This is a genomic window from Azospirillum halopraeferens DSM 3675 (genome assembly GCF_000429625.1).
In the GTDB taxonomy this organism is placed as follows: domain Bacteria; phylum Pseudomonadota; class Alphaproteobacteria; order Azospirillales; family Azospirillaceae; genus Azospirillum; species Azospirillum halopraeferens.
This window is the reverse complement of the sequence record NZ_AUCF01000015.1, coordinates 108876-164983: the sequence shown is the minus strand read 5'-3', so window position 1 is coordinate 164983 and position 56108 is coordinate 108876. Positions and strand designations below refer to the sequence as shown.

At 71.7% G+C, this 56108-nt stretch carries 48 protein-coding genes and 1 pseudogene (1 of these 49 only partly in view); 27 read left to right on the top strand and 22 right to left on the bottom strand.

The window, feature by feature from the left end; translation table 11 throughout:
• From G472_RS40225 to G472_RS0116055, 4 genes and pseudogenes are all read right to left on the bottom strand, one after another.
• Positions 1-136: pseudogene (locus tag G472_RS40225) on the bottom strand (IS256 family transposase); the annotation flags it as partial.
• 209 nt (positions 137-345) lie between these two features.
• On the bottom strand, positions 346-729 hold the full coding sequence (locus tag G472_RS38150; protein ID WP_084536690.1) for a type II toxin-antitoxin system VapC family toxin: 384 nt from the start codon (positions 727-729) through the stop codon (positions 346-348).
• Positions 726-983, bottom strand: a complete 258-nt coding sequence (locus G472_RS38145; protein ID WP_084536689.1) for a type II toxin-antitoxin system Phd/YefM family antitoxin — start codon at positions 981-983, stop codon at positions 726-728. Before G472_RS38145 ends, G472_RS38150 begins: the two co-directional genes overlap by 4 nt.
• A 193-nt stretch (positions 984-1176) precedes the next feature.
• The gene (locus tag G472_RS0116055) at positions 1177-1830 is read right to left on the bottom strand and encodes a response regulator transcription factor (protein WP_029009210.1); all 654 of its coding nucleotides are present in this window, start codon (positions 1828-1830) and stop codon (positions 1177-1179) included.
• 339 nt (positions 1831-2169) lie between these two features.
• Between G472_RS0116055 and adh the strand changes: the two genes are divergently transcribed.
• The 4 genes from adh (at position 2170) to G472_RS33615 (ending at position 8074) form a co-directional block, all read left to right on the top strand.
• Complete coding sequence (adh, locus tag G472_RS0116050; protein WP_029009209.1) at positions 2170-3690, top strand: aldehyde dehydrogenase; 1521 nt, start codon at positions 2170-2172, stop codon at positions 3688-3690.
• A gap of 92 nt (positions 3691-3782) precedes the next feature.
• On the top strand, positions 3783-4160 hold the full coding sequence (locus tag G472_RS0116045; protein ID WP_029009208.1) for a DUF779 domain-containing protein: 378 nt from the start codon (positions 3783-3785) through the stop codon (positions 4158-4160).
• A gap of 99 nt (positions 4161-4259) precedes the next feature.
• Positions 4260-5432: a nitric oxide-sensing protein NosP gene (gene nosP / locus G472_RS0116040; protein ID WP_051340894.1), complete on the top strand. Its 1173-nt coding sequence runs from the start codon at positions 4260-4262 to the stop codon at positions 5430-5432.
• Positions 5429-8074 (top strand): hybrid sensor histidine kinase/response regulator, encoded by a 2646-nt coding sequence (locus G472_RS33615; protein ID WP_035692616.1) that lies wholly within the window; start codon positions 5429-5431, stop codon positions 8072-8074. The genes nosP and G472_RS33615 overlap by 4 nt, the downstream gene beginning before the upstream one ends.
• A gap of 51 nt (positions 8075-8125) precedes the next feature.
• On the opposite strand, the gene G472_RS0116030 is transcribed toward G472_RS33615, so the two are convergent.
• Positions 8126-9160 carry an AraC-like ligand-binding domain-containing protein gene (locus G472_RS0116030; protein WP_169732819.1) on the bottom strand — a complete coding sequence of 345 codons (1035 nt, stop codon included), beginning with the start codon at positions 9158-9160 and terminating at the stop codon, positions 8126-8128.
• Between the two features lie 262 nt (positions 9161-9422).
• Here G472_RS0116030 and G472_RS0116025 point away from each other — a divergent pair, with 262 nt between their 5' ends.
• From G472_RS0116025 to G472_RS33610, 5 genes are all read left to right on the top strand, one after another.
• Entirely contained in the window at positions 9423-9785 is a 363-nt protein-coding gene (locus G472_RS0116025; RefSeq protein WP_029009205.1) for a Nif11-like leader peptide family natural product precursor, read from the top strand.
• A gap of 245 nt (positions 9786-10030) precedes the next feature.
• Positions 10031-10354: a Nif11-like leader peptide family natural product precursor gene (locus tag G472_RS0116020; protein WP_029009204.1), complete on the top strand. Its 324-nt coding sequence runs from the start codon at positions 10031-10033 to the stop codon at positions 10352-10354.
• Between the two features lie 86 nt (positions 10355-10440).
• On the top strand, positions 10441-11688 hold the full coding sequence (locus G472_RS0116015; RefSeq protein ID WP_029009203.1) for an NHLP bacteriocin system secretion protein: 1248 nt from the start codon (positions 10441-10443) through the stop codon (positions 11686-11688).
• 1 nt (position 11689) lies between these two features.
• Positions 11690-13855 (top strand): NHLP family bacteriocin export ABC transporter peptidase/permease/ATPase subunit, encoded by a 2166-nt coding sequence (locus G472_RS0116010; protein WP_029009202.1) that lies wholly within the window; start codon positions 11690-11692, stop codon positions 13853-13855.
• 5 nt (positions 13856-13860) lie between these two features.
• Positions 13861-16695, top strand: a complete 2835-nt coding sequence (locus G472_RS33610) for an NHLP bacteriocin export ABC transporter permease/ATPase subunit (protein ID WP_051340893.1) — start codon at positions 13861-13863, stop codon at positions 16693-16695.
• On the opposite strand, the gene G472_RS33605 is transcribed toward G472_RS33610, so the two are convergent.
• Positions 16665-17735 (bottom strand): AraC-like ligand-binding domain-containing protein, encoded by a 1071-nt coding sequence (locus G472_RS33605; RefSeq protein ID WP_051340892.1) that lies wholly within the window; start codon positions 17733-17735, stop codon positions 16665-16667. The genes G472_RS33610 and G472_RS33605 overlap by 31 nt on opposite strands.
• Positions 17736-18043: 308 nt before the next feature.
• Here G472_RS33605 and ppc point away from each other — a divergent pair, with 308 nt between their 5' ends.
• Complete coding sequence (gene ppc, locus G472_RS0115995) at positions 18044-20767, top strand: phosphoenolpyruvate carboxylase (RefSeq protein WP_029009201.1); 2724 nt, start codon at positions 18044-18046, stop codon at positions 20765-20767.
• A 14-nt stretch (positions 20768-20781) separates the two neighbouring features.
• Here ppc and G472_RS0115990 read toward each other — a convergent pair whose 3' ends face one another.
• Genes G472_RS0115990 through icmH form a run of 4 tightly spaced genes read right to left on the bottom strand, consistent with a single transcriptional unit; the run spans position 20782 to position 26767 of the window.
• The gene (locus G472_RS0115990) at positions 20782-22770 is read right to left on the bottom strand and encodes a serine/threonine-protein kinase (RefSeq protein ID WP_029009200.1); all 1989 of its coding nucleotides are present in this window, start codon (positions 22768-22770) and stop codon (positions 20782-20784) included.
• Positions 22767-23432: a type VI secretion system-associated protein TagF gene (gene tagF, locus G472_RS33600; protein WP_035692613.1), complete on the bottom strand. Its 666-nt coding sequence runs from the start codon at positions 23430-23432 to the stop codon at positions 22767-22769. The genes G472_RS0115990 and tagF overlap by 4 nt, the downstream gene beginning before the upstream one ends.
• 31 nt (positions 23433-23463) lie before the next feature.
• Positions 23464-25482: a type VI secretion system membrane subunit TssM gene (tssM, locus tag G472_RS33595; protein ID WP_051340890.1), complete on the bottom strand. Its 2019-nt coding sequence runs from the start codon at positions 25480-25482 to the stop codon at positions 23464-23466.
• Positions 25483-25489: 7 nt separating this feature from the next.
• Complete coding sequence (gene icmH, locus G472_RS33590) at positions 25490-26767, bottom strand: type IVB secretion system protein IcmH/DotU (protein WP_051340889.1); 1278 nt, start codon at positions 26765-26767, stop codon at positions 25490-25492.
• A gap of 271 nt (positions 26768-27038) precedes the next feature.
• Here icmH and G472_RS0115970 point away from each other — a divergent pair, with 271 nt between their 5' ends.
• The 10 genes from G472_RS0115970 to G472_RS33580 all read left to right on the top strand — a co-directional run bounded on the left by G472_RS0115970 (position 27039) and on the right by G472_RS33580 (position 36635).
• On the top strand, positions 27039-27374 hold the full coding sequence (locus G472_RS0115970) for an STAS domain-containing protein (protein ID WP_029009199.1): 336 nt from the start codon (positions 27039-27041) through the stop codon (positions 27372-27374).
• A gap of 325 nt (positions 27375-27699) precedes the next feature.
• On the top strand, positions 27700-28515 hold the full coding sequence (locus G472_RS0115965; protein WP_029009198.1) for a phage capsid protein: 816 nt from the start codon (positions 27700-27702) through the stop codon (positions 28513-28515).
• 91 nt (positions 28516-28606) lie between these two features.
• A complete protein-coding gene (locus tag G472_RS0115960; RefSeq protein ID WP_029009197.1) occupies positions 28607-28876 on the top strand; it encodes a hypothetical protein in 270 nt (89 codons plus the stop codon).
• A 99-nt stretch (positions 28877-28975) separates the two neighbouring features.
• Positions 28976-29545, top strand: coding sequence for a phage connector family protein (locus G472_RS0115955; RefSeq protein WP_029009196.1), 570 nt, complete (start codon positions 28976-28978; stop codon positions 29543-29545).
• Positions 29542-31443 carry a phage tail protein gene (locus G472_RS0115950; protein WP_029009195.1) on the top strand — a complete coding sequence of 634 codons (1902 nt, stop codon included), beginning with the start codon at positions 29542-29544 and terminating at the stop codon, positions 31441-31443. The genes G472_RS0115955 and G472_RS0115950 overlap by 4 nt, the downstream gene beginning before the upstream one ends.
• Positions 31443-32207, top strand: coding sequence for a hypothetical protein (locus tag G472_RS33585; RefSeq protein ID WP_035692611.1), 765 nt, complete (start codon positions 31443-31445; stop codon positions 32205-32207). The genes G472_RS0115950 and G472_RS33585 overlap by 1 nt, the downstream gene beginning before the upstream one ends.
• 10 nt (positions 32208-32217) lie before the next feature.
• Positions 32218-34248, top strand: coding sequence for a glycosyl hydrolase family 28-related protein (locus G472_RS0115940; protein WP_029009194.1), 2031 nt, complete (start codon positions 32218-32220; stop codon positions 34246-34248).
• Complete coding sequence (gene terL / locus G472_RS0115935) at positions 34248-35753, top strand: phage terminase large subunit (RefSeq protein ID WP_035692610.1); 1506 nt, start codon at positions 34248-34250, stop codon at positions 35751-35753. The genes G472_RS0115940 and terL overlap by 1 nt, the downstream gene beginning before the upstream one ends.
• Positions 35754-35799: 46 nt before the next feature.
• Positions 35800-36108: a hypothetical protein gene (locus G472_RS0115930; protein ID WP_029009192.1), complete on the top strand. Its 309-nt coding sequence runs from the start codon at positions 35800-35802 to the stop codon at positions 36106-36108.
• Positions 36105-36635: a cell wall hydrolase gene (locus G472_RS33580; protein WP_084536686.1), complete on the top strand. Its 531-nt coding sequence runs from the start codon at positions 36105-36107 to the stop codon at positions 36633-36635. Before G472_RS0115930 ends, G472_RS33580 begins: the two co-directional genes overlap by 4 nt.
• 9 nt (positions 36636-36644) lie before the next feature.
• Here the strand turns inward: G472_RS33580 and G472_RS0115920 are convergent, their stop codons facing one another.
• A complete protein-coding gene (locus G472_RS0115920) occupies positions 36645-36863 on the bottom strand; it encodes a hypothetical protein (protein ID WP_029009191.1) in 219 nt (72 codons plus the stop codon).
• Positions 36864-37127: 264 nt separating this feature from the next.
• Here G472_RS0115920 and G472_RS0115915 point away from each other — a divergent pair, with 264 nt between their 5' ends.
• The 3 genes from G472_RS0115915 to G472_RS0115905 all read left to right on the top strand — a co-directional run bounded on the left by G472_RS0115915 (position 37128) and on the right by G472_RS0115905 (position 39375).
• Positions 37128-37478: a DUF952 domain-containing protein gene (locus G472_RS0115915; protein ID WP_029009190.1), complete on the top strand. Its 351-nt coding sequence runs from the start codon at positions 37128-37130 to the stop codon at positions 37476-37478.
• Between the two features lie 6 nt (positions 37479-37484).
• Positions 37485-38564, top strand: a complete 1080-nt coding sequence (locus G472_RS0115910) for a quinone-dependent dihydroorotate dehydrogenase (RefSeq protein WP_029009189.1) — start codon at positions 37485-37487, stop codon at positions 38562-38564.
• Between the two features lie 103 nt (positions 38565-38667).
• Positions 38668-39375, top strand: a complete 708-nt coding sequence (locus G472_RS0115905) for a Crp/Fnr family transcriptional regulator (protein WP_029009188.1) — start codon at positions 38668-38670, stop codon at positions 39373-39375.
• 4 nt (positions 39376-39379) lie between these two features.
• Here the strand turns inward: G472_RS0115905 and cydC are convergent, their stop codons facing one another.
• The 10 genes from cydC to G472_RS0115855 form a co-directional block, all read right to left on the bottom strand.
• Positions 39380-41110 (bottom strand): thiol reductant ABC exporter subunit CydC, encoded by a 1731-nt coding sequence (gene cydC, locus G472_RS0115900; protein ID WP_029009187.1) that lies wholly within the window; start codon positions 41108-41110, stop codon positions 39380-39382.
• Complete coding sequence (gene cydD, locus G472_RS0115895; RefSeq protein WP_051340888.1) at positions 41107-42906, bottom strand: thiol reductant ABC exporter subunit CydD; 1800 nt, start codon at positions 42904-42906, stop codon at positions 41107-41109. Before cydD ends, cydC begins: the two co-directional genes overlap by 4 nt.
• Positions 42884-42991, bottom strand: coding sequence for a cytochrome bd-I oxidase subunit CydX (cydX, locus tag G472_RS38140; RefSeq protein WP_029009185.1), 108 nt, complete (start codon positions 42989-42991; stop codon positions 42884-42886). Before cydX ends, cydD begins: the two co-directional genes overlap by 23 nt.
• Positions 42992-43011: 20 nt before the next feature.
• Positions 43012-44166 (bottom strand): cytochrome d ubiquinol oxidase subunit II, encoded by a 1155-nt coding sequence (gene cydB / locus G472_RS0115885; RefSeq protein WP_029009184.1) that lies wholly within the window; start codon positions 44164-44166, stop codon positions 43012-43014.
• A gap of 16 nt (positions 44167-44182) precedes the next feature.
• A complete protein-coding gene (locus G472_RS33575) occupies positions 44183-45808 on the bottom strand; it encodes a cytochrome ubiquinol oxidase subunit I (protein ID WP_084536685.1) in 1626 nt (541 codons plus the stop codon).
• Positions 45809-46059: 251 nt separating this feature from the next.
• Complete coding sequence (locus tag G472_RS0115875; protein WP_029009183.1) at positions 46060-46713, bottom strand: cytochrome b/b6 domain-containing protein; 654 nt, start codon at positions 46711-46713, stop codon at positions 46060-46062.
• Complete coding sequence (locus G472_RS0115870) at positions 46713-48314, bottom strand: tetrathionate reductase family octaheme c-type cytochrome (RefSeq protein ID WP_035692609.1); 1602 nt, start codon at positions 48312-48314, stop codon at positions 46713-46715. The genes G472_RS0115875 and G472_RS0115870 overlap by 1 nt, the downstream gene beginning before the upstream one ends.
• Positions 48315-48492: 178 nt before the next feature.
• Entirely contained in the window at positions 48493-48861 is a 369-nt protein-coding gene (locus G472_RS0115865) for a NifB/NifX family molybdenum-iron cluster-binding protein (RefSeq protein WP_029009181.1), read from the bottom strand.
• Positions 48862-48993: 132 nt separating this feature from the next.
• Positions 48994-51303 (bottom strand): 2OG-Fe(II) oxygenase, encoded by a 2310-nt coding sequence (locus G472_RS0115860; RefSeq protein ID WP_029009180.1) that lies wholly within the window; start codon positions 51301-51303, stop codon positions 48994-48996.
• Between the two features lie 133 nt (positions 51304-51436).
• Positions 51437-53020, bottom strand: a complete 1584-nt coding sequence (locus tag G472_RS0115855; protein WP_035692607.1) for a response regulator — start codon at positions 53018-53020, stop codon at positions 51437-51439.
• Positions 53021-53242: 222 nt separating this feature from the next.
• Between G472_RS0115855 and G472_RS0115850 the strand changes: the two genes are divergently transcribed.
• Complete coding sequence (locus G472_RS0115850; RefSeq protein ID WP_029009178.1) at positions 53243-53932, top strand: orotate phosphoribosyltransferase; 690 nt, start codon at positions 53243-53245, stop codon at positions 53930-53932.
• A 20-nt stretch (positions 53933-53952) separates the two neighbouring features.
• Here the strand turns inward: G472_RS0115850 and G472_RS0115845 are convergent, their stop codons facing one another.
• Positions 53953-54510: a class I SAM-dependent methyltransferase gene (locus G472_RS0115845; RefSeq protein ID WP_029009177.1), complete on the bottom strand. Its 558-nt coding sequence runs from the start codon at positions 54508-54510 to the stop codon at positions 53953-53955.
• Between the two features lie 104 nt (positions 54511-54614).
• Here G472_RS0115845 and G472_RS0115840 point away from each other — a divergent pair, with 104 nt between their 5' ends.
• From G472_RS0115840 to G472_RS0115830, 3 genes are all read left to right on the top strand, one after another.
• Positions 54615-55031: a DUF1178 family protein gene (locus G472_RS0115840; protein WP_029009176.1), complete on the top strand. Its 417-nt coding sequence runs from the start codon at positions 54615-54617 to the stop codon at positions 55029-55031.
• A 226-nt stretch (positions 55032-55257) separates the two neighbouring features.
• The gene (locus G472_RS0115835) at positions 55258-55560 is read left to right on the top strand and encodes a DUF485 domain-containing protein (RefSeq protein ID WP_029009175.1); all 303 of its coding nucleotides are present in this window, start codon (positions 55258-55260) and stop codon (positions 55558-55560) included.
• A protein-coding gene (locus G472_RS0115830) for a cation acetate symporter (RefSeq protein ID WP_029009174.1) crosses the window boundary here: on the top strand, positions 55560-56108 show its beginning. The gene runs 1152 nt beyond the window's last position; the window shows 549 of its 1701 coding nt (coding positions 1-549); the start codon lies at positions 55560-55562; its stop codon lies beyond the right edge, outside the window. Before G472_RS0115835 ends, G472_RS0115830 begins: the two co-directional genes overlap by 1 nt.

The window sequence follows — 56108 nt, the reverse complement described above, 5'->3', positions numbered from 1 at the left end:
CGTGTCCGGCGCCGCACAGGCCGTCGACCTCCAGGTCCATCAGGCGCTGCGCGACATAGCCGATCATCTCGCGCAGCAGGTCCAAATCAGAGCCCTTCTCCAGAAGCTCGTGAAGCGCCATTCTGTCCATGGTCATCGGGGTCCTCGCCAGTCTCGTTCAAGGTTGTGGTGACCCGAACCTACCGGAGATCCTCGATGACCGCCCCACTGTGGATAAGCGGCCCGCCTACGCCAGCTCTGGGGGGCGCTGCGGCGGGCCGCTTACCCACAGCTCGTACACCACCTCGGGGGACGCGGCCAGGATCTTCCTGACCGCGTATTACTGAGTCAGTATCGCCGCATCATCTAAATGGCACTTTCCAAATCCGTCCGGGAGAAATCTTTCCCTACGAACAACAAGCGGCACCCGTGCTCTTTTGCTACTTCGTATGAGAAACAATCTCCAAAATTCAGTGCCGCTGGATGGACACCTTTGCCCCATTGTGCATAAGTTCGTGCAATTCGGCGCGCTGCTGCCGGCGTCACATTGACAATCTCAAGCCCGAGTCCATCAATGATTTGAGCCATTTCTTCGCCGACATTCCGGCGGGCAGCAACGATCAGCGCTTCGGCGACCGTGCCAGCCGAGATAAGGAGGTCTTCTTCTGCCTCCAGCACCGCGATGCAGGCATCTGCTTCCGGATCGTTGAGCAGGATCGCCATTAATGCCGATGTATCGACTGCTATCATTCCGGCATGCCTGCATCATCATAAAGGAAGTCCTGACTTCGAGCCGCCGTAGGCCCGGCGGTTACCTTTCCCGCCGCAGAAGCGCGCGCCGAGTGGAGCAGAGATCGGCGCGATATTCTATCAAAGGTTGCTTTGATCGGCACCAGACGAACGGCTGCATGACCATGCCGCGTCAGGATGACCTCGTCTCCAGCCTCAGCCCGCCTCACCAGTTCGGTCAGTTGGCCCTTAGCTTCTGTCACAGACACCCGCATAGCTTGCTCCATTCCGGACCAAGAGGCGATCCACCGAGCCCCTATTGTTAGACCAGAGAATGGTCCATATCAACGTCAAACAGGGATCTTCAGCGGGTGTCGGCATCGGCCATTGCGTGCCCCCGCAACCAAATCAAAAAGTCCTTGATGCCATGCGGTGTCAGGGACTTTTCCGCGTCTCCGCGCCGGCCCTTCAGAAACCGTCGCGCGGCTGGCCGATCTGCATGCGGCCCGCGAAGATGACCGCCTGGGTGCGGCTGTACACCTTCAGCTTCTGCAAGATGGCCGAGACGTGCGCCTTGACCGTCGTCTCCGCAATGCCGAGGTCGAAGGCAATCTCCTTGTTGAGCTTGCCGGTCCCCAGCAGTTCGAGAACGCGCATCTGCTGCGGCGTCAGCGACGCCAGGCGTTGCGCGATCTCGCCGGCGCCGGCGTCGGCGTCGGGATCGTCCTCCTCGCAATCGGGCGGCATGTAGACGCCGCCGTCCATGACGTGGCGCAACGCCGCGGCGATGCCGCTGCGCGGGGTGGATTTGGGTATGAAGCCGGACACGCCGCAGCGCATCACGTCGCGCACCAGCTTGCGGTCGTCATGGGCCGACACCACCACCACCGGAGCCGCCGGAAACAGAGTACGCAGGCTGACGACGCCCGCCAGCCCGTTCATGCCGGGCATGTTGAGGTCGAGGAGCACCAGGTCGACGTCGCCGTTCTCCCCCAGCAGCCGCGACGCCTCGTCGAGGCTGCCGGCCTCAAGGATCTGTTCGGCCTGACAGGCGTAGCCCACCGCGTTGCGCAACGCATCGCGCACCATCGGATGGTCGTCGGCGATCAATATCTTGCTCATGGCGTGTATTCACGCTCGATGCTTATGGGCGTTTCCCGAAAACATCATGACCGCCACCGCCCGCGCAAGCAAGGCCCACGCGACAATCCGTTTCGTTCACATACGACTATGGAAGCATGCGTCCGGCACCGCCGCCTCATGCGACGAAAGGGGGAGCGCCCATCGCCAGAGTCCGCACGGCTTCGGATGGCGGCCGGCCGGCTTCGGGGGCTGTTCGCCGGTCGGGACGGGACCATGGTCGGATTTACGGTGCCACGGCGTGTCGCCCAGAAAAGGGCAGGCCACAACACCGCACCGTGATCCGGCGCACAGGACCGGCACGGCACAGAGGGACGGACAATGCTCCAGAAAGCTCTTGAGTCGCTGAACCGGGCGTCGGCGATCCGCTCCAGGTTCGACAATTTCATCGGCGGCCAGTGGGTCGCCCCGGTCAAGGGGCAGTATTTCACCAACCTCACGCCGATCACCGGCAAGCCGCTGTGCGAGGTGGCGCGGTCCACGGCCGAGGACATCGACCTGGCGCTGGACGCCGCCCACAAGGCCAAGGACGCCTGGGGCCGCACGTCGCCGGCCGAGCGCGCGCGCATCCTCAACAGGGTCGCCGACCGGATGGAGGAGAAGCTGGAGGTCCTGGCGCTCGCCGAGACGCTGGACAACGGCAAGCCGATCCGCGAGACCACCGCCGCCGACATTCCCCTGGCGATCGACCATTTCCGCTACTTCGCCGGTTGCGTGCGCGCGCAGGAAGGGTCGATTGCCGAGATCGACCACACCACCTACGCCTATCACTTCCATGAGCCGCTGGGCGTCGTCGGCCAGATCATCCCGTGGAACTTCCCGATCCTGATGGCGGCGTGGAAGGTCGCGCCGGCCCTGGCCGCGGGGAACTGCGTCGTCCTGAAGCCGGCCGAGCAGACCCCCATGGGCATCCTGGTGCTGATGGACGTCATCGGTGATCTGCTGCCGCCCGGCGTGCTGAACGTGGTCAACGGCTTCGGGCTGGAGGCCGGCAAGCCGCTCGCCACCTCCAACCGCATCGCCAAGATCGCCTTCACCGGCGAGACGACAACCGGCCGCCTGATCATGCAGTACGCGTCCGAGAACATCATCCCGGTGACGCTGGAACTGGGCGGCAAGTCGCCGAACATCTTCTTCGCCGACGTCATGGACGGCAACGACGCGTTCCTGGACAAGGCGCTGGAAGGCTTTGCCATGTTCGCGCTGAACCAGGGCGAGGTGTGCACCTGCCCGAGCCGGGTGCTGGTGCAGAAGTCGATCTATGACCGCTTCATGGAAAAGGCCCTGGAGCGGGTCGCCAACGTGAAGCAGGGCAACCCCCTCGACCCGAGCACGATGATCGGCGCCCAGGCGTCCTCCGACCAGCTCGAAAAGATCCTGTCCTACATCGACGTGGGCAAGCAGGAGGGCGCCAGCCTGCTGATCGGCGGCCGGCGCGCCCATCTCGGCGGCGAGCTGGAGGGCGGTTACTACGTGGAGCCGACGGTGTTCGCCGGCCACAACGAGATGAGGATCTTCCAGGAGGAGATCTTCGGCCCGGTGGTCTCGGTCACCACCTTCGAGGACGAGGACGAGGCGCTGGCCATCGCCAACAACACGCTGTACGGCCTGGGCGCCGGCGTGTGGAGCCGCGACGGCAACCGCGCCTTCCGCATGGGCCGGGCCATCCAGGCGGGCCGCGTGTGGACCAACTGCTACCACCTCTATCCGGCCCACGCCGCGTTCGGCGGGTACAAGCAGTCGGGCATCGGCCGCGAGACCCACAAGATGATGCTCGACCACTACCAGCAGACCAAGAACCTGCTGGTCAGCTACGATCCCAAGGCGCTGGGCTTCTTCTGATCAGCCACCGGGAACGCCGGGCGGCGGTGCCGGGAGCCTTCGGGCCTCCGGCACCGCCCTTCGATCCCGCTTCGTCATCACCGGAGGCGTCGATGACCGACCGCGTCACGGCCACCCCCGCCGCCCTCGCCCTGATCGAGCGGCTGAAGGGCGTGCATGGTCTCCTGCTGTTCCATCAGTCCGGCGGCTGCTGCGACGGCTCCGCCCCCATGTGCTTCCCGCGCGCGGAGTTCCGCGTCGGTGCCGGCGACGTGCTGCTCGGCACCATCGGCGGCTGTCCCTTCTGCATGAGCGCCGCACAGTTCGCGTATTGGGCGCACACCGCGCTGATCATCGACGTGGTGCCGGGGCGCGGCGCCAGCTTCTCGCTGGAGGCGCCGGAGGGGCTGCGCTTCCTCACCCGCTCGCGCCTGTTCACCGATGAGGAGACCGCCGCCCTGCCGCCGGTGCGGCGCGCCGACGAGATCTAGACGAAGGTCGCATACCGCCCGGCCGCCCGGGGTCTTTTGCCGGGCGGCGGCGCTGCGATAGGCTGTTTGCCCGTGCCATCGCCCTGAAGACGTCCGCCCATGCCCGTTCCCGTTCCTCCGCCGGCCCGCGATGCCGCCTCGCCGCCGCTGCCGCGCGCCACGGCCCGGGCCGACGACCCCCGCGCGGCGGCGCGCGAGCTGCGCGCGGCGCTGGGGGAGGAGCTGGAGCTGGTGGTGGTCTTCTGCTCCCCGCGCTTCCCCCGCGACGCCCTGGCGGCGGCGCTGGCGGAGAGCTTCGCGGGGACGCCGGTCATCGGCTGCACCACCGCCGGGGAGATCACCCCCGCCGGCTACGCCGACGGCACGCTGACCGGCATCGGCTTCCCCCGCTGCGACTTCTCGATCGTCACGGAGCGCATCGACGGGCTGGCCGGGTTCGAGGTGTCCGACAGCCCGCGCATCATGCGCGCGCTGATGGACAAGCGCGACCGGGCGCTGGCGGCGCGGCCGCTGGAGGCCAAAGGCTGCTTCGCCATGCTGCTGGTGGACGGCATGTCGCTGCGCGAGGAGCTGGTGGTCAGCGCGCTGCACAGCGTGCTCGTGGACGTGCCGCTCTTCGGCGGCTCCGCCGGGGACGACCTGCGCTTCGAACGGACGTTCGTTCTGCACGACGGCCGGTTCCACGAGGATGCGGGGGTGATCGCCCTGTTCACCTCGGCGCGGCGCTTCAAGGTGTTCCGCACCGAGCATTTCCTGCCCACCGAAGGCAAGATGGTGGTGACCGGCGCCGATCCGCTGCGCCGCATCGTCACGGAGATCAACGCCGAGCCGGCCGGGCGCGAGTACGCCCGCCTGGTCGGGCTGGACGGCGAGCGCCTGACCCCGATGATCTTCGCATCCCACCCCGTGGTCGTGCGCGTCGGCGGCCAGTACCACGTCCGCTCCATCCAGAAGGTCAACGAGGACGAGAGCCTGACCTTCTTCTGCGCCATCGACGAGGGGATCGTGCTGACCGTCGCCGAAGGGATCGACCCGGTGGAGAGCTTCCGCTCCCTGATGGCCCGCCTGCACGAGGAGATCGGCGCGCCGGACCTGGTGCTGGGCTGCGAGTGCATCCTGCGCCGCCTGGAGATGGAGCAGCGCCAGCTCAGCCGCGCCATGTCGGGGCTGTTCGGCGCCAACCGCGTCGTCGGGTTCAGCGCCTACGGCGAGCAGTACAACGGCATGCACACCAACCACACCTTCACCGGTGTGGCCATCGGTGCGCGATGAGCGCGGCGACGGGAGCGCTCCCCGCCCCGGAGCCGGCCGACCGGGCCCGGCTGGCGGAACTTGAACGGGAGAACCAGAAGCTCCGGCGCATCAACAAGGTGCTGATGGACCGGGTGGAGCGGTCCATGGACTTCCAGGGCGGCGCTTTCGCCCTGTTTCAGACCGCCATCGTCCTGGAAGGCAAGGTGCGCGAACGCACCCTGGAGCTGGAGCGGGCCTTTCGCGAGCTGGAGGACTCCCACCGCGACCTCGCCCGTGCCAAGGCGCTGGCCGAGACCATGCGCACCCGCCTGTCGGAAGCGATCGAATCGGTCAACGAGGGCTTCGCCCTGTACGACGCCGACGACCGGCTGATTCTGTGCAATCGCAAGTACCTGTCCTACTGGCCGGGACTGGCCGACCGCATCCGGCCGGGCATGCCCTTCGCCGAGATCGCCGCGCTGGCCGCCAGCCATCACGCCATCGCCGACCCGACCCGGCCGCCGGCCGACTGGCTGGCCGACCGCCTGGGGCAGCACCGCGACCTGCGGGGCGCCCACATCCACCGGCTGGCCGACGGGCGGTGGATCCAGATCAACGAGCGGCGCACCGGCGACGGCGGCGTGGTCGGGGTCTACACCGACATCACCGACATCAAGGAGCATGAGACCCGCCGGCGCGAGCGCGAACTGGCCGAGAAATCGGCGCTGCTTCAGGCGACGCTCGACACCATCGCGCAGGGTGTGTCGGTGTACGACGGGGAGGACCGGCTGGTCGCCTGGAACGACCGCTTCGCGGCGCTGCTGCGGCTGCCCGCACCCGTCGCGCGCAAGGGCGCCGGCTTCGCCGACCTGATGGCGTACAACGCCGCCCTGGGTGAACGGGGCCTGCACGGGGACGCCTTGCTGCGCAGCGGCGGCGTGACGGAGCAGGCGTGGCTGGAGGACACCGTGCTGGAGATCAGCCGCAGCCCCATGCCCGACGGCGGCTTCGTGCTGACCTTCACCGACATCACCGGGCGCAAGCGGTCGGAAGAGGCGTTGCGCGACGGCGAGCGCCGCATCCGGGTGATCACCGACGCCGTGCCGGCCCTGATCGCCTATGTGGACGCGGACCAGCGCTACCGCTTCGTCAACCGCGCCTACGAGGACTGGTTCAGGCGTCCGCGCGAGGAGATCGACGACCGGCCCATGGCGGAGGTGCTGAGCGCCGGGGAGTACGCGCTGCGCCGGCCCTACGTCCTGCGCGCCCTGGCCGGCGAAAGCGTCACCTTCGAGATGGAGGAGGCCGGCGACGACGGAACCGCGCGCTACGCCCTGGCCACCTACATCCCGCATTTCGGCGAGCGGCGCGAGGTGCTGGGCTTCTTCGCGCTGATCCACGACATCACGGAACGCCGTCTGGTGGCGCAGGCGCTGGAGGACGCCAAGGAGAGCCTGGAGCATCGGGTGGCGGAGCGCACGGCGGAGCTGACCCGGCTCAACCTGCAGCTCCAGCAGGAAATCCGCGAGCGCGCCGCCGCCGAGGGCGCCGCCCGGCTGGCCAAGGCGGAGGCCGAACAGGCCAACCTGTCGAAGACCAAATTCCTGGCCGCCGCCAGCCACGACCTGCTGCAGCCGCTGAACGCCGCCCGGCTGTTCGTCTCGGCCCTCGACGATCTGGACCAGCCCGCCGCCAACCGCGCCATGGTCCAGAACATCGACGCCGCACTGGCAGCCGTCGAGGACCTGCTCGACGCGCTGCTCGACATCGCCAAGCTGGACGCCGGGGCGGTGACGCCGGACCTCGCCGACTTTCCCATCGGCAGCCTGCTGGGGGCGCTCGCCACGGAATACGCGCCGGTGGCGCGGGAGCGCGGGCTGGACCTCACCGTGGTGGCGTCGCGCGCGGTGGTGCGTTCGGACGTGCGCCTGCTGCGGCGGATCGTGCAGAACTTCGTCTCCAACGCCCTGCGCTACACCGCGCGCGGGCGTGTGCTCGTGGGATGCCGGCGGACCGCCGCCGGCCTGCGCATCGAGGTGTGCGACACCGGCCCCGGCATCCCCCCCGACAAGCTGGGCGAGATCTTCCAGGAGTTCCGGCGCCTCGACACCCCGTGCGGCGACGGCCGCCAGCGCGGGATCGGGCTCGGCCTGGCCATCGTCGACCGGGTGGCGCGCATGCTGGGGCTGGCCGTCACCGTGCGCTCGCAGCCCGGCCGCGGTTCGGTCTTCGCGGTGACCGTGCCTTACGGCGTGCGCCCGGCGCCGGGGCGGAATGCCGCACGCACCGCCCGTGCCGCCGGCGACGGCCTGGCCGGAGTGTCGGTGCTGGTGCTCGACAACGAGCCGGCGGTGCTGGCGGGCATGCAGGCGCTGCTGGGCGGCTGGTCGTGCGCGGTGACGCTGGCCGCCTCGGGCGACGAGGCGGCGCGCCGGCTGGCCGATCTGCCCCGCCCGCCGGACCTGCTGATCGCCGACTACCACCTGGACGACGGTGCGGTGGGCATCACCGAGGTGGAACGCCTGCGCGATCTGTGCGGCCGCCGCCTGCCGGCCATCCTGATCACCGCCGACCGCTCCGCAGAGTTGGCGGCGCGGGCGCAGGCGCACGGCTGCACGGTGCTGAACAAGCCGGTCCGCCCGCCCCAGTTGCGGGCGCTGATGGCCGGTCTGCTGGGGTAGACGCCGTGGCGCTTGCGGCGGACCGGACCCCGTGAAGCACGACCGGCGTCTTCACGGAACGGCCAGTTCGTGGAACCAGCGTTTGAATGTATCGGCGATGCCGGTGGCCGGGGTGTTGACCCGTTGCCCGCTGGTCCGGGCATCGCGGGGTGCCATCCCGAACGTGTTGCGGAAGGCGCGGCTGAAGGCGGCTTCGGAGCTGAAGCCCCGGCGATGGGCGATGTCGGCGACGCGGTGATGCTGCGATGACATCAGATCGGCCAGACCGTGGGAGAGCCGGCGTTGCAGGATGTAGGCGGCGACTCCGCCCATCGGCTCGAACATCCGGTAGAGCGTCGGGCGCGACACGCCGAACGCCTGCATGATGTCGGCGGCGCCGAACCGCGGATTGCCGAGATGGGCGTCGATGTAGCGTTTGATGGCGCTCATACGCGACGCTTGGACTTCCGGCCGCACAAGGTCCAGCGCGTCGACCGTCGGCCCCAGGCAGCCGGCGATGAAAGCGGCCGTGCCGCGCGCCACCGTCCGCGCCTCGCGCGCTGACAGGCTGTCCACCACCCGGAAGAGCGAGCGGATGTGGCCGGCCAGCATGGCGCCGACCGGGCTGCCGCCGGACAGCACCAGGCCGTGCAGCCCGTCGGGTTCCGTCACCAGCGGTGCCAGCATGTCGCGCGGCAGGCAGAGGGTCATGCAGTCAACGTCGTGGTCGACCGTGTGAACCGATTGGGCCAGATCAAGGATGCAGACGTCGCCGGTCCCGACGGCTACCTCCCGTGCGCCCATGGTCCCGCGCGAGCCTCCCCGATTCTGAAGCTGGACCAGATAGTGGTCGAGGCCGCTGCGGGCCAGGACCCGGCGGTCGCGCCGGAAGGTCTGGGTCACCGAGGTGCAGCGGCCGAGCAGCACACTGCCCAGATGATAGGTTTCCAGAGCGCCGCAGAAGCTGCCGACCGCGCCGCCGTCGGGGATGCTGACGTCGAAGATCGGCGAGAACTGGTCCCGCCAGAGCCGGAACCCTTCCTCCGGCGCCATCTCCGTGCTGTCGAAGCGAAGAACGGAGTGCGCTCCCCCCGCGGTGTCGGCCATGTCCATACGCCCGCCCAACTCTCTGAAGGTCAGGAGCACCTGCCGCGGCGGTCCTGTCAAGCCGGCACTGTGCGGCCTGGTGACCGTTTGATACCAACGGCACCCTTCAGGTGCCGTTGGTATCACTCTCTCGATCAATGCCTTGGCATTGATCTGCCGTATGAGACGGCCGGGCAAATTTCTGGGACAACGCGGCGGGTTGCCGGAAGGCCCCGCTGGTAGGGTTGTCGGTGACATCAACCGAAATCATGACGGCAGGACCATGAGCCAAGCGGAACTCCAGCGGTTCACCACCGCGATGCTGAACGATCCGGGGCTGGCCGAACGCTACGTCGCGGCGGGCAGCGTCGCCGAGTTGGCGGCCCTGCTGCGCCGCGACGGCTACGACATCGCCGACGCCGAAATCGAGGCGGCCCGGCGCCGTAGCACCGAGATGACCGATGAGGAACTCGACGGCATCACCGGCGGGGGGTTCGTCTTCGGGCTGGCGGGGATCACGCTGGTCGGCGGGCTGGTGATCGGCGGCGTGATCGCCGCCAACAGCATCCACAGCCTGGCAACCGGCCAGGAGAATCCGGTTACCGACGCGTTGCGCGATTTCGCCTCGCGCCTTTATCCCCAGTGATACCGGCGGCACCTGAAGGACGCCGCCGGTATCACCCTCTTGATCAATGCCCGGGCATTGATCTGCCGGGTTTTACGGTCGGCAATTGATGGACGTGATCACTTGCCGACCGTATGAGCCACCGCTGACCCGACGACGCGATCGCTGCCGCCCGCCGGGCAGGTCGCGAACCGTTCGACGGTGAACCGGCGCGAGGGTTGCATCATGAACCGGAGCACGATGGCCGGCGCGAGCCGGGGCCGACCATGAGCACGGCCGGCCTCGAACGCCTTGCCGATGCGGTGGAGGCCGATCCGCTTCTGCTCGATCGCTACCGTGACCTCCCGTCGGTGGGTGCCCTGGCGGCCCGTCTGCGGGAGGACGGCTACGACGTCACCGCGGCGGACATCGACGCCTGCCGCACCGCGACCGGTACCGGTCATTGCGTCCTCACCTTCGGTGCCGGGCTGCGCCTTGCGCTGCCGAAGGCGGGTCCGATCCTCAGACACCCCGATCTCGACGCACTCTTCACTCATTTGCAGCGCTGCATGGGTCCGCCCGGCAACGACACGGGAGAGGGAGGGGCATGAGCACGTCCGAACCGAAGCCTTTCGCCGCGACCGTTCGCGAAAACGCCGCCGGGCCGCGCGGCGCCGCTATCGATTGACCCGCTGCCATGTCCCTGTTCCGCAAAAGCGCGCTTGATCGCCTGTCCGGCCCGGAACGGCTCGACACCGTGTTCGTCGCGGCGTCGCCCGGCTACTGGATCGCCTTCGCCGCCCTGGCGCTGCTGGTCGGTGCCGCGGTGGCGTGGTCGCTGCTGGGACGTCTGCCGACGCGCGTCGCCGGGGAAGGCATCCTGCTGAGCGCGCGCGGCGAGGTGTTCTCCGCCCCGGCCAGGGGGCCGGGCTCGCTGATGGAATTCCGGGTCAAGCCCGGCGAGCGGGTGGTCGCGGGCCAAACGGTGGCGATCCTTGATCAGACCCTCACCATCCGCAACCGCGATTCCGAAGCGGCAACGCTGGAACGGATGCAGGCGCGTCATGCCGATCTCGTTGCCGAGGATCGCGAGCAGCGTGAGCGCCGCGCCGCCATCCTCGACGCGCAGCAGCAGGCTCTGGCGGAACAGCTCGGGCGGGCGCAGAGCCGCTTCCGGGCAATGAGCGCCCTGGCAGCCGACCAGCGCAGCCTGCTGGGACGCGGTCTCACCACCCGTGCCCGCGTGCTGGACGTCGAGCGGGAGTTGAACGACCTGGCCGAGCGCATCGACGGGCTGGAGCAGAAGACGCTGTCGCTGACCGCCGAGGAGTTGTCGCGGCAGGCCGAGTGGCGGCTCAAGCTGCTCGATCATGAGAACGACATCAAACGCCAGCAGGACAGGCTCCGGACCGTGGAACTGGAACTGCGCACCAACTCCACCGTCGAGGCGCCGGTGGACGGCATCGTCACCGAACTGTCCGCCTCGCTCGGCGACTTCATAGCCGCCGGCGCGCCGGTGCTGCGCATCGTGCAGGAGGCCCGGCAGTTGGACGCCCTGGTTTTCCTGCCGCCGCTGAAGGCCAAGCAGGTCCGTCCGGGGATGGCGGTCCAGGTCGAGCCCGGTGTGGCCAAGAAGGAGGATTACGGGGCGATTCCGGGCCGCGTGCGCACCGTGTCGGACCTGCCGGCGTCGCGCGAGGCGTTGGCCTCCATGCTGCACAACGACGAACTGGTGCGCCTTTTCATGAAGGATGGACCGCCGATCATCGTGCGCGCCGATCTGGAAACCAGGGCGGACAGCGTGTCCGGGCTGCGCTGGGCGGGAGGCGATGGGCCGGATTTCCGCATCGAGCCGGGGACGCTCGCCCGACTCACCGTGTCGGTGCGCGAGCAGGCGCCCGCCACGCTGGTGTTGCCGTTCCTGCGCTCGCTGATCGGGGCCTGAGATGGTCCGCCGGTTCGGGCGCCGCCGCGGCCGCAGGGTGCGGACGCCGACGCTGTTGCAGATGGACGGGGTGGAATGCGGTGCCGCCTCACTCGGCATCGTGCTGCACCACCACGGCCGCCATCCGCCGCTGGAAGAACTGCGCGTCGAATGCGGCGTGTCACGCGACGGCAGCAAGGCCAGCGACATCCTGCGCGCCGCCCGTCGGTACGGTTGCGAGGCCAGGGGGATGAGGCTGGAGCCGGCGGCGGCGCTGGAACTGGCCATGCCATTCATCGCCCACTGGAACCTCAACCATTTTCTGGTCGTCGACGGTACCGAGGGGGGCTGGGTCCATCTCAATGACCCGGCCACCGGGCCGCGGAGGGTGACGAAGGAGGAGTTCGATGCGGGCTTCACCGGCATCGCCCTGATCATCACACCCGGCCCGGAGTTTCAACGGGACGCCCGGCCCGCCGGCCCGTTGCGTCGGTTCCTGCCATTGGTGCGGCAGGCCGGGTCGGCGGTGACGCTGTCGGTTCTGATCAGCCTCGTCCTGATCGTACCGGGTCTGCTGATTCCCGCCTTCACCAAGATCTTCGTCGACGACGTGCTGATTCATGAGAAGACCGATTGGTTGCGCCCGCTGATCGTCTTCATGATCGGCACAGCGGTGGTCTACGGCGCGCTGAGCTGGTTGCAGCACCTGGTGCTCCTGCGGGCTCAGACGGCGCTTGCCATCAGCGAATCGACACGCTTCCTCTGGCATCTGCTGCGCCTGCCGGTGGAGTTCTTCGCGCGTCGCCACACCGGTGACGTTGCCAATCGGGTGGCCGCCAACGACCGGCTGGCCGGGGTCGCCGCCACCCAATTGGGCACCGGCGCGGTCAACGCGATCACCGCCGTCTTCTACGCCATGGTCATGCTGTCGCTCGACGCCGCGATGGCGCTGGCCTGCATGGTGCTCGGCACCGGCAACCTTGTGGTGTGGAAGCTGCTGGCCCGCCGCCGCGAGGATGCCGGGCGCCGCCTGGCCCGGGACCTCGGCCGCTTCGAAAGCGCCACCGTCACCGGCATCCTTGCCATCGAGACGCTGAAGGCTACCGCCACCGACGACGATTACTTCGCACGCTGGTCGGGCCTCCAGGCAATCCACAACACCAACCAGCGCCAGCTCGGCGGCTACGGCATCGCGACATCCGCGATGGCGCCGCTGATCGGCGGCCTGACCACCGCGGCCATCCTGGGGCTGGGAGGGATGCGGGTGGTCCAGGGAGACATGACCATCGGCACGCTGGTCGCCTTTCAGATGCTGGTGCAGAGCTTCATGGGGCCGCTGGCGTCCCTGGTGGCCGTGTTCGGCGTGCTGGTGGAGGCCAGGGCCGACCTCGCCCGCGTCGACGACGTCATGCGCCACCCGCAGGACCGTCCCTTTGCCGAGCCGGTGAGCGACCCGGCGCCCCGCCGTCTGGAGGGTCGGGTCACGCTGGACGGTGTCAGCTTCGCCTACCAGCGCTATGCCCCGCCGCTGATCGAGGGCTTCGACCTGGAGGTCGCCCCCGGCGCCCGCATCGCCCTGGTCGGCGGTTCGGGCAGCGGCAAATCCACCATCGCCAAGCTGATTGCCGGTCTGCACCCGCCCCGGAGCGGCGTCATCCGCTTCGACGGCGTGCCGATGGAGATGCTGCCGCGCCCGACCCTCGTCGCCTCGATCGGCGTGGTCGGGCAGGAGGTTCACGTTCTGTCGGGCAGCGTGCGCGAGAGCCTGTCCATGTGGGATCCCACCGTTTCCGACCGGGCGCTGGCTGATGCGCTGGCCGACGCGGACGTGATGGAGGTGGTGGCGTCGCGGCCGCGCGGTCTGTCGGCACCGATTGACGAAGGAGGAGTCAACTTCAGCGGCGGACAGGCCCAGCGCCTTGCCATTGCCCGCGCACTCGCCCGCAACCCGTCGATCCTGATCCTGGACGAAGCGATGTCGGCGCTGGACCCCCTCACCGAGCAGCGGATCGACGAGGCGATCCGCCGGCGCGGCTGCACCTGCATCGTTGTCGCGCACCGTCTCAGCACCGTGCGCGACGCCGACGAGATCGTTGTTCTCGACCGCGGCCGGGTGGTGGAGCGCGGCCGCCACGACGATCTCGTCGCCCGCGACGGCGTCTACCGCCGGCTGATGGTGGCGGGGTGAGCGCGATGCCCGGCGACGTGATCCGGCTCGGCGCCGAACCCCTGACCCTTCAGGGCAACCGCCCGTTGCGCCTGGACGGGGTGCCGCGCCTGCTGCTGGTGACCGAAGGGCGGGTGTCGGTGTTCGCCGTCCGGCTGGATGCGGCCGGCGAGCCTTCCGGCACCCGCCTGCATGTGGTGACGGCAGGGGTCGGCGATGCCTTGCCCGGCTGGCCGCAACGCGGCACCGGCATCGGCCTGTTCGCGATCGCCATCGGTGTGGCGTGCGCGATCGTGCAGCCGCGCGAGACGCTGGCGCCCGGCGATGCCGACCGTCTCGACACGGTGCTGGCAGCGTTCGGCCTCACCCGAGCGCCGGCCGACGTTCCGGCCGACGCGCTGTGCCTGGAGCCCGGCGGGACCCTGCGCTTCGACCGGGCCCGGACGGTGGTTTGCCACCGGGTTGGCTGGGTTCTGGTGGACGGCGACGCGGATCCCCACCTGCTGACGTCGCGGATCTGGCATACGGTCGCGGCCGACCGCTGCGCCCACGGCCTCAGCACCGCGCAGGTGGTGGCCGGTCATGGGTGGGGGCCGGTGGATGCGGTGTGCGGCGAGGTTCTGCTGTGGCTGGCGGCCGAGATCGGCCTGACCGGACTGGAGGCGCGCGAGACCATCGAGGCGCGCAGCGATCACGACGGCGCGGCCGTCGACGGCGCGCTGCGGGCCGCCGCCGGCATCCTCGGCGGCCTGACGGCCATCGACGGGACGGCCGTTCCCGGCGATGCCGCCGCCGCGGCGGTGCACCGGGTGGCAGGCCATCTGGGGATTCCCGTGCGTCCGGTGCCGGACGGCGCGGCCGGGGGCAATCTCCTGACCGTGACGCAGCGCCTGGCCCGCGGCAGCGGCTTCCGCTGCCGCGCCATCACGCTGCCGACGGCCTGGTGGCGGCGCGACATTCCCTCCTTCGTCGGTTCCCGGAAGGAGAACGGTGCGCCCTGCGCCGTGCTGCGCCGCGGCCATCGGCGATACGAGATCGTCGATGGCGACGGCAGCCGTCACGCCGTGACCGCCGACGTGGCACGCCGGCTGGCCCCGAACGGGGTTGCGCTCTACTGCCCGTTGCCGGCCCGCGCGCTGAAGGCCGGTGACCTGCTGGAAACCGCCTTCCGCGGCTCGGGCGAGGATATCGTCCGGGCGATGCTGTTCACCGTGATGGCGGTGCTGCTCGGTCTGCTGGTCCCGGTTGTCACCGGCGTGCTGGTGGACGAGTCGATTCCCTTTGCCGAAACGACCACCATCATCCATATGGCGCTGGGCCTTGCCGCCGTCGCGGTGGGCAGCGCCATGTTCTCGCTTGTCCGTGCCCTGCTGCTGCTCCGCTTCGAGGGCCGCGCCGACGCCCGGCTTCAGGCTGCGGTGTGGGATCGCATGTTGCGCCTGCCGGCCGGGTTCTTCCGCCGCTTCCACACCGGTGACCTGCTGATGCGGGCGCTCGGCCCCACGCAGCTTCGCCGGGTGGTTGCCGACACCTTGCTGTCGACCGTACTGTCGGCCGTGTTCTCGGTGGTCAGCTTCGTTCTGATGCTGAGCTACGACAGCCGGCTCGCCGTCGCCGCGCTGGGGGTGTCCGGTGTGGCCGCCCTGCTGCTGTCGGCGACCGCCATGGTGCAGCTCCGCTTCGAACGCCGTTTGGCCGAGCGGGCGGCCGAGACCTCCTCGGCGCTGATCGATACGGTGAACGCGCTGCCGACGGTTCGGGTCAACGGGGCGGAGGATCGCCTGTTCGCCCGTTGGCTGCGCCTGTTCGCCGCCCAGCGGCGGGAAGGGTTCCGCGCCGGCATGGCCGGGGCGGTGTTCGCGTTGCTGAGCACACTGATCCCGCTGCTGTCGACCCTGGTGTTCTTCCTGGTCATCGCCTCGGCGCAAACGCCGATCACCGTCGGCGACTTCGTCGCCTTCAACGCCGCCTTCGGCCAGTTCCTCGGTGCTGCACTCGGTGTGGTGACGGCGCTGACCGCGTCGCTCGACGCGGTGCCGATTCTCAAGCGGATGAAGCCGATCCTCGATGCGGTGCCGGAGAGCACCGACGACCGGCCGGAGGTCGAGGCGTTGCAGGGCGCGGTAGCGGTCAGCGGCGTCACCTTCCGCTATGGCGACGGCCCGGCGGTGCTGGAGGACGTCAGCGTGAGCGCTCCGCCGGGGTCCTTCGTGGCGTTGGTCGGGCCGTCGGGCTCGGGAAAATCAACGCTCTTCCGTCTGCTGCTGGGGTTCGAGACGGCCGAACGCGGCTGCGTGTCCTATGACGGCCGGTCGCTGACCGACGTGGATCCCGCATCGGTGCGCCGCCATCTCGGCGTCGTGCTCCAGCGCGGCACGCTGCTGCCGGGAAGCATTCTGGAGAACATTGTCGGGTCGGCGCCGCTGGGTATCGACGATGCGTGGGAGGCGGCGCGGCTGGCCGGGCTGGAGGATGATATCAGGGCCATGCCGATGGGCATGCACACCCTGCTGTCCGATGGGGCGGCGACGCTGTCGGGCGGTCAGCGTCAGCGTCTGATGATCGCACGCGCCATCGTGCGCCGCCCGCGCGTCCTGCTGCTGGACGAGGCGACCAGCGCTCTCGACAACCGGACACAGGCGATCGTCGCCGACAGTCTGGCCCGGCTGAACGCCACCCGCATCGTCATCGCCCACCGGCTGAGCACAGTGGTCCACGCCGACCTGATCTGCGTGATGGAGCGCGGCCGCATCGTCGAGCGCGGCACCTATCGCGACCTGATGGCACAGGACGGTCCGTTCCGGGCGATTGCCCGCCGCCAGATTCTCGATCACGCCCCCCCGGCGGTCCGGGCCGGGTAAAGCGAATGCATCCAGCGTTGCAGCACGCTGTCGGCGTCCCCGGAATCGGCGGGGGCGAGGAGGCGGCGCATGCCGTCGGCGATGGCGCGCGCCTCGCCGGGCGTCAATCCGTAGATGGCGCGAAAGGCCCGGCTGAACGATGCCTCCGATCCGAATCCCCGGTGCAGCGCGATGTCGATCACCCGCGTCCGTCCCGGCTGCGGCGTGACGAGATCGGCGAACGCCCGTGACAGGCGCCGTTCGCGGATGTGGGCCGCCACCCCGCCGAGAGGATCGAACAGGCGGTAGAGGCTCGACCGTGACAGGCCGAAGGTGCGGCAGATGGTGTCCGCGTCCAGATCCGGGCTATCCAGCCGCTCGTCGATGAAACGCTTGATCCGCGCCAGCATCGCTGCGTGCAGTTCGGCCCGCGGCGGCTCGTGTGCATCGATTGTGGAGCCGAGGCAGGCGGCGACCAGCCCGGCGGTTCCCCCCGCAACCGCCCGGGCCTCCCGCTCGGTCATGTCGGGCAGCCGGTCGCAAAGCGTGCGCAGGTGATCACCCAGCAGAGAGCCGACCGCCGATGCCCCCGGCAGGATCGTGCCGTGCAGCGTGTCCGGGCTCTTGACCAGCGGAGCGAGGCTGTCGCGCGGGACGACGATGGTGATGTTGCGGAAGGTATCGGCGCGGGTCGAGAGCGGTCGCGTGAGATCAAGCACGCAGACGTCGCCCGCCCGCATCTCCACCTCGCGCCCGCCCACCGAGCCGGCATAGCCGCCCTCCAGATAGACCTGGACCAGATAATGTTCGATGGCGCTGCGGGCGATGGTTGCGCCGCTGCGCCGGAACCGTACGGCGGAACCGGCGGTATCCGACAGCAGAAGCCCGCCCAGGTGATAGGTGGTCATAGATCCGGTGAAGCTGTCGACATCCTCCCGATGGTCCGGCTCCACGTCGAAGACGATCGACAGGATGTTCCGCCAGCGTTCGAAGCACGCGGCACCGGTCAGCGACGCGCGACCGAAAGTCAGCACCGGAAGTTGTGAATTGATCCGCGCCATCCCGGCATCCCGTACCATCGGCGGTTCCCCGCAGGTCTGCGGCGATTGTAGCGATCGTATATGCACACGAACAGTCCCGGGTGCCGGCGAAGAAACCACCGAATCCTCCGGATCCGGAGGGTGGGCCGGGCGGGCAGGGCAACCGGATCGGCGTCGCTCGAACAACGCAGTGCGTGACATTGCGCCGCAGCGCGCTACTCTCGGCACCGTTCCGTCCGACCGCAGCCGAAGTGAGCCCGCCCATGCCGTCCGATTTCCTCGTTCAGAACCCGTGCGCCGCGGAAGAGCCTGCCTCCGCGGACACGCCGTTGCGTGACGACGTCCGGCTGCTCGGCCGGCTGCTCGGCGACACCGTGCGTGAGCAGGAGGGGGAGGAGGTCTACGCCGTGGTCGAGGCGGTGCGCCAGGCCTCGGTGCGCTTCAACCGGCACGACGACGCCTCGGCCGGCCGGGAGATGGCCGAGATCCTCAACGGCCTGCCGCGCGACATCATGATCTCGGTGGTGCGCGCCTTCTCGTACTTCCTGCACCTGGCCAACATCGCGGAGGACCGCCATAATATCCGCCTCAACCGCGAGCAGGCCGCCGCCGGCACGCCGGCGCGCGAGGGCTCCCTGCGCCACGCGCTGGAGCGGCTGGAGGCGGCCGGCGTCGGGGCGGACCGGCTGGCCGCGGTCCTGGCGACCGCCCTGATCAGCCCCGTGCTGACCGCCCACCCCACGGAGGTGCAGCGCAAGAGCATCCTGTCGCTGCAGCGCAAGGTGGAATCCCTGCTCGACGCCCGCGACCGCGGCCGCCTGACGCCCGAGGAGGAGGCCGAGGCGGACGAGGAGCTGAAGGCCGCCATCCTCACGCTCTGGCGCACGCGCATGCTGCGCCCGCACCGTCTGGCGGTGATCGACGAGGTGAACAACGGCATCTCCCACTACACCGACACGTTCTTCACCGAACTGCCCAGGCTCTACTGCCATTTCGAGGATCTGCTGGCGCAGCGCCATCCCGACCGGGACTGGCGCCTGCCCGCCTTCTTCCGCATCGGCTCGTGGATCGGCGGCGACCGCGACGGCAACCCCTTCGTCACCGCCCCGATCCTGCGCGAGGCGGTGCGGCTCCAGTCGGCGGCGGCGCTGGACCATTACCTGACGGAGGTGCACGCGCTGGGCGGTGAGCTGCCGCTGTCGCAACTCCTCATGCCGATCTCGCCGGAGCTGGCGGCGCTGGCCGACCGCTCCCCGGATCCCTCGCCCCACCGCCGGGACGAGCCGTTCCGGCTGGCGCTGACCGGCATCTACGCCCGCCTCGCCGCGACGGTGCGCGACCTCGACCATCGCGAGGCGCCGCGGCACGCCGTCGGCAAGGCGGAGCCCTACGCCGCCAGCGCCGAGTTCCTGGCCGACCTGCGGGTGCTCGACACGGCGCTCAAGGCGCACCGGGCGGAGCGGCTGGCCCGCGGGCGGCTGCGCCGGCTGATCGTGGCGGCCGGTGTGTTCGGCTTCCACCTCGCCCCCATCGACCTGCGCCAGAACTCCGACGTGCATCAGCGCACGGTGGCGGAGCTGCTGGCGGTGGCCGGCCGCTGCGCCGACTACGCGGCCCTCGACGAGGAGGCGCGCATCGCCCTGCTGGCCGAGGAGATCGCCAGCCCGCGCCCGCTGCACTCGCCCTACCACGCCTATTCCGAGGAGACGGCCGGCGAACTGGCGATCTTCTTCACCGCGCGGGAGATCAAGCGCACCTACGGCGACGCCGCCCTGCCCAACACCATCATCTCCAAGACCGACGGTGCCTCGGACCTGCTGGAGGTGGCGCTGCTGCTGAAGGAGGCCGGCCTGCTGACGCCGGGCGCGCAGCCGCACCTCGCCATGAACATCATCCCGCTGTTCGAGACCATCGACGACCTGCGCCGTGCGCCGGCGACCATGGAGCGGCTGTTCACGCTGCCCGCCTACCGCGCCCTGCTGGCGTCGCGCGGCGGCGAGCAGGAGGTGATGCTGGGCTATTCCGACAGCAACAAGGACGGCGGCTTCCTCACCTCGGGCTGGGAACTCTACAAGGCGGAGCTGGAGCTGGTGCGGCTGTTCGACCGCCACGGCGTGCACCTGCGCCTGTTCCACGGCCGCGGCGGCTCGGTCGGCCGCGGCGGCGGCCCCGCCTACCAGGCGATCCTGGCCCAGCCGGTGGGGGCGGTGAACGGCCAGATCCGCATCACCGAACAGGGCGAGGTCATCGGGTCCAAGTTCGGCAACCCGGAGATCGGCCGGCGCAACCTGGAGATCATGACGACGGCAACGCTGGAGGCGTCGCTGCTCGACATGGAGAACGACGTGGAGCCGGTGGACTCGTTCTACGACGCCATGGAGCAACTGTCGCAGAAGGCGCTGCGCGCCTACCGCGGGCTGGTCTACGAGACGCCGGGCTTCACCCGCTACTTCCGCGCCGCCACGCCGATCTCCGAGATCGCCACGCTCAACATCGGCAGCCGGCCGGCCTCGCGCAGCAAGTCCGACCGCATCGAGGACCTGCGGGCCATCCCGTGGGTGTTCTCCTGGGCCCAGTGCCGCCTGATGCTGCCGGGCTGGTACGGATTCGGCAGTGCGGTGGAGGCGTGGCTGGCCGACACGCCGGACGGGCTGGAGCACCTGCAGCGCATGCACCGCGCCTGGCCGTTCTTCCGGGCGCTGCTGTCCAACATGGACATGGTGCTGGCCAAGAGCGACCTGGCCATCGCCGCCCGCTACGCCGAACTGGTGGAGGACGCCGAGCTGCGCGACGCCATCTTCGGCCGCATCCGCGCGGAGTGGGAGCTGACCCGGCGCCACCTGCTGGCCATCACCGGGCGCGACGACTTCCTGGCCGACAACCCGCTGCTCAAGCGCTCGATCCGCAACCGGTTCCCCTACATGGACCCGCTCAACCACGTGCAGATCGAACTGCTGCGCCGGCACCGCGCCGGCACCGACGACGAGCGGGTGCGCCGCGCCATCCTGATGTCCATCAACGGCATCGCCGCGGGGCTGCGCAACAGCGGTTGAGACCTGCGGCCGATCTATCCCGCCACCAGCCGCCGGCGCAGGACCGCGACGGCGGCGATGCGGATCTCGGCCCAGCCCAGCCGCTCGGCCATGTCGTGCACGGCGGCCACCCGCAGCGTCCCGTCGCGGTCGCCCGGCGGGGCGGCCGCCACGGCGTCGAGCAGGGCGCGCACGCCCGCGTGCAGCTCCTCCGTCAGGGCGAGGGCCGCCGCCGCCGGCTCCGCCGCCCCGTGCAGGCGGGTGGCGAAGGCGTAGAGGGCCGCCAGCATCCCCAGCCGTCCGGCGAAGGCCCGGGCGTCCGCCCCCGCCGCCGCCTCGGCCCGCAACTCCGCCACGGTGAGCGCGGTCAGGCGCCGGGCGTGGCCGATGAACTCGGCGATCACCGCGTCACCCACGGCGCGCAGGCGCAGGGCGTCCCCGGCCTCCGACAGGCGTCCGGCGATGGCCAGAAGCTCCTCCACCCGCGCCAGGACAAGGGCGACGCCGAAGCGCGCCGCCGCCCGCGCCGCCTCGTCGCCCTCCGGGACCGCGGCGAGGCCGTCGTCCGGCGTGCCGGCCAGGGCGTCCGCCAGGATCAGGTTCACCTTGCGCATCACCTGGTTGGCGAACAGGTTCAGCGTGCCGCGGGCGGCGCGCAGTTCCCGCTCGGCGCCGAGCGTCTCCAGCGCCAGCAGCAGCACGTCGAGGCGCAGGAAATCGGCGGCGATGGGGCCGAGGTCCGGCTCGTCGCCGGCCATCAGCAGACGGCTCAGCCGGTCGGCGTAGAGCTGCACCGCGCTCTGCACCTCGAAGACGGCGGCGTCGATGGCCGCCGCCGCGTCTTCCCCGCCGTCCAGCCGGTCGGCGGCGTCGCCGAGCCGCGCCAGCAGGCGCACCAGCCGCATCCAGTCGTCGCGCGCCTGCCCGGGCCCGGCCCCCGGCGCCGGCATGGCCGCGGCGACCAGGGCCGCCAGCGGCACCACACCGTCCTCCACCACCGCCGCGCGCAGCCCGGGGCGGGCCGGCGCCGCCAGGGCGTCGTCCAGCAGCCGGGCGATCCCCGCCAGCTCCTTCTCGCTCAACGGCACGGCGGCCAGCGCCGCGATGCGCGCGCGCAGGGCGTCGGCGGCCGCGGGCGCGCCGGTGGCCGTCGCGGCCGGGATCAGGGTCACCCCGGCGAGGGTGGCGTCGGCGTCGAAGGCCGCCGCGGCCGCGTCGAGGGCGGAGCGGAAGGCGGCCGCGCCGGGGTAGCGGCGCGCGGGGTCCTTCTCCAGCGCCGTCATCACCACGGCATCGACGGCGGGCGGCAGGTGGGGGGCCACCGCCGAGGGCGGCGGCGGCGCGTCGAACAGGATCTTCTGCATCACCTCGGCGACCGAGCCGCTGAACGGCCGCCGCCGGGTCAGCAGCGCGTACAGCACCACGCCCGCCGAGAACAGGTCGCTGCGGGCGTCGGCCGGCCGGCCGTGCAGCAGCTCCGGCGCTATGTAGGCGGGCGTTCCCAGCAGATCGCCGGGACCGGTGATGTCGGAGCGCGGGATCTGCGCGATGCCGAAGTCCATCACCTTGGGCACCAGGGCATCGTCCACCATGATGTTGGCCGGCTTGACGTCGCGGTGGACGATGCCGAGGGCGTGGGCGTGGGCCAGCGCGTCCAGCACCGCGCCCATCAGCGCGATCGCCCGGTCCGGCGCCACGCCCCCCGTCTCCATCCGGTGCTTGAGGTCGCGGCCCTCGGCCAGTTCCATCACCAGATAGGGGCTGCCCAGCCACTCCCCGTGGTCGAGCACGCGCACGATGTGCGGGTGGGCCAGGCGCCGGCCGATCTCCGCCTCGCGGCGGAACCGCGCCAGCACCACCGCCCGCTCGGTCGAGGCCAGCAGATCGCCGCGCAGCAGCTTCAGCGCCACCGCGCCGCCGTCCGGCGCTTCGCCGCGGTAGACCGTGCTCATCGCCCCCTCGCCCAGGGGGGCCACCACCCGGTAGGGCCCGATCCGCGGGGGTGTGGTGTCCGTCAGCCTCATGGGCCAGCCTCTTGGGCGTCGGGGTCCCGTTCCAGGTCGTGCCAGCCCCACCGCTGCCAGCCGTTGTCCAGGAAGGCGGCGAAACGCTCTCCCGCCGGCAGGCCGCGGCAGGCCACCAGGGACGGCGTCACCCAGTGGCCGCCGCGCGTCCACCACAGGCTGGGCCGGTCGGGCAGGTCGCCCACCATCGCGCGCAAACGCGCCCGGTGCAAGGGGATGTCCGTGTCCGGGGCTGCGGTTCCGGGCGGCGGTGCGAGCGCCGTTACCGCCGCCGCGACCGCGTCGGGATCGCCGCGGCGGGCGGCGGCCTCCGCCCGTCCGTACCAGGCGGCGCCGGTGAAGGGCACCGCGGCCAGGTCGATGCCCGCCGGCAGCGACGCCGCCACGGTGAAGGGGTAGAGGCGTCCCACCCGGTCGGCGCCGGGCAGCAGCACGCCGGCCACCGCCGTGTCGCCGCACAGGCCGGGCGACAGGGCGAAGCGCCACACCGGGCCGGCGGCGAACAGCCGCTCCCACGCGGCGCCCAGGCGCATGCGGCTTTCCACCAGCGCCCCGCGCACCCAGTCGTCCCAGGGCGTCAGGAACGCCGGCGGCAGCCCCTGCTGCACGAAGTCGCCGCGGGCCGGCAGCTTGCCGTGGAAGCCGGGGCCGAAGGGCGGCATCGCTCAGCCCCGGCGCGGCGGCGCGGCGGCGTCAGCGCCCATGGTCCAGCACCTCGCCGACGCGGGCGATCAGCGGGTCGTCCAGGGGAACCGCGGCGAAGCCGATGGCAAAGAGCGTGGCGAGGTGTTCGCCCAGCGCCCGCCGGCGGTCGCCGTTGTCGGGGCCGGGCAGCGTCTGCTGCCAGTCCGCCGCCATCCAGGCGCCGACGAAGGCGGCGTCCAGGGGCTCGCGCCCGCCCAGCATGTGGTAGGCGCGCAGGGACCGGCGCAGCCAATCGGGCCGGGCCCAGCCGGTGCGCAACTGCTCCTCCAGCCGCAGCACGATGCGCGACAGGAAGATGCTGCGCAGCGCCCGGCGGTAGACATCGTCGGCCAGGCCGCCCAGCCGGTCCCCCTGGTACAGCCCGCCGGCCAGCCGCCACGGCCGGTCGGCGTGGCCGGCGGGGATGGCGCGCAGGGCATCCAGCGCCGGCAGAACGGCGGCGAAATCGGCGTCGGCGACGCGGGTCAGCGAGCGCGGCGGGGTGTCCAGCGCGCGCAGGCGCGCCTCCGCCACCGACACGGCGGCGGCGACCCGGTTGATCAACACCACGTTGCCGCCGTGGCTGTGCACCCAGTAGCCGGCGACGGCGACGCTGCCGGCCAGGGTGGCGGCGATGGCGGCGCGCTGCCGGCGCCGCTCGCGCCGGTCGGTCACGCGGTCGATGCCGGCGAGGTTCGCCTCGGCGAACACCACATCGTGGAACAGCCGGTCGAGGAAGCAGCTCACCGGCTCCTCCGGACCCGCCTCCACCGGCAGGGCGGGGGCGGTGCGCAGGGGGCCGAACGGCGCGGCCAGCCGGTCCACCTCCGCCCCGCCCCGGGTGGCGCTGGTAAAGTAGACGCCGCGCAGCAGCAGCGCCTCGTCCTCCGGCCCCACCGCGAAGGCGGTGTCCAGCAGGTCGGCCAGCGGCCCTTCCAGCGACGCCATCTGCACGGGGAAGGTGAAGGCGAGGCTGCGCCGCGCGATGTCGGGTTCCTGGTGCAGACGCTCCGGCAGCCGTTCGTCCAGGCGCCGCAGCAGGCCGAGGTAGGCGTCGCGGAACCAGGCGGACGGGCCGGCGGCGCCCGGACCGTTGCCGGGGGGGAAGGTGATCCCCCAGACCTGCCCCCGTTCGTCGGGGGTCAGGGTGTCGAAGAAGGTGCTGAACCCGGCCAGCAGGTCGGCCTTGGTGCCCACCACGTAGACCGGCACCCGCTGGCGCAGGTTGCGCTGCAGCTCCTGCAGGCGGCGGTGCAGGGTCAGGGCGTAGGCGCGCCGCTCCCCGTCGCTCCAGGCGGCGAGGTCGGCCAGGCTGACGGTCACCAGGACGCCGTTGACCGGCCGCTGCGGCCGATGCTCCTTCAGCAGGTCGAGCAGGCCGATCCACACCCGCGAGTCCACGGGGTGGCGGCTGTCCTGGGTGGTGTAGCGCCCGGCCGTGTCGATCAGCACCGCATCGTCGGTGATCCACCAGTCGCAGGTGCGCGTTCCGCCCACCGTGTGGCGGGTGGTGTCGAGGGACGGCAGGGGCACGGCGTGGGGCTGCGCCCCCGGCGGGAAGTTCAGGCCGGCCGCCGCCAGGGCCGTCGTCTTGCCCGATCCCGGCGCGCCGATCAGCAGATACCAGGGGCGCTGGTGCAGCGTGCGCCGGCCGCGCAGGCGCAACGCGCGCAGGCCGGCCGCCGCCTCGCCCAGGCGGTCGCGCAGGGTGCCGATCTCCGTCGCCGCGGCCCGGGCGTCGGGATCGCCCGGCGGCAGGCCGGCCAGGGTCGCCACCAGCCGGTCGTGGGCCGTCCGCTCGCGCCGCACCCCCCGCCATGCGGCCAGCGCCCAGGCCCCCAGCACCAGCAGCCCCGGCAGGGCGCGCGCCGCCCCCTCCTCCAGCGGCCGCTGGCCGGCCACCGACAGGAGCGGCGCCAGGTGCCACAGCACCGCCGCGGCGGCCGCCGCGCCGGCCAGCCCCATCGCCCGGCGCAGGCCGGGGGTGGCGGGGAGGCGGATCAGCGCACGGTGCGGGAACGGCGGCATGGCGCGGTCACCGGGGGTAGAAGAGGACGTCGACCCGCCGGTTGGCCAGGCGGCCCTCGCGGGTGTCGTTGGCGGCCACGGGTTCGTCGTCGGCCCGGCCCTGCGCCGTGACGCGGCCGGGACCCAGGTGCCGTTCGAGGATGGCGGCCACGGCGCGGGCCCGCGCCTCGGTCAGCTCCCGCGCGCCGGCGAAGCGGAGGGAGCGCACCGGCGTGTCGTCGGCGTGGCCGAGCACGAGCACCGGACCGGGCAGCCCGGCCAGCGTCTCGCCGATGCGCTCCGCCACCGCGCGGTAGCGGGCGCGCAGATCGTCGCTGCCGCCGGGGAACAGGTTGCCCTGGATGCGGATCACCAGGGCGCCGTCGGTTCCCGGCAGCACCCGGACGGCGTCGGACCGGATGTCCGGCTCCAGCGCCCGGGCGATCGCGGTGGCCAGCGCCGGGGTGGCGGCGGGCGGCGGCGGTGGCGCCGTGCGCGCCATCTCGATCGGGCGGTCGGGCAGCAGCGCGGCCAGACGCCCGGCCACGGGATCGCTGCGCTCGGCCAGGGAACCGGCCAGGACCAGATAGAGCGCCAGCAGCAGCGCGCCGGCCACGGCGGCCGGCACCCACAGCGGCACGGTGCGCGCCAGCGGCCGGAAGCGTCCGCCGACGCCGCGCCACGCCGGCGACAGGGCGCGGTCGGTGCGCCGCCGCTCCCGCCGCAGCAGGCGGTAGAGGCTGTCGCGCAGGTGGGCGAGGTCGTGGCCGCCGCGCGGGTGGTTGCGGTACTTGCCCTCGAACCCCAGGGACAGGCAGGCGTAGAACAGCTCCAGTTCGTTGCGGTGCAGGTGCGGGTTGCCCAGCATGGTGGTCAGCAGGTCGAAGAAGCGCTCCGCCGCGCCGGCGTCCCGTTCCGTGGCGGCCACCAGCCCGTCGCGCGCCCACACGGAGCGTGCGCCCCAGGCGGTGGCCAGGACCAGATCGTCCAGGGTGGCGCACAGGGCGAAGCGGCCGACCCGCACCTCCTCCGACGGCACCCCGGCGGTCACCGCGGCGGCCTCGAACCGGCGCACCTCGGCAAGCACGAGCCGGCGCAGGGCGTCGGGATCCTCGTGGGCGGGCAGGTCGCGCAGCCGCCCGGCAAGGTCGAGCAGCGGCGCCGCCGCCCCCAGCAGCGGATTGCGCACGGCCCGTGCCAGCGCCGCCGCCGGCCACGGGGGATCGGACGGCACGGTCAGGCGGATCGGACCCGCCGCCGCCGCGCCGCCCTGCGCCGCCACCGCACTGTCGCCTCCCGGACGCATGCCGATCCGTTCTCCCGCTGGCCGACCGGCCCGCACCCGGTCCCGTTTTCCGTCGCGGGCAAGGTATAGCAGGCGGGGCCGGGGCGGTCATCCACGGCAACCCGCCGCATCCGAAGCACCCGACGCCAACGGGGGCGGGGACGGGAGGGGCGCCCTGTGCTATAGGGGCACGAACGGAGGGCGGGGAAGGGCGGCGAAAAATCTGTCGTCTTCGCCGGACGGGCGGGATAAACGTCGGACCGACCCCCGCGGAACAGGGACAACGCGATCCATGGACATCAACGAAGAGACCCGCAACGGCATCCTCGTGCTCAAGCCCGCCGGCCGCGTCGACAGCGGCACGGCCGGAGCGTTCGAGACGCGGCTGGTGCAGGCGGTCAACGCCGGCCAGGCATCGGTGGTCGTCGACATGGCCCAGCTCGCCTACATCAGCTCCGCCGGGCTGAGGGCGCTGCTCGTGGCGGCCAAGCGGGCCCGGCCGGCGGGCAGCCGCATCGTGCTGGCCGCCATGTCCGCCTCCATCCGTGAGGTGTTCGACATGAGCGGCTTCACCAGCCTGTTCGAGATTCACACCAACGCCGACGCGGCCATCCAGGCCCTCTCCTGACCGGCGGTTCCGGAGGGTGCCGCGCCGGAACCCGGCCGCACCCACGCGAAAGGAATTTTTTCTTGACACTATGGGAATTTTGACCCATCGTGTCCCTCGTCAAGGCCCGGGGTGCGTCCTCCCCTCCGCTTCGGGCGCCTGACGTTTCCTCCTCCCACTGCCTGGCACCGGAAGGGCCGGCCGGACAACCGAAAGGCCCGGCCGGCCCTTTCCTTTTTGCGCACGCCCCGCGGCCGTGCGCGCGCCTTTGCGCGCGCCCGACAACCCGCGGCGGCGCCATTCGCCGGGGCAGTCCCGATCCTTCCCTCATAAGGAGCGTCCCCCCATGGCCACGACGGTCGCCCAGGCCTTCGTCAAGCAGTTTGAGCGCGAGGTCCACGAGGCCTACCAGCGCATGGGCTCCAAGCTGCGCAACACGGTGCGCACCAAGAACAACGTCCAGGGTGCCTCGACCATCTTCCAGAAGGTCGGCAAGGGCACCGCCGCCACCAAGGCGCGGCACGGCGCGGTGCCGGTGATGAACCTGGACCACACCCCGGTCGAGTGCCTGCTCGGCGACTTCTACGCCGGCGACTGGGTGGACAAGCTGGACGAGTTGAAGACCAACATCGACGAGCGCCAGATCATCGCCGGCGCCGGCGCCTACGCGCTGGGCCGCAAGACCGACGAGCTGCTGATCACGGCGATGGATCAGTCCGGCAATTTCGCCGGCGCCGCCAACGACGGGATGACCAGGGCGAAGGTGCTGGCCGCCTTCGAGATCCTGGGCGGGGCCGACGTGCCCGACGACGGCCAGCGCTACGCCGTGGTGGGCTGGAAGCAGTGGAGCCAGCTCCTCTCCATCGAGGAGTTCGCCAGCTCCGACTACGTGGGTTCGGAGGAGCTGCCGTGGCGCGGCACCCAGGCCAAGCGCTGGCTGGGCACGCTGTGGATCCCCCACTCCGGCCTCACCCTGCAGGACGGGGCGCGGCTGTGCCACTGGTACCACAAGACCGCGATCGGCCACGCCTCCGGCACCGACGTCAAGACCGACATCACCTGGCACGGCGACCGCGCCGCCCACTTCGTCAACAACATGATGAGTCAGGGCGCCTGCCTCATCGACGCCACCGGGGTCGTCACCCTGCGCTGCCTGGAATAGGCGCCGCACCGCAGGGCTGACCGACGGCGGGCGCCCCCGCGCACGGCTGCGGGGGCGCCCCGGGGCATTCGATCTTCCGGAGATTTTCGCCATGGCCTACGCATCCGCGAACCTCAGCGTGCTCGCCTACGCCAACGGCTTCACGCTGTGGCACTACACCACCCCCGACCCGCACACCCAGGTGGACACCACCGGCTATTTCGCCGGGGCCGCCGACATGCTGCGCGCCGGGGACATGATCCTCGCCAACACCGGCACCGGCGGCACCGCCGCGGGGGGCATCTTCCTGGTGACCGCCGCCGGGGCGGGCACGGTGGACGTCGCCAACCTGACCCAGGTCGGCACCGCCAACACGGACTGATCAACCGCGATACACGGTCGGCAGGCGACGCACCGGGTCCCTTGCCGACCGCACCGCCTGCGGGTGCCCCCTCCCCCCCTCTTGCCAAGGACCGCTCCCATGTCGCTCACCGCGATCGGGCTGTGCAGCCGTGCCCTCATCAAGATCGGCGCCACGCCGATCACCGCCTTCGAGGAAGGGACCGCCGAGGCCGAGGTGGCGGGCGCGCTGTACGCGCCGACCCGCGACGCGCTTCTGTCCGCCCATCCCTGGAGCTTTGCCACCGTCCAGGCGACGCTGCCGCGCCTGGATGGCGCACCCGCCGCCGACTACACCCATGCCTTCCAGCTTCCCGCCGATTTCCTGCGGGCCCTGTCCGCCGGGGCGGGGCGTGGGCGTGGGCTGGAGTACCGCATCCATGGCCGCACCCTGCAGGCCGACGCCGGGGCGGTGGTGCTGACCTACGTGCGCCGGCCCGCCGAGGAGGACTTCCCGCCCTTCTTCGACCAGGCGCTGATCGCCCGGCTGGCGGCGGAGTTCTGCATCCCCGTCACCGAGAACACCAGCCGCGCCGACACCCTGCACCGGCTGGCCGAGGCGGAGTTCCGCCGCGCCCGCCTGACCGACGCCCAGCAGGACAGCCAGGAGCGTCTGGAAGGCTTCACCCTGGTGGAGGCCCGCACGGCATGACGCGCGTCCGCACGGTCCAGACCAACTTCACCGCCGGCGAGGTGTCGCGCCGGCTGCTCGGGCGCGGCGACCTGCGCGCCTACGAGAACGGGGCGCTGGCCCTGCGCAACGTCTTCATCCATCCCACCGGCGGTGTGTCGCGCCGCTCCGGGCTGGCCTTCGTGGACACCGCCCGCGGCCCCGGCCGTTTGGTGGCGTTCGAGTTCAACACCGAGCAGGTGTACCTTCTGGTCTTCACCGACGGCATGATCGACGTGTTCCGCGACGACGCGCACGTGATCGCGGTGCCGGCGCCGTGGACGGCCGGCCAGCTCGGCCGCATCGCCTGGACGCAGAGCGCCGACACGCTGCTGATCTGCCATCCCGACGTGGAGCCGCGCACGCTGACGCGCGATTCCGCATCGGACTGGGCGCTGGCGCCCTGGGCGTACGTGGTCGAGGACGGGGCCGTGCGCATGCCCTTCTACCGCTTCGCCGCGCCGGAGGTGGAGCTGACCCCCGGCGGCACCGCCGGGGCGATCACCGTCACCGCCTCGGCACCCGTCTTCGACCCGCTTCAGGAGAACACGCGCCTGCGCATCCGCGGGCGCCAGCTCCTGATCACCGGGGTGGCGTCGGCCACCGAGGTGCAGGCGACGGTGCAGGGCGACGACCTCCCTTCCGCCGACGCCACCGTGCTGTGGGACGAACAGGCGTTTTCGCCGCGGCGCGGCTGGCCGGTGGCGGCGGCCTTCCACCAGGACCGGCTGGTCATCGGCGGCTCGCGCGACCTGCCCAACCGCCTGTGGCTGTCCCGGTCGGCCGATCTGTGGAACTTCAACCTCGGCACCGGCAAGGACGACGAGGCGATCGAGTTCGGCATCCTGTCCGATCAGGTCAACGCGGTGCGGGCCGTCTTCTCCGGCCGGCATCTCCAGGTCTTCACCTCGGGCGCTGAGTACATGGTGAGCGGCGATCCCCTGACCCCCGCCAACATCCAGGTGAACCGCCAGACCCGCGTGGGATCGCCCGTGGACCGCACGCTGGCGCCGCGCGACGTCGACGGGGCGACGCTGTTCGTGTCGCGCTCCGGCCGCGAGGTGCGCGAGTTCCTCTACACCGACGCCGAACAGGCCTACCGGTCCACCGACCTGGCGCTGGTCGCCCGCCATCTGGTGCGGGGCCCCCGCGACCAGGATTTCGACAAGAACCGCCGGCTGCTGTTCGTCGTCATGGAGGACGGGTCGGTCGCCGCCCTGACCGTCTACCGGGCGGAACAGGTGACCGCCTGGACCCGGCTGTCGACCGACGGTGCCGTACGCTCGGTCGCGGTGGTCGGTGACGACGTGTACGTGCTGGTCGAACGCGACGGCGCCTGGCTGGTGGAGCGGTTCGACGACACCCTCAACCTCGACTCCGCCCTGGTCGGCGAGGCGGAGGAGCCCGCCGCCACCTGGTCCGGCCTGGATCATCTGGAGGGCCGCACGGTGGGCGTGCTGGCCGACGGTGCCATGCGCGGTGAGGTGCCCGTCCTCCTGGGCCGCGTCACCGTCGACCCGCCGGCCCGGCGGGTCGAGGTGGGCCTGCCGTACGCCCACACGGTGGAACCGCTGCCGCCGTCGGCCCTGGCACCCGCCGGCGCCGGCGACCGGGTGCGGCTGGTGGAGGCGTGCTTCCGGCTGGAGGACACGGCGGCCCTGCGGGTCGACCTCGGCCGCGGCCCCTTCGAGCTGCCGCTGCACCGTTTCGGCCCCCGGCCGGCCGGCGACGGACCGCCGGCGCGGGTGTCCGGCGACCGCCGTCTGCGGGCGCTGGGCTGGCGGCGCGACATCGACGCGCCGCTCTGGCGCATCGAACAGGACGCACCGCTGCCCTTCACCCTCCTTTCGGTGACCATGGAACTGAAGGTGAACGATTGATGGCCCAGATCACTCCTTTCCTCACCGCCGCCCTGCCGGTCGCCGCGTCGGCCTGGAGCACCGGCCAGCAGGCGCGGCAGGCGCAGTCACAGCAGGCTGCCCGCGCCGACCAGTCCGCGGCCGAGCTGGCCTACCGGAGCGAGCAGGAGGCCGCCCGCCAGGCGTACGAGCGCGACATGCTGGAGCGTCGCTACGAGCAGGAGCGTCAGGCTGCCGAGGCCGACGCGGCCCGGCGCGCCGAGGAGCAGGCGCGCAGCCGCGCCTACGAGCAGGAGATGAAGCGCCTGGAATGGGAGCGCGCCCGCCAGCAGCAGGAGCGGGAGGCGGCGCAGGCCGCGGCCGCCCGCCAGCGCGAGATGGAATGGCTGTCGCGCGCCCAGGGTCAGGAGTACGAGCACCTGCGCGGGCGCCACGCCGTCGACGAGGCGGCGGGTGAAGCCGATGCCGGCAACCGCGCCGCCGACCTGGCGGCCCGGGCGCAGGCGGAGGAGCGGCGGCGGCGCGACGCGTTGCGCAACGCCGTCGGGCGCACCCGTGCCCGCGCCGGGGCCGCCGGCACCGGCACCGCCGACGGCTCCGGCGAAGCCATCCTGCTGGGCCTGGTGGCCGACACCGGTGCCGAGCGCGGCGAGTCCGCGCGCCTCGACACGCTGAAGCGCCAGGCGATCCAGCAGGAGGTGGACAACCGCCGCCGCCGCAACCTGCTGGAACAGGCGCAGCTTGCCGAACGCCAGCGCCTGGACTTCCTGTCCCGCTACTTCTGACGGGGGACCGATGACCGCGTCCTTTCAGGTGCCGCGCGGCACGCCGCGCGTGCAGTACGTGGCCGACGGTGTGCAGACCGCCTTCACCTTCCCGTTTCCCATTTTCGCGTCGGAGGACCTCCAGGTCTTTCTCGGGGCGGCGGCGCAGGACACCGGGTTCACCGTCACCGGTGCCGGTGTCACCGCCGGGGGTACGGTGGCGTTCGCGGCGCCGCCACCGGCCGGCACGCCGGTCACCCTGCGCCGCCGCATCCCCATCGAGCGGATGACCGACTTCCTGGAAAGCGGACCGCTGCCGGCCACCGCGCTCAACCGGGAGTTCGACGTCCTCACCGCCGCGCTCCAGCAGGTGGCGGCGGACCAGGAGCGCATGCTGCGCTACGCCGACACCGACCTGCCGGCGGGGGCCGTGCTTCCCGACCGGGCCAACCGGGCCGGCCGGCTGCTCGCCTTCGACACCGCCGGCAACCCCACCGCGCGCGCACCCGTGGACGAGGAGGCGCTGAGCACCTACGTGCCCGACGGCCCCGGCGCGCGGCCCCGTCCCATCCGCGAGAAGCTGGGGGACATGGTGAGCGTGAAGGACTTCGGCGCCATCGGCGACGGCACCGTCGACGACACCCTGGCGATCCAGGCGGCGCTGGGGGCGTCCGGCGCGGTGTACGTGCCGCCCGGAACCTACCGGCTGACCAACACCCTGACGCTCGGCTACGGCCGCACCCTGGCCGGGGCCGGGCAGTCGTCGGTCCTGAAGGCGACCAACCCCGGTGCCGACGTGGTGCATCTGCCCGACGGCTACGCGACGCTGCGCGACCTGCGGCTGGAGGGCGGGCTCGCCGGTGTACGCCTGTTCGGGCGGGACGGCCCGTGCGTCAACAACGCGCTGCTCGACCTCACCATCTGGGATGCCGCGTACGGGCTGGTGCTGGACGGCTACGTCTCGCCCGACCGGCCCTGCTATTGGAATAATGTTGCCCGCGTCCTGGTCGCCCGCCCGTCGGTGCACGGGGTGTGGCTGACCCGCAGCGGCGCCGGCGACACCGCGAACGCCAACCGGTTCCATTGGGTGCGCGTCTATTCCCTGTCCGCCCCCATCTCCGGCAGCGGCTTCTTCGTGGAGCACGGCCGCTACAACAACGCCTTCGTCGACTGCGAGGCCAACCTGTCGACCATGGCGGTCGCCTGCTTCCGCGTCGGCGCCGACACCGACAAGACGCTGATCGTCAACCTCTACTGCGAATCCCTGGGTGGCGTGCCCAACGTGCGGATGGACGCGGGCTCGGTGGAGACCGCCATCGTCAACCTGTTCTCCGCCAGCGCCGGCCCGGCGATCCTGGACTTCTCCGGCGGGCGCTACACCGCCGTCAACGCCGGCTATCCGGAAAAGAACCGGCTGGACCGCACGCGGGTGACGGAACTGGTGGTGGAGGCCCTGCGCTACGACACCGAGTACGTGGAGCCGCCGGCCGGCGGCCGGGTCGACCTCGACCTCCGCTCCTCGGTCTATCTGGTGAGTTCCTACGGCGGCGCCGTGGAGGCGCGGCTGCCGCCGGCCGGTGCGGCCAACGGCCATGCGGTGACCATCAAGAAGACGGATGCCTCGGCCAACCCGGTGCGCATCACCGAGACGGGCGGCAACGGGCCCGACGGGCGGGAGTGGACGCTGGCCAACCGCTACGACATCGTGACCGTGGTGTCCAACGGCGCCGCCTGGTGGGTGGTGGCCGGCAACACCATGCCGGTCAACGCCCATTACCACGACCGGCCCGGCCTGTTCGAGCCGGCGCTGACCCAGAACCTCTACCTGGTCAGCGCCCATTCCGGGGCGGTGGAGGTCCGTTTGCCGGCCCCCGCCGCCCCCCATGCGGTGGGACGGCCGGTGACGGTGAAGAAGGCGGACCAGACGGGCAACCCCGTCACCGTCACCGCCGCCGGTGGCGGGGGGCCCGACAACGAGACCATCCCGCTGACCGCCTACGGCCATGCGGTGACGGTGATGTCCAACGGGGCGGGTTGGCACATCCTGGGACGGAACCCGTGATGGAGGACGGCACGGAGATCCCCGACTTCGCCGCCTTCGTGGAGCGCTGGAACGCCGGGCAGGGGCAGGTCACGCCGGCCCACCACCGGGTGCTGGCCGCCTGGCTGGCCGGCCGGCTGGACGCCGGCAGCCGCCGGCTGCTGCTGATGGCCTTCCGCGGCGCCGGCAAGTCCACCATCGTCGGCCTGTTCGCCGCCTGGCTGCTGCTGTCCGACCCCAACCGCCGGCTGCTGGTGCTGGCCGCCGACCTGGCGCTGGCCACCAAGATGGTGCGCAACACCAAGCGCATCGTCGAACAGCACCCGAACACCGCCGCCCTCAAGCCGCCGCGGCGCGACCAGTGGGCGGTCGACCAGTTCACCGTGGCCCGCCCGCGCGAGTTGCGCGACCCGTCCATGCTGGCCCGCGGCATCGACGGCAACATCACCGGCAGCCGCGCCGACGTGGTCATCTGCGACGACGTGGAGGTGCCGCGCACCTGCGACACCGCCGCCAAGCGCGCCGATCTGCGCGAGAAGCTGGCCGAGATCGACTGCGTGCTGGTTCCCGACGGCACCCGCCTCTACATCGGCACGCCCCACACCTACTATTCCATCTACGCCGAGGAGGCGCGGCCGGAGGCCGGGGAGAGCCGGCCCTTCCTGGACGGCTACGAGCGCATGCGCCTGCCGGTGCGCGACGCCGCCGGCGCCGGCGCCTGGCCGGAGGTGTTCAGCCCCGCGCGCATCGCCGAACTGGAGGCGGCCCAGGGGCCGCTGCGCTTTGCCAGCCAATACCTGCTGCGCCCCACCGCGGTGGCGGCCGGCTACCTCGACCCCGACCGGCTGCGCCCCTACGACGGGGAGCCGGTCTACCGCGAGGGGGCCGGGCGGGCGTGGATGACGCTGAACGGCGTGCCGCTCCTGTCCGCCAGCGCCTGGTGGGACCCGGCCTTCGCCCGGCCCGACGGGGCGCCCGGCCGCGGGGACGGCAGCGTCGTCGCCGTGGTGTTCAGCGGTGCGGACGGCAACCAGTACCTGCACCGCACCCTGTACCTGTCCGTCGACCCCGCTGATCCGACGGAGGAGGCGGTGCAGCAGTGCCGCGCCGTCGTCCGTCTGATGGAGACGCTGAACCTGCCGGGCGTCCATGTGGAAACCAACGGCATCGGCGCCTTCCTGCCCGGCCTGCTGCGGGCCGAGCTGCGCCGCGCCGGCGTCGGCGCGGCGGTGATCGCGCAAACCTCCACCGCGCCCAAGGCGCGGCGCATCCTGGAAGCCTTCGACGCCCGCCTGGCCGCCGGCCGTCTGTTCGCCCACCGCAGCGTGCAAGAGACGCCCTTCGTGCGTGAAATGCGCGAGTGGCGGCCCGACGGGAGCCGCGGGCACGACGACGGGCTGGACGCCGTGGCCGGCTGCCTCGGTGCCGAGCCCCTGCGCTTCGACCGGCCCGCGCTGCCGGCCGGGCGCCGTCCCGCCTGGCAGGGCGCGGCCCCGGTCGTCGCGTCGGCCGAATGGGATGTGTGAACCGCACACCCCTTCCTTTTGTCCTTTACCATCACGGGAGATCCGGATGAACGAGACCCTGGACGTGGTCTGGTGGATCACGGCCGTCGAACTGCCGGCCATGGCCGGCCTGTTCTGGCTGATCATGCGGTTGCGCCGCGATGCCGACGAGGCGGTGGACGCGCTGCGCGCGCGCACCGAGACGGAGCGGGCGCAGGTGCTGGAGAACCTGGCGGCGTACAAGCTGGAGGTGGCCAAGACCTATGTGTCGGTCGGCACCCTGCGCGACGTGGAGAAGCGGCTGACCGACCACCTGCTGCGCATCGAACACAAGCTGGAACGCGGCGGCATGATCGCCGAAGGAGGCGGGCGATGAGCCGGCGCCTGATCCCCGTTCCCACCCCGTCTCCCATCCCCGCCGCCGCGCCGCCGCCCGTTCCGCCGGTGCCGCCGCCGGGCCTGCCCGCCGCCCCGGCGGCCGGCGGGCCGGTGGACGCCGCCGTCGACACCCTGGCCCGCACCTTGTGGGGGGAGGCGCGCGGCGAGCCGGTGCGCGGCATCGAGGCGGTGGCCGCCGTCGTCGTCAACCGCGTGCGCCGCGCCGAGCGGCGCGGCGGCCTGTGGTGGGGCAACGACATCATCGCCGTCTGCCGCAAGCCCCGGCAATTCTCGTGCTGGAACGCCGACGATCCCAACCGGCCCAAGCTGCTGGCCGTGACCGCCGCCGACCCGGTGTTCGCCACCTGCCTGCGGGTGGCACGCCGCGCCGTCGCCGGCCTGCTGCCCGACCCTACGGGAGGGGCGACCCACTACCACCGCATCGGCATCACGCCGTCCTGGAGCATCGGCCACGCGCCGTGCGCCGAGATCGGACGGCACGTCTTCTACGACACCGTGGCGTGATCCAACCGGTCAGGCCGCCTCGTTGAGCATCGCCAGATAGATCTTCCAGGCGGTCTCGACCGACACGCCGCCGGCGCGCGAGCCCGAGGCCAGCATCGCGGCCGAGGGCTTCAGCGGCACCATGGCATGGCTGGTCTCCGTCAGCGCGGCCCCCAGGTCGAATCCGATGTCGCGCGATTGAGCCATGGTCCGGTGTTCCGTCACCATCGTCGCGGTCAGAGCGTTCATGATTGCGTCCTCCGTGTTTGCCCCGTCTTCAAAGCAATCCGGATGCCATCTTGCATAATCCTGTATGCCGGTCCGGGAGTTGTTTGCGTTCAAAGGCTTATGGATATGTGTGCGAATCGCCGACCGATTCCTTCGCCATGGCTTTCTGCAAAATGCGCTTCGGGACTCCCGGGACCCTTCGCAAATTGCAATGCGGAACGGGGCGGACGGGGCGGAAACGGGGCGCTGGCCGCCGCCGCGGGATTGGGTTAGTGTCCCGCCGCCATGACCGACGCGACCACCATCTACCATATGTGCCGGGCCACGGAGTGGGAGGCGGCGCTGCCTTCCGGCAGCTATCCCGGCTCGTCGCAGGACGCCGCCGACGGTTTCATCCATTTCTCCACCGCCGCGCAGGTGGTGGAGAGCGCCGCCCGTCACCGGGCCGGCCAGACCGGCCTGGTGCTGCTGGCGGTGGACGCCGCCCGCCTGGGGCCGGCGTTGCGATGGGAGCCGTCGCGCGGTGGCCGGCTTTTTCCCCATCTCTACGGCGCCCTGCCGGTGTCGGCCGTGGTGCGCGTCTCGCCGCTGCCGCTCGGCCCGGACGGGCGCCACGTGTTTCCGCCGTTGGATTGAGACGCCATGCTCGACCTGTACCCCTACATCCGGCCGCTGCTGTTCCGTCTGGACCCGGAGGCGGCACACACCCTGTCGGTGAAGATGCTGGCCCTTGGCTTCGGCCCGGTGGAGCGCGAAGCGGACGATCCCGTGCTGCGCACCCGCGTCTGGGGCCTGGAGTTCGCCAATCCGGTGGGGCTGGCGGCGGGCTATGACAAGAACGCCGAGGTGATCGGGCCGATGCTGCGCATGGGTCCGGGCTTCGTGGAGGCCGGCAGCGTCACCCCGCGGCCCCAGCCGGGCAACCCCCGGCCCCGCCTGTTCCGCCTGGTGGAGCAGGAGGCGGTGATCAACCGCATGGGCTTCAACAACGAGGGGCTTGAGGTCTTCGCCCGGCGCCTGGAGGATTGGCGCGGCACCGTCGGCCGGCCGGCCGGGGTGGTCGGCGCCAACCTGGGCAAGAACAAGGACACCGCCGAGGCGGCCGACGACTACGTTCCCGGCGTGCGCCGGCTGGCGCCGCTGGCCGACTACCTGGTGGTCAACGTCTCCTCTCCCAACACGCCGGGCCTGCGCGCGCTCCAGGGGCGCGAGCCGCTGCGCGCGCTGCTGGACCGCGTGCTGGAGGCCCGTGCCGCCGCCACGGCGCAGCCGCCGCTGCTTCTGAAGATCGCGCCGGACCTGACCGACGCCGACAGGGAGGACATCGCCGCGGTGGCGCTGGACACCGGCATCGACGGCCTGATCGTCTCCAACACCACCATCGCCCGCCCGCCCGGCATTCCCGAACGCTTCCGCACCGAGGCCGGCGGCCTGTCCGGCCGGCCGCTGTTCGAGCCGTCCACCCGCCTGCTGGCGGAGATGCACGCGCTGACCGGCGGCCGCCTGCCGCTGGTGGGCGTCGGCGGCATCGCCTCGGGCGCCGATGCCTACGCCAAGATCCGCGCCGGCGCGTCGCTGGTGCAGATCTACTCCGCCCTGGTCTACGGCGGCCCCTCCCTGTTCCGCACCATCAAGCGCGACCTCGCCGCCCTGCTGAAGGCTGACGGGTTCACCTCGGTCGCGGCGGCGGTGGGGGCGGGGCACCCCGCCACGCCCCGCTGAGTCGGGGTTCGCCCGGCTCCGGCCGCCCCCCTTGCCAAAGCACGGGCCGTGGTGCAGTCTCGCCAACCGTATGTGAGTCGAGCATCATTCCGGGACCCGAACCGTGCGCCGCAGCCAGATCGATGCCGCCTGGAAGGGCACCGCGGAATGCCGGAACTGCGGCATCCGGGATCTGGTCCTGTTCGCCGACCTGACCGAGCCGGACTTCAGTCTGATCCATCTTCCCATCGACGAGATGACGTTCCCGCCGGGGGCGACGCTGTACGATGCCGAGGGCGACGGCCACAGCGTGTTCACCATCCGCAGCGGCTTGGTCAAGCTGGTCCAGTACCTGCCGGACGGCACCCAGCGCATCGTCCGCCTGCTGCGCCCCGGCGCGGTGGCCGGGCTGGAGGTGCTGGTCGGGACGACGCACCAGCACACGGCGGTGGCGCTCCAGGAGGTGGCGGTCTGCCGCATCCCGCGCGACGTCATCGAGCGATTGAGCCGGGAGACGCCGCGCCTTCACCGGCAGCTCATGCAGCGCTGGCACCAGGCGTTGCAGCAGGCCGACGACTGGCTGACGGAGCTGTCCACGGGCAGCGCGCGCGCGCGCCTGGCGCGGCTGCTGATCCAGCTCGCCGGCGACGCGCCCGACCGGCCGGTCCGCCTCTTCAGCCGCGAGGACCTCGGCGCCATGCTGGGGATCACCATGGAAACGGCCAGCCGCACCGTGGCCGAGTTCAAGCGGCAGGGGCTGGTGCGGGAGATCGCCCCCAACGTGGCGCTGTGCAACGTGCCCGAGCTGCGCGAAGCGTCCGGGATCGATTGACTCCCTACACGTAGCTGCGCTCCAGGAAGCGGCGGAACGGCCCGTCGCGGCCGGCGAGGTCGCCGGGGGCTCCCCGCTCGGTTACGCGGCCGCGGTCGAGGACCGCCACGTGGTCCATGCGTTCCAGCCCGGCCGGCCGGTGGGTGATCAGCAGCACCGTGCGTGCGCCCCGGCTGTCCAGCACCCGGTCCAGCATCCGCCGTTCGGTCGCGGGGTCGAGCCCCTCGCCGGGCTCGTCCAGAACCAGCACGCCGCCCGGAGCGAGCAGGGCCCGGGCAACGCACAGGCGCCGCTCCTCGCCCCCCGACAGAGCACGGCCGCCCTCGCCCACCGGGGTGTCGAGCCCGTCGGGCAGGGCGGCGAGCCAGGGGCCGAGGGCCGCCCGCTCGCACGCCTCGATCAGCGCGGCGTCGGCCGCTCCGGGCGCCGCCACCAGCAGGTTGCGGCGCAGCGACCCCGCCAGCAGGTGCGGCGTCTGCGGCGCCACAGCGAGGCGGCCGGCGAGCGCGGGCGCGCCGTCGCGGCCGTTCACCAGCACCCGGCCGGCCTCCGCCTCCAGGAAGCCGGCGAGGAGGGCGACCACCGTGCTCTTGCCCGAACCGCTGGGCCCCACCAGGGCGACGCAGGCGCCCGGCGGCAGATCGAGCGTCAGCCCGCGCAGCGCCGGGGCGGGTGAACCGGGGTAGCGCACCGTGACGCCGTCGAGACGGATGTGCGGCGCCGCTGGCCCCGGCCCCGGATCCGGCGTGGCCGGATGCGCCACCGGCGGGTGCGGGTGCACCGCCAGCAGCGGGCGGACACGGTCGGCCGCCGCCGCCATGGCCCCCAGGGCCTGGAAGGCGGACGCCAGCGGCGCCGTCACCTCCACCGCGGCCAGAGCCAGAAACCCGAGCATCGCCAGGTCCGGGGCGGGCAGCGTTCCGGCCGCAACCGCCGGGCCGGCGGCGGCGATGACGCCCCACAGCGCCAGCGGGCCGATGGTCTGGCCGGCGGCGGCGGCAATCGCATCGCGGACGGCCGAGCGCCGCTGGGCGGCGGCAAGCCGGTCGTGGGCTCCGGCCAGCAGCCCGGCCCGGCGCGCGGTTGCGCCGAACGCCTCCAGCTCCTCCAGCCCCTGGGCCAGGTCGACGGCGTGGGTCCGCAGCGTGTTGGCGGCCGCCACGGCGGTCCGCCCCGGCTCCCGGCCGGCCCGCGCCAGCGCGGCGGGAAGCAGCAGGCCCCCGATGGCGAGCCCGCCGGCCAGCACGGCGCCGGCGGCCCGATCCACCGAGACCGCATAAGCGGCCACCGCGGTGCCGGCAACGGCGGCGGTGATGACCGGCACCGCCACGCGCAGGTACACCTGCTGAAGGTCGTCCGGGTCGGTCCCCGTGCGGCCGGCCAGGTCGCCGCTGTGCACGCCGGGCAGGCCGAACGGCAGCCGCGGCGCCAGGGCGAGGAACACCCGCGCCCGCAGCCCGCCGATCAGCCGGAAGGTCGCCTCGTGGGTCGCCAGGCGCTCGGCGTAGCGGCCGGCGGTCCGCACGATGGCGCAGCCGCGGATCAGGGCGGCCGGCAGGAAATAATTGTAGCTCGCGGCCGTGGCGCCGGCGATGGCCATGCCGGTGATGAACCACCCGGATATGGCCATCAGCGCGATGTTGGCGAGCGCCGAAAGGATGGCCAGCGCGGCACCCGCCAGCATCCATCCGCGGTTGCCCGCGGTGAGGCGGAGCAGGAAGGCGAGGCGGCTCATGCTGCGGCTCCCGCCGTCGGCCGGCGCAGCAGCGGCGAGGCGGCCCCGGCGAGGCGTGCGAAGGGACCGTCGCGGCCGGCGAGGTCGGCGAAGCGGCCGGACTGGGCGATGCGGCCCGCGTCCAGCACGAGGATGCGGTCGGCGGTGCGCACGGTGGTCAGGCGGTGGGCGACGATCAGGATGGTGCGGTCGCGGCGCAGGTCCTCCAGCGCGGCGACCAGCGCCTCCTCGCTGTCGGGGTCGAGGCTGGCGGAGGGCTCGTCGAGCAGGACCAGCGGCGCGTCCATCAGGAAGGCGCGGGCCAGGGCGAGGCACCGCACCTCGCCGCCCGACAGGCCGGCGCCCCGCTCGCCGATGCGGGTGGCGTAGCCGTCGGGCAGGCGTTCGATGAAGGGCGCGGCGCGGGCGCGCCGGGCGGCCGCCCGCACCGCCTCGTCGGGGGCGCCGGGTGCGCCGGCGCGGATGGTGTCGGCGATGGTTCCGGCGAAGAGGTGGGGGGCCTGCGGAATCCAGGCCGGCCGCAGGGGGGCAGCGCCCGGCGGGACGCCGTCGATGCGAAGATCGCCCGACCACGGCGCGAGGCGGCCGCGCAGCAGCGCCATCACCGTGCTCTTGCCGGCGCCGCTGGCGCCGACCAGGGCGGTCAGGGTGCCCGGCTCCAGCGTGAAGGAGAGACCGTCGAGCAGCGGCCGGCCGGGGGTGTGTCCGAAGCGGACGGCGTCGACGGTGACCCGCGGCGCGCCCCGTGCGGCACCCGCGGGGACGGGGGCGGAGGCGGGATCGGCCGGTGCCGGCATCCCTGGCGTCTCCGGCGTTTCCAGCAGCGGCGCCATCTGGTCGGCCGCTCCCAGCGCCTCCATGCGGGCGTGGTACTGGGCGCCCAGGGTGCGCAGCGGCAGATAGAATTCCGGTGCCAGCAGCAGGATGAACAGGGCCCGTTCGTACGCCATCTCGCCCCACAGCAGGCGGAAGCCGATGAACACGGCGACCAGCGCGATGCTGACGGTCGCCAGGAACTCCAGCGCCAGGGCCGACAGGAACGCGACGCGCAGCACCCGCATGGTGTCGCGCCGGTAGCGTTCGGCGGCGGCGGCCACCCGCTCGCCTTCCCGTGCCACGGCGCCGAACAGCCGCAGCGTCGGCAGCGCCCGGACCGCGTCGAGGAGATAGGCGGACAGCCGGGCCAGCGTCGCCCATTGGGCGCGGTTCAACCGCTCGGCCCCGCGGCCGATGAGGATCATGAAGACGGGAATGAGCGGCGCGGTGACCGCGAACACCAGCGCCGACAGCCAGTCCAGCGGCAGGACCACCGCCAGGATGGCAAGGGGCAGCATCGCCGCCTGCACCATCGCCGGCAGATAGCGGGCGACGAAGGGCTCCAGCGCCTCCACGCCGTCGACCATCAGGCCGGCGAAGCGGCCGCCCTCCGGACGGGCGCCGCCCGGCGGCGAGCGGCGCAGCGCCTCGACCAGCCGGCGGCGGACCTCCCCCTTGACGGCGATGGCCACGTCCGCCGCCAGGACGCCGGCCATCCACAGCGCACCGGCGCGGGCGGCCAGCACCGGCAGCACCGCGAACAGGTGCGCGGCGGGCGGCGGGGCCGCGCCGAACACGACGCCGTCCAGCAGGCCGGCGAACAGCCATGCCTGGACGATGAGCAGCGCACCGGCGACACCGTGGCACCCGGCGACCAGGGCCAGGCGGGGACGGTGCGCCGGCAGCGCGCCGGACAGGGGGCCGGGAGCGTGCATGGTGCGGACCGCGGCGTTCGGGTCAGGGACGCCGGTCGGGGGCATCCTCTTCCACCTCCATCCACAGGACGTTGATGATGCCGAGCGACAGCGCCGCCGTCAGGCCGAGAATCCAGGCGAAATACCACATGGCCGTGTCCTTTCCGGCGGTCAGTAGGCGGTGGAGCTGTTGGCGGCGATCTCCTCGACGGTGACCTTTCCCCACATGCGCGCGTAGCACCACACGGTGTAGGCGAGGACCATCGGCAGGAAGATGACCACCGCCCAGAACATCACGGTCAGCGTCAGGTGGCTCGATGCGGCGTCCCACACGGTCAGGCTCGAGCCGGGATGGGTGCTCGACGGCATGATGAAGGGGAACATCGACAGACCCGCCGTCCCGACGATGCCGGTGATCGACAGGGCGCTCGCCACGAAGGCCCGGCCGGGCCGGCCCGCCCGGCTGAGCAGCATGGCCAGCACGGTGCCGGCGAATCCGGCGGCGGGGGCCAGCAGCGCCAGGGGCTGGCGGGAATAGACGTCGAGCAGGGCGCCGGGGGCCACGACCACCTCTTTCGCCAACGGGTTGGGCAGCGCGTCGAGGGCCGGCTGGCTGACGATGCGGTAGCCGTCGATGCCCAGCGCCACCCACACCCCGGCCAGCGCGAAGCCGGCGATAGCCACCGCGCCCATGATCCGCACCGCCGCCTGCGCCCGCCCGGCGATGGGGTCGAGCGTGCGCATCTGCAGCCAGATCGCGCCGTGCATGGTGAGCATGGCGAAGCTGATGACGCCCGCCAGCAGGGCGAAGGGGTTGAGCAGCGGCAGCAGCGCGGTGAACAGCGAGCCTTCGTAGTGCGGGCGCAGCAGGGAATCCAGGTGGAAGGGAACCCCCTGGATCAGGTTGCCGAACGCAACGCCGAAGATCAGCGACGGGACGGCCCCGCCGGCGAACAGGCCCCAGTCCCAGGCGCGGCGCCAGCGCGCATCGCCGATCTTGGAGCGGTAATCGAAGCCGACCGGCCGGAAGAACAGGGCGAACAGCACCAGCAGCATCGCCATGTAGAAGCCGGAGAAGGCGGCGGCGTAGACCGCCGGCCAGGCGGCGAAGATGGCGCCGCCGGCGGTGATCAGCCACACCTGGTTGCCGTCCCAGTGCGGCCCGACGGTGTTGATGACGACGCGGCGCTCGGCGTCGGTGCGGCCGACGAAGGGCAGCAGGTTGCCGACGCCCATGTCCATGCCGTCGGTGACGGCGAAGCCGATCAGCAGCGCGCCGACCAGCACCCACCACACCAGTTTGAGGGTTTCGTAATCCAGGATCATGGCAGGGGTGTCCTCGTCATTCGGCCGGGGTGGGAAGGGGGCCGGCATGGCCGCTGCGCGGCCGTTCGTCGTCATCAAGGTCGGCGGCGCCGCGTCCGCGCTCGCCATGGTAGCGGCCGGTGCCCAGGGACGCCGGACCCTTGCGGGCGAAATGGACCATCAGGTACATCTCGATCACCAGCAGGAACGTGTAGAACCCGATGAAGCCGGTCAGGCTGAAGATCAGGTCGGCCGTGGTCAGCGTGGAGGTGGCGAGGAAGGTCGGCAGCACCTCGCCGATGGCCCAGGGCTGGCGGCCGAACTCCGCGACGAACCAGCCGAGTTCGCAGGCGATCCACGGCAGCGGAATGGCGAAGACGAGGGCGCGCAGCAGCCAGCGCTGCTGCAGGATGGTGCGGCGCATGTTGAACCAGAACGCGGCACCGATCAGGAACAGCATCGCGAATCCCAGTGCGACCATGATGCGGAAGCTGAAGAACAGCGGCGCCACCGGGGGAATGGTGTCGCGGGCGGCGCGTTCGATCATCGCGTCCGTGGCGTTGGCCACGTCCTCGGTGTAGCGCTTCAGCAGCAGGCCGTAGCCGAGGTCGACCTTGTGGGCGTCGAAGGCGGCCCGCACGGCGTTCGACCGGTCGCCGGCGCGCAGCTTTTCCAGGTTCTCGTAGGCGACCATGCCGCTGCGGATGCGCGCCGCGTGCTTCTGCACCAGGTCGGTGATGCCGGTGACCGGTTCGGTGGTGGAGCGGGTGGCGATCAGGCCGAGCGCATAGGGAATCCTGACCGCGTAGTCGGTCTGCATGGTCTCGTCGTTGGGCAGGCCGAACAGGGTGAAGGCGGCCGGCGCCGGCACCGTGTGGTACTCCGCCTCGATGGCGGCCAGCTTGGTCTTCTGGACGTCGCCCAGCTCGTAGCCGCTCTCGTCTCCCAGCACGATCACCGACAGCACCGCGGCGATGCCGAACCCCGTCGCCACGGAGAAGGAGCGCCCGGCGAAGGCGAGGTCCCGGCCCCTGAGCATGTACCAGGCGCTGATGCCCATGACGAACATGGCCGCCGTGACATAGCCGGCGGCGACGGTGTGGACGAACTTCACCTGCGCCACCGGGTTGAGCAGGACCTCGGCGAAGCTCTGCATCTCCATGCGCATGGTCTCGGCCGAGAACTCGGCGCCGATCGGGTTCTGCATCCAGCCGTTGGCCACCAGGATCCACAGGGCCGACAGGTTGGAGCCGAGCGCGGTGAAGAAGGTGACCGCGAGATGCTGGCGCTTGCTCAGCTTGTCCCAGCCCAGGAAGAACAGGCCGATGAAGGTGCTCTCCAGGAAGAACGCCATCAGCCCTTCGATGGCGAGCGGTGCTCCGAACACGTCGCCGACGTAGTGGGAGTAATAGGCCCAGTTCGTGCCGAACTGGAACTCCATCGTCAGGCCGGTGGTCACGCCGAGAGCGAAGTTAATGCCGAACAGCTTGCCCCAGAACCGCGTCATGTCGCGGTATATGACCTTTCCGCTCATGACATAGATGGCCTCCATCATGAACAGCATCCATGAAAGGCCGAGCGTCAGCGGCACGAACAGGAAATGGTACATGGCCGTTGCCGCGAATTGCCATCGCGACAATTCAACGAATGCATCGTCGATCATCAATCTGCTCCTGGCGGGAACCCGGGCGCCGCGGTGTCCGGCGGGCGCCGGCGATTGCGAGCAGGCTGACGCAGTGTTCCGCAGGCCGCATTGAAATGTCCCCGCCCCCCGGCGGAATTTTTTGAAGAATTCTCAACCGCGCCGGAAGTCTTTGTGCAGTTGCAAAAAAGACCCCGCCAACCATAGGGTCGGCGGGGTCGTGTGACGGCACAGTGTTCGGGCAGTCGAAATTGCGCAACGCCGGCTGCCGGTCATTCCGCCGGGGCGGGCCGGTCGGGCGGGCGCGGGGTGTCGGTGCTGCCGGCGGGTGCGGGGTGGTCGAGGTCCTCCCAGCCGGTGATCATCGCCCGGATGTGCGCGAACACGCTGTGGCCGGTCGTTGTCAGATAGACATGGGCGATGACGAAGGCCGCCATCAGGAACGCCGCCGCCGTGTGGATCAGGGCCACGACCTCAAGCGACAGGCCGAGATCGCGCACGGCCGCCTCGTTGATGTACAGGTAGAGCACCCCCGACACGATCAGCAGCGGGTTGATGACCAGCTTCAGGAACAGGTAGGCCAGCCGCTGAAGCGGGTTCAGCTTGGCGCCCACGGTCTTGTGGTAGGGGTGGTGTTCACCGCGGAAGATGCCGACGGCGTAGAAGCGGGCGACCGAGGTCAGCCGGTGCAGCGTCGGCACGTACTGGCGCCACTCGCCCGTGGTGAAATGCCAGAAGATGGCGAAGGCCCACAGGATCAGCAGGGCGTAGGCCAGCAGCGAGTGGATCTGCGCCGCCCGACCCCAGCCCAGCAGGTGCCACAGGCCGTGGACTTCGCCGCCGGTGGCCATCAGGGACAGCACCAGGGCCGCCTGCGACCAGTGCCAGAACCGCTCGAAGCGCTTGTAGACGTAGACTCCGGGCATCAGGACCTCCGGCGGAGCAGGCGGGACAGGAAGCGCAGCAGCGCGTGGCCGGCAACACCGGCACCGACGAGACCGACCAGGGCGAAGCCCGCCAGGTCGAGCAGAGGGGCGCGGTCGCGCCCCGGCATGTAGAAGCCGGGCAGTCCGGCGAGACGGCCGTCGCGCGCGTGGCACTCCTCGCACGCCAGGGCGTTTTCCTTCGGCGCCACCATGTGGGTGATCGGCCAGTACATCCGGGTCTCGATGAAGCCGTAGGTGCCGCTGTAGGGCAGGCCGGCGTAGTCCATGCCGACCCTGATCGAGGTGTCGTAGTCGAAGCCGTTCCAGAACGCCGTCCGGTCTTCCGGCGGCCCCCAGACGTGGTTGACCACCAGCGTCTTGTTGACGGGATCATAGGGCTGCTTGCCCCGCATCTCCTTGAAGGGCCAGATGCGGGCTCCGGGGTCGTCGGGGCCGCCGGCGAACCGGTTGAGGATGAGCAGGGCGCTGTCGTCGATCCGGTCGATCAGCGTCGTCTGGTTCATCACCCCGTTGAACCAGGCGTAGTGGGGGCGGACGTTCTCGCCATGCTCGAAGTCGCCCTTCTCCGCGGAATAGGAGAGGTGGCCGTGGTCGTCCCGGATGAAGACGGGCTTGCCGTCGGCGTCCCGGCGGCCGGCGGTCGACCAGTCCCACAGCGTCTTGGTGGCGACACCGCCGCGCGCGAACTCGGGGATGTGGCAGGTCTGGCAGGCGACGCGATCGGTGTGGTCGTCCAGCTTCGCGTGGCCGGCGGCGGCGTGGGGCCGGTCGCCGTGGCAGGACTCGCAGGTGGCGCGGTTGAAGTCGTCGTGCGGCAGGTCCTTGCCGTGGGTGTCCCTGGCCGTGGTCGTGTAGCGGCTGCCGGACGGGATGTGGGCGTTGAAGGTGTGGCAGTCGGAGCAGGCCATGTTGGCGCCGTCCGGTGCCATGTGCACGTCGACCCGGCGGGGCGGTGCCTTCAGCGAGCTGTCGAGGTCGCCGTGCTTCACGCCGTCGCCGCCGCCGCCGCTGAAATGGCAGGCGCCGCAGGTCGCGCGGCTCGTGGCGCCGACGCTCTGCGCGACCCGGGCGAGGTCCGGCGGAGTCATCATCCGGCCGCTGCCGGCCGGGAACTCGGTGGGCTCGTAGACCGGGTGGCCGGCCCCGTGCGCGATCTTCTTATAGGTCCCGGTGGTGTCATGACAGACGATGCAATCGACATTGTCCTGCCGGGAGAAGTCGAAGTTCTTGTCCACCCAGCCGTATCCGGCGTGGCAGGAGGTGCAGCGCGGCTCGTTCGACAGGGGCGAGCCGCAGAAGCTGTTCATGGTCCGCGTCTTGCCCAGACGCTCGCCGGTTCTTTCGTTGAGGAAGTCCCAGGTCCAGTGGACGGATTTCATGACCTGGTGGGCGGCTTCGTTGTGGCAGGTCAGACAGGCTTCGGTGACCTCCGGTCCGCTGGCGAAGGGTCCCTTCAGCGCCTCGAAGCGGGAATGGTCGGCGGTGCTTGCCGGCTGGCCGGCCGCGTGGACCGCCGCCATCGGCACGAGGGCGGCCAGGACCAGGAGGCCGGCCGCGATGGTTCGGTGCAGGGCGCGCATGATGGACTCTCGGGGCAGGCGGTGGCGATTTGTTGTTTGGGTATACGGACGTTTCCCCATAGGTTGCCTTGATGATTCGCAACGTCGTGGCGGCCGGGAAAAAAGAAGCGCCGCCGCCCCGAGGGGTGGTGGCGCTCACCACCGCACACACCGCGGTGCCGGGGCCGCTGACGCGGTTTCAGGCGTGGCCGTGGCTGTGCCCGTGCCCGTGCCCGTCGTGCGGGTCGGGCGGGGGGAGGGTGCCGTCCAGGTAGGCGGCGACGGCGGTTAGCGGGTCGGTCTCCGCCGTGGCCACCGTGACGACGCCGCGCTCGCGCAGGCGGGCGACGAAGCCCGGACCGGCGCTGCCGGCGATGACCACATCGACCGCGTCCAGCGGATGCGGTCCGCCGGCGAAACCGTGGAACGCCATCTCCTTCGGCAGATCCAGGCGGCCCGTCTCGACGGGGGGTGTTCCGGGCTCGGCATCGTACAGGACGAACCGCCGGGTCTTGCCGGCGTGGGCGGTGATGGTGCGGAAATTCTGGCTGGCGACGGCGAATTTCATGGCGGGGCTTCCTCGCAAACGCATCGGCAAGGCTAACGCCGGCACCGCCGCCGTGTCGTTGCGGATGCGCAAGGGGACGGGGGCCGCGGCGTTGACGATCTCCCGCCCGCGGTCGATCTCACCGCCGCGCCCTCATCCCCCCAGCCGCGCGGCGGCCGCCAGGTCCTCCTTGCGCCGGGCGACGCGGCGGTCGTAGCTCGCCCGGTTCTTGGTGCAGACCAGGGTGTGGGGGCTGCCCTTGCGCAGGGTCCGGGTGTCGACGTCGCAAGCGGAGCGGCGAATCGTCTCCTCCACGTGGGTGCGGTCGCCCTGGATCGCCTTGAGCGACCAGGAGTCCTGTCCGGGGTCGTCGAGGAAGCGGGACAGTTCGGCGCACAGCGGGCAGGTGCAGGGCAGGGTGGCGGGGCGGCGCCAGTCGCGCGGCGGCTCCAGCGGCAGGGCGATGCGGGCGCGCAGGTGGGCGAGTGCGGCATCCCGCAGATCCCCGGCGGCCGCGCGCACGCCGTCATCCGCCTCCCCGGCTCCGTCGGCGAGGGCAAGGGCGGCGGGCACCAGCGTCGCGTCGGGCGTGTAGGAGGCGGGCTGCGCCAGGGCGCGGGCCACCGCGCGCCGGGCGAGATCGGGGTCGACCGGCCCCAGGGCGCGCAGCGCGTCCACCAGCAGTTCGGGCGGCACGGCCGTGGGTGCGCCCCATCCCTGACGCTCCGGCGGTGCGGCGGGGCCGCCGGGCAGCGCATCCAGCAGCAGCGCCGCGGCGGGCGCCAGGCTGCGGCGGGCATCGGCGGGCAGCACCCCGGCGGCGGCGGCCAGCATCGCAAGGCGGGTCGCCGTCGTGACCGCCGTGCCGGCGACGATGCCCCCGATCAGGGCCGCGGCGCGCTCCGGCTCCAGCCGTTCGGCGGCGTCGGCAAGGGCGGGGGCGTCGGCGGGGGCGAAGCCGCCGACGTCGCCCAGCCGCTGCAGGAACGCCGCGATGCGCTCCCCATCCTCCAGCCGAACCAGCGCCGCCATCAGCCGGGTGGCGTCGCCCGCCCGTTGCCGGTCCTGGACCCAATGGGACGAACCCTGCCAGTCCTCCACCAGAAGGCCGGCGAGCGCCCGGGCCTGCCGGCGCAGAGAGTCGCCGTCACCGGACTCGCCGGCGTTCCGTGCCCGCTGCGTCAGGCTACCGAGATGGCCGAGGGCGATGGTGCGGCCGGCGCCGGCGATCACCCGCAGGAACCGCACGTCCGGCCACAGCACCAGGGCGGCGCGGCTGTAGGTCCGCTCGAACGAGGCGCCGGCGTTGCCCGTGGCCTCCGAGAACTCCTCCTCGTCGGGCTCCAGCTCCTCCAGCCGCTCCGGCGGCACCACCTCCGCGTCCTCGAAGGGCAGTTCCTCCAGCCCGGCGTCGCCGTCGTCGGGGCCGCGCCACTGCGACAGGGTGGCCCGCCGCTCGGTGACCTCGCCGGCCTCCATCTCCGGTTCCCCCCGGCCGCCGCGGCGGTACCCGCGGTCGTAGCCCCGGTCGTAGCCGGTGTACTCCGCGATGCCGGACTCTTCGATCGTGAGCAGGGCGAGATGCAGGGCGCAGCCGGCCCGTCCGGCGGCATCGGCCAGCACGGCGGCCACCGCCGAATCGGCACCCTTCAGCGTCGCGAACCCCAGCTCCGCCCGGGTGTAGGCGTGCTCCAGCGGGATGACCAGCTTGTCGGGGCAGTCGTCGTCCGGATGCCCGGTGGCCACCGTCCAGCCGGTCAGCAGGCCGGCCAGGCGGGCGGTCTGCCGCTCGTGGTCGGGCGGGCGGGGCAGGCCGGTGCGGCCCTGCCAGATCAGGTTGAAGATCAGCGTCAGCCGATGGCCGGACGCGACCGGCGTCACCTCGTGGACGCAATCGGCGTAGAAGGCGGCGAACCGTGCCTCCGCTGCGTCTTCGGGGCTGAGGTCCAGCCGCTCCTCGCGATCGCGGTGGCGCACGATCAGCGTGCCGCCGGCGGCGGGGCCGGCGGAGGGCAGCACGACCACCAGGGTGGCGAACATGCCCGGCGCCTTCTCGGTGTCGCGGTGGCCGACGAAGAAATCACCCTCGGCGTAGAGCAGCAGCTTGTACAGCTCCGCCGTCACCGGCCCCTCAACGCCCAGCCCTTCGGCGACGCGGGCGACGATGCCGTCCAGCACCGCCGGCCAGTGGCGCCCGGTCAGGCCGACCCGGGCACCGTCGATCTGCCAGGTCCGCCGCACGCCGAGGTCGGTCAGCGTCGCGGCGCGGCGGCCGTAGGGCGCGCGCTCCGCCACCGCGGCGAGCTGCTCCGCCTGCACCGGCAGCAGCGGCAGCGCGACGGGGCCGACCCCGTCCACCACCAGCCCGGGGTTGGGCAGATCCACGGTGCCGGAGATGCAGACGTCACCGGGGCGGTCCACGGTGGCGAGGACGTCGGCGACGTCGGCGTTGAGCGAGGGCATGGCGCGGCTCCGCGGGAGAGGCCGGCGCGCAGGGCCGGCAAGGGGCAGGGGTGGCGGGACGGCCATGGTGGCGCGGCCGCCGGGCGGCGGCCATGGTGGCGCGCCCGCCGGGCAGCGGCAAGGGGGCGTTGCCTCACGCCGCCGGCGCTGCCCCCTCGCGCTCCAGCACGGCCAGAAAGGCTTCGACGACGCGGGGGTCGAAGTGGGCCCCGGATTCCCGGCGGATCAGGTCGATGACGGTGGCCTGTTCCCACGCCTCCTTGTAGGGGCGGCGGTGGAGCAGGGCGTCGTAGACGTCGGCCACCGCGACGATGCGGGCGGCCAGGGGGATGGCGTCGCCCTTCACGCCCCGGGGATAGCCGCTGCCGTCCCACTTCTCGTGATGGCACTCGGCGATGGCGCTGCCCAGGGTCAGATAGCTGTCACCCGCCACCATCGCCGCCGATTCCCGCAGGATGCGGCCGCCGATGGCGGCGTGTTCGCGCATGGTGCTCATTTCCCCGGGGTCGAGGCGGCCGGGCTTGCGCAGGATGTGGTCGGGCACCGCCACCTTGCCCACGTCGTGCAGCATGCTGGCCAGGCCGATGCGCTCCACGAAGACGGGATCGGCGGCCTCCGGGCAGGTGCCGCGGGCGTTCAGCTCCGCCGCGATCAGGGTGGACCAGCGTTCGATCCGGCGCACGTGGCTGCCGGTCACCTCGTCCTTGAACTCCGCCAGCTTGCCCAGCGCGTGCACGGTGGCGCGCTGGGCGTTGAGGAGCTGGTCGTAGAGGAAGACGTTGTCGAACCCCACCGCCATCTTGGCGCAGAACAGCTCCACCAGCCGGCGGTCGAGATCGGACGGCGGCGGGTGGCCGTCGATGACGATGACGCCGGCCGGGTGGTTGCGGGACCGGAAGGCGGCGACGCTGTGGTGCGGCCGGTGGATGTTGGCCGGACCCGTCAGGGCGGCGTGCACGTCCTCCAGAATCTCCGGCGGCACCAGCGCCCCGGCGGGCCGGCCGGCGCCGCCGGCGTAGACGCCGGAACCGGCCAGCACCGTCAGCCCGCCCCCGTCCGCCGGCGGAGCGCACAGGACGGTGCCGCGCGCGCCGTGCAGCAGCGGGCCAATCCACCTCACCACGCCGTCCGCGAAGCGGTCCAGGGTGCGCTCCCCGAACAGGGTGGCGGCGGCGTCGACGATGTGCTCCAGGCCGCGGCGGCTGCGGTCGATGGTGGTGATGTGCTGGTACGAGCGCAGTGCGGCCACCGTCGCGGTGAACAGCGTCTGCGCCGTCAGCTCGCTTTTGGCCTTGTAGTCGTTGATGTCGTACCCGAGGATCACCCGCCGTTCCGGCGCCTGGCCGGGCTGGCCGGTGCGCAGGATGATGCGGACGCGGTGGTTGCCCAGCTCCTCCCGGATGAAGCGCACCAGCCGCAGCCCGGCGTCGTCGGTCTCCATCACCACGTCCAGCAGCACCACGGCGATGTCCGTGTGGCTGCGCAGCAGATCCCGCGCTTCGGCGGCGGAACGGGCGCCGAGAAAGTCCAGCGGCCGTCCCTCGAACCGGACGGTGCCCAGCACCACGGTGGTGATGGCGTGCACTTCCGGCTCGTCGTCGACGATCAGAATGGTCCAGGGAACGGCATGCGCGGCGTCTTCGGCGCTGCCGTCTTCCTCCTCTTCGTCGGCGAACAGCAGGGACTGGTCGTCGGGGTCCGCGTCCAGGGTCGCCATGGCCGCTCACTAACGCTGATTTGAGGTACTTTTGGGAGGCACTTGCCGAAAGTCAATTCCCGCGCAGGAGACCGGGGAGGGACGCACCGCCGCACCCCTCCACCGGGGTACCCCCGATGCCCGCACGCGCCGCGTGCCGTTGCGGTGGACGCCGCACCCCGGTCCCGTGGGACCATGCGGCCGTCCGCCCGCCGCACGGGGCACACCGACCGGGGGAATGCCATGATACCCGACGCCTGGGACATCGAACTCCGCCAGGGCGCGCTCGACACCGCCCGGCTCCTGCTGGAAACCGGCTGCATCCGTTACGATCCCGACCACCCCTGCCGCCACGCCTCCGGGCTGGTCAGCCCGATGCACGTGGACACCCGTCCCTTGCTGGGCGACGTGGCGGCACGGCGGCGCGTGCTCGACTTCGCCGTGCGCATGATCGGGCAGGAGATCGGTGACGGCGCTCCCGACGCCATTGCCGCGGCGGAAGGGGCGGGGGTGGCCTTCGCCACCCTGCTGGCCGACCGTCTCGACCGGCCACTGGTCTTCGTGCGCAAGGACGCGCCGGACGCCAAACCGTTCAAACACCGCATCGAGGGCCGGGTCGAGCCGGGCGCGCGCGTCCTTCTGGTCGAGCAGCTCGCCACCGACGGGCACCGCAAGGCGCGCTTCGCCGAACCGCTGCGGGCCGCCGGATGCGACGTGCGCGACGTCTTCGTCCTGTTCCGCTACGGCATCTTCGACCGCATCCACGAGAACCTGGCGCCGCTGGGCCTGACCGTCCATGCCCTGGCCGACTGGTGGGACGTGCTGGAGGCGGCGGAGCGCGGCGGTTACCTGGACGCGGGCGCCCTGGCGGAGATCCGCGCCTACCTGCACGACCCCGAGCACTGGACCGAGCGCCGGGCCACCGCCGCCTGACGGCGCCGATATGATGCCGCTCACCCGTCCAGCGCGACCGGCCCGTCGGCGGCGACGGCGGCAAGGCGCTGGACGACCGCCGGGCGGGGCCGTGCGGTCACGCCCTGTTCGAACGCCACCACCTGCAGATGGCCGCGCACCGCCTCCGCCAGCTCTCCGGGATGCAGCAGGAACGCTGGGTTGGACGGCTTGCCGAACCGCTCGTTGCCCGCGGCGAAGGTCTCGTAGAGCAGCACCCCGCCCGGCGCCAGCGCGTCGATCAGCGGGCCGAACAAGGGCCGGTGCAGGTAGTTGGTGACCACGATCCCGGCGAAGCGGCGGCCGGCCAGCGGCCAGGGGCTGCCGTCTTCCAGGTCGGCGCGGATCAGCTCGACGCCCGGCGCGCCGGTCAGGTCGGCGACTCCGCCGAGGTCGCGGTCGACGCCGGTGACGGGATGGCCGCGGTCGCGGAACAGGCGCAGGTGCCGGCCGCCGCCGCAGGCGAGGTCGAGCACCGATCCCTCCGGCGCCACCAGCCCGGCGAACCGGACCACCCACGCCGCCGCGGCGCCGGGGGCTGCGGAATCGCAAGCTTTCATCGGTGAACCCTCCTATATAGTGGATCCTTCGGATCGGGCCGGGGGCGGAACGGACCCCGCCGGGCAGAGCGCCGGCCCGCCCCTCGCAAGGATGCGTCCGCAGCATGATTCTGTTCCAGTTGAAGTGCACGTCCGATCACCGTTTCGAGGCCTGGTTCCGCGACGGTGCCGCGTACGACGCCCAGGCCGCCGCCGGCACCATCGCCTGCCCCGTGTGCGGTGACACCGCCGTGACCAAGGCCCCCATGGCGCCGCGCATCGCGAAGGGGCGGACGGCGGAGGAGAAGCGGGCGGCGGTTGCCGCGGAGGTCGTCCGCCAGCTCGGCGAATTGCGCCGCACGGTCGAGGAAAACTGCGATTACGTCGGCGACCGTTTCGCCGAGGAGGCGCGCCGCATCCACTACGGCGAGACGCAGGCCCGCGGCATCTACGGCGAGGCCAGCGGCGAAGAGGTCAGCGAACTGCGCGAGGAGGGGGTCTCCGTCGCCGCCATCCCGTGGCTGCCTCGTACCGACTCGTGACAATTCCTATTCTAAGCAAAACACTCTGAGCAGCCAGCAGTATCGGTCAAGGCCCCGTCGCAAGACGGGGCCTAAACATTTGTTCATGTTCGGCCGCGTCAAGACTCATTTTTGCGGAATACCAAATCAATTTGGTTGACGATCCTCCTTGTTTTAAAGACGATGCATCGCGAGTGCCGGAAATCAGCCGATAAAATTACTATGGTACTCGATGAGGGGACGTGCGATGCAAGATAACGCTCAGAAAATCCTGAACAATCCGAAGTTCCAACAGTTGGTCGCCCGCCGGTCCGCCTTCGCGTGGGTGCTGTCGGCGGCGATGCTGGTCATCTACTTCGGGTTCATCCTGCTGGTCGCCTTCGGGAAGTCCTTCCTGGGGGCGTCGCTGGCGGGTGGTGTGATGACGGTCGGGGTGCCGGTGGGCATCCTGGTCATCGTCTCCGCTTTCATCCTCACCGGAATCTACGTGTACCGGGCCAACGGTGAGTTCGACGAGCTGAACCGCCAGATCCTGGAGGAGCTGAAGTGATGGCTCCGCTGCTCCCGCGGGCGGCCGTCGCCGCCGCCGCCCTGCTGTCCGCCGCCCTGCTGCCCGCGACCGCCCTGGCCGCGGCGGTTGAAGGAAAGATCGAGAAGCAGGGCCTGAACCTCGAAGCCATCGTGATGTTCACGATCTTCGTGGTGTTCACGCTCGGCATCACCTATTGGGCTGCCCGCCGCACCAAGTCCGCCAAGGACTTCTACGCCGCCGGCGGCGGCATCACCGGTTTCCAGAACGGCCTGGCGATCGCCGGCGACTACATGTCGGCGGCCTCGTTCCTCGGCATCTCCGGCCTGGTCTACGTCAACGGCTACGACGGCCTGATCTACTCGGTGGGCTGGCTGGTCGGCTGGCCGATCATCCTGTTCCTGATCGCCGAGCGGCTGCGCAACCTCGGCAAGTACACCTTCGCCGACGTGGCCTCCTACCGCTTCCGGCAGACGCCGATCCGCTCGCTGGCGGCCTGCGGCTCGCTGGCGACCGTGGCGTTCTACCTGATCGCCCAGATGGTCGGCGCCGGCAAGCTGATCCAGCTC

Excerpts from the sequence above, each read along its gene's own strand:
- cydD (WP_051340888.1), bottom strand. The coding sequence starts at position 42,906 with ATGCCCCCGACCGGCGTCCCTGACCCGAACGCCGCGGTCCGCACCATG.
- G472_RS33575 (WP_084536685.1), bottom strand. The coding sequence starts at position 45,808 with ATGATCGACGATGCATTCGTTGAATTGTCGCGATGGCAATTCGCGGCA.
- G472_RS0115990 (WP_029009200.1), bottom strand. The coding sequence starts at position 22,770 with ATGAGGCTGACGGACACCACACCCCCGCGGATCGGGCCCTACCGGGTG.
- G472_RS0115965 (WP_029009198.1), top strand. The coding sequence starts at position 27,700 with ATGGCCACGACGGTCGCCCAGGCCTTCGTCAAGCAGTTTGAGCGCGAG.
- G472_RS33615 (WP_035692616.1), top strand. The coding sequence starts at position 5,429 with ATGAGCGCGGCGACGGGAGCGCTCCCCGCCCCGGAGCCGGCCGACCGG.
- G472_RS0115950 (WP_029009195.1), top strand. The coding sequence starts at position 29,542 with ATGACGCGCGTCCGCACGGTCCAGACCAACTTCACCGCCGGCGAGGTG.
- G472_RS0116030 (WP_169732819.1), bottom strand. The coding sequence starts at position 9,160 with ATGGCCGACACCGCGGGGGGAGCGCACTCCGTTCTTCGCTTCGACAGC.
- G472_RS0115855 (WP_035692607.1), bottom strand. The coding sequence starts at position 53,020 with ATGGCGACCCTGGACGCGGACCCCGACGACCAGTCCCTGCTGTTCGCC.
- cydC (WP_029009187.1), bottom strand. The coding sequence starts at position 41,110 with ATGAGCCGCCTCGCCTTCCTGCTCCGCCTCACCGCGGGCAACCGCGGA.
- tagF (WP_035692613.1), bottom strand. The coding sequence starts at position 23,432 with ATGCCGCCCTTCGGCCCCGGCTTCCACGGCAAGCTGCCGGCCCGCGGC.
- G472_RS0116010 (WP_029009202.1), top strand. The coding sequence starts at position 11,690 with ATGGTCCGCCGGTTCGGGCGCCGCCGCGGCCGCAGGGTGCGGACGCCG.
- G472_RS0115845 (WP_029009177.1), bottom strand. The coding sequence starts at position 54,510 with ATGAAAGCTTGCGATTCCGCAGCCCCCGGCGCCGCGGCGGCGTGGGTG.
- G472_RS0116045 (WP_029009208.1), top strand. The coding sequence starts at position 3,783 with ATGACCGACCGCGTCACGGCCACCCCCGCCGCCCTCGCCCTGATCGAG.
- cydX (WP_029009185.1), bottom strand. The coding sequence starts at position 42,991 with ATGTGGTATTTCGCCTGGATTCTCGGCCTGACGGCGGCGCTGTCGCTC.
- G472_RS0115970 (WP_029009199.1), top strand. The coding sequence starts at position 27,039 with ATGGACATCAACGAAGAGACCCGCAACGGCATCCTCGTGCTCAAGCCC.
- G472_RS0116015 (WP_029009203.1), top strand. The coding sequence starts at position 10,441 with ATGTCCCTGTTCCGCAAAAGCGCGCTTGATCGCCTGTCCGGCCCGGAA.
- adh (WP_029009209.1), top strand. The coding sequence starts at position 2,170 with ATGCTCCAGAAAGCTCTTGAGTCGCTGAACCGGGCGTCGGCGATCCGC.
- G472_RS0115955 (WP_029009196.1), top strand. The coding sequence starts at position 28,976 with ATGTCGCTCACCGCGATCGGGCTGTGCAGCCGTGCCCTCATCAAGATC.
- G472_RS33610 (WP_051340893.1), top strand. The coding sequence starts at position 13,861 with ATGCCCGGCGACGTGATCCGGCTCGGCGCCGAACCCCTGACCCTTCAG.
- G472_RS0115835 (WP_029009175.1), top strand. The coding sequence starts at position 55,258 with ATGCAAGATAACGCTCAGAAAATCCTGAACAATCCGAAGTTCCAACAG.
- G472_RS33585 (WP_035692611.1), top strand. The coding sequence starts at position 31,443 with ATGGCCCAGATCACTCCTTTCCTCACCGCCGCCCTGCCGGTCGCCGCG.
- G472_RS0116055 (WP_029009210.1), bottom strand. The coding sequence starts at position 1,830 with ATGAGCAAGATATTGATCGCCGACGACCATCCGATGGTGCGCGATGCG.
- G472_RS0115860 (WP_029009180.1), bottom strand. The coding sequence starts at position 51,303 with ATGCCCTCGCTCAACGCCGACGTCGCCGACGTCCTCGCCACCGTGGAC.
- G472_RS0116025 (WP_029009205.1), top strand. The coding sequence starts at position 9,423 with ATGAGCCAAGCGGAACTCCAGCGGTTCACCACCGCGATGCTGAACGAT.
- G472_RS38150 (WP_084536690.1), bottom strand. The coding sequence starts at position 729 with ATGATAGCAGTCGATACATCGGCATTAATGGCGATCCTGCTCAACGAT.
- G472_RS0115865 (WP_029009181.1), bottom strand. The coding sequence starts at position 48,861 with ATGAAATTCGCCGTCGCCAGCCAGAATTTCCGCACCATCACCGCCCAC.
- cydB (WP_029009184.1), bottom strand. The coding sequence starts at position 44,166 with ATGATCCTGGATTACGAAACCCTCAAACTGGTGTGGTGGGTGCTGGTC.
- G472_RS38145 (WP_084536689.1), bottom strand. The coding sequence starts at position 983 with ATGCGGGTGTCTGTGACAGAAGCTAAGGGCCAACTGACCGAACTGGTG.
- G472_RS0115915 (WP_029009190.1), top strand. The coding sequence starts at position 37,128 with ATGACCGACGCGACCACCATCTACCATATGTGCCGGGCCACGGAGTGG.
- G472_RS0115940 (WP_029009194.1), top strand. The coding sequence starts at position 32,218 with ATGACCGCGTCCTTTCAGGTGCCGCGCGGCACGCCGCGCGTGCAGTAC.
- G472_RS33580 (WP_084536686.1), top strand. The coding sequence starts at position 36,105 with ATGAGCCGGCGCCTGATCCCCGTTCCCACCCCGTCTCCCATCCCCGCC.
- G472_RS33605 (WP_051340892.1), bottom strand. The coding sequence starts at position 17,735 with ATGGCGCGGATCAATTCACAACTTCCGGTGCTGACTTTCGGTCGCGCG.
- G472_RS0116020 (WP_029009204.1), top strand. The coding sequence starts at position 10,031 with ATGAGCACGGCCGGCCTCGAACGCCTTGCCGATGCGGTGGAGGCCGAT.
- icmH (WP_051340889.1), bottom strand. The coding sequence starts at position 26,767 with ATGCGTCCGGGAGGCGACAGTGCGGTGGCGGCGCAGGGCGGCGCGGCG.
- G472_RS0115850 (WP_029009178.1), top strand. The coding sequence starts at position 53,243 with ATGATACCCGACGCCTGGGACATCGAACTCCGCCAGGGCGCGCTCGAC.
- terL (WP_035692610.1), top strand. The coding sequence starts at position 34,248 with ATGGAGGACGGCACGGAGATCCCCGACTTCGCCGCCTTCGTGGAGCGC.
- G472_RS0115910 (WP_029009189.1), top strand. The coding sequence starts at position 37,485 with ATGCTCGACCTGTACCCCTACATCCGGCCGCTGCTGTTCCGTCTGGAC.
- G472_RS0115840 (WP_029009176.1), top strand. The coding sequence starts at position 54,615 with ATGATTCTGTTCCAGTTGAAGTGCACGTCCGATCACCGTTTCGAGGCC.
- G472_RS0115960 (WP_029009197.1), top strand. The coding sequence starts at position 28,607 with ATGGCCTACGCATCCGCGAACCTCAGCGTGCTCGCCTACGCCAACGGC.
- G472_RS0115870 (WP_035692609.1), bottom strand. The coding sequence starts at position 48,314 with ATGCGCGCCCTGCACCGAACCATCGCGGCCGGCCTCCTGGTCCTGGCC.
- G472_RS0115930 (WP_029009192.1), top strand. The coding sequence starts at position 35,800 with ATGAACGAGACCCTGGACGTGGTCTGGTGGATCACGGCCGTCGAACTG.
- G472_RS0115875 (WP_029009183.1), bottom strand. The coding sequence starts at position 46,713 with ATGCCCGGAGTCTACGTCTACAAGCGCTTCGAGCGGTTCTGGCACTGG.
- tssM (WP_051340890.1), bottom strand. The coding sequence starts at position 25,482 with ATGCCGCCGTTCCCGCACCGTGCGCTGATCCGCCTCCCCGCCACCCCC.
- nosP (WP_051340894.1), top strand. The coding sequence starts at position 4,260 with ATGCCCGTTCCCGTTCCTCCGCCGGCCCGCGATGCCGCCTCGCCGCCG.
- G472_RS0115920 (WP_029009191.1), bottom strand. The coding sequence starts at position 36,863 with ATGAACGCTCTGACCGCGACGATGGTGACGGAACACCGGACCATGGCT.